This window comes from Pseudomonas luteola NBRC 103146 (assembly GCF_002091675.1).
GTDB lineage: Bacteria > Pseudomonadota > Gammaproteobacteria > Pseudomonadales > Pseudomonadaceae > Chryseomonas > Chryseomonas luteola.
The window spans coordinates 343849-399355 of the sequence record NZ_BDAE01000002.1 but is presented as its reverse complement, the minus strand read 5'-3'; the positions used below and the strand labels follow the sequence as shown (position 1 = coordinate 399355).

Genomic DNA, 55507 nt, shown 5'->3' with positions numbered 1-55507 from the left:
TGCCGATGCCCTTGTGAATCTCGGGTGCCCGGTGATACCAGGGACTGTAGTAATCAAGCCCCCGCATCCACAGTCCAAGCCAAAAGAGGGCAACGATGGCGATCGCCATCACCCAATGCAGGGTTACGCTGACAAGCCCATAGCGATGCGGATCGTTACGCCAATTCATCATGAATCTCCTTGTTCATGCTGCTAGCAAGCCTAGCGATAAACGTATCGAAACGAAGCGGAAAAAGTTGCTTTAATCGATCGTTTTATTAGATAGAACAAGATGACAACTCTGGCTGAACGGAAAACATAGGTGCTAGAGGGGGTAAGGCTAGAAGACCGCCCGGCAGGATGCCAGGCGGTGAAACATGTCGTAAATCAATGCATCCAGGAGAACATGCGAGAAAAGAAGCCCTTTTTCTCGTCAGTAGCTTTAGGTGCTGCGTCAGGCGCAAGGCTGGCAGGCTTGGCATCGGTAGGCTTGGTCTCAGGCGCAGCGGATTTACCTGCTGCGAGATCTTCGACCTGTCGAGCGGCCCGCTGACCGCTGGCCAAGGCGCCTTCCAATGTCCCCGGATGCAGCGCATCGGTATGCTCACCAGCAAAGACGACGCGCCCCTGAGGCTGCTCCCATACACGCCAGTAACGGCTGACCTGCCCCGGGCCATAGGCCAGATAGGAACCACCTACACCTGGGTCGGTGCTGTAGCGACGCACTTCGTAGCCGGAAAATGCACCGCGAGCCTTGGGATAAAAAGCGTTCAGACGGATCAGGACTTGATCTGCCAACTGGCGATCTCCGAACGCCTGCATCACACGGGCATTATCACCGGACAGGTTGATCAGCACGTTGGCGCCACCTTTCACAGCCGGCTCGATCCACAGCATGCCCAGCCCCTGATCACTATAGATTTCGCCAGACAGACGAGATTTGCTGTCCCAGACCGGCGTCTTGAACTTCAGAAGTATCTGGTCTCTCCATCCATAGTTCGTGCCTTTGAGCGCAGCCCGCTGTGCCTCGGCCAGTTCCGGCGTCATTTGGATCGAGCTTAAGGCACGCAGGGGCACTGCCATGACCACATAATCGGCATGGTACCCCGTAGGCCCTACCTTGACGGTCACGCCATCCTTGTCCTGCGAGATAGCCGACACCTTGGAGTTGGGCTTGAGCGTCTTGATCTGCTTGACAAATGCCTGGGCCAGCACGGTACTACCACCCGGCAGACGGGCCGCACGCAGATCGGCGTCACTGATATCCCGGTAGGCGCGGGTCTGCTGAGCCAGATACAACAGCGACAGGCGCGATGGCTCATCATAGCGGCTACGGATACGCTGATTGATCAGTTTGCGCGCCAATGGCGGTAGGTTCTGCTTATCCAGCCAGCTGGCCACGTTCGTCTGATCCAGTGCGAACAGGCCTTTTCCAGCGGTCGGCTTGAGCGGATCGCTGATTGATGCCGCAAGCTCATCCAGCGCCTTGTCGACGCGCTTGAGTGCAGCGCTCACGTCCGGCATTTTTTGAGCAAGATCTTCTGGCGAATAATACTGCCCATCGATTAGATAACCCGGCGTGCGCACATAGCTAGGTGCATCGACCGTCTTGATCTTGAAGGTATCCAGATAGCTATTGAGGGCCGGCTGAGCCTTGGCATTACCGATCCACTCACTGGTCGCCAGCGCTGAACGTCCGCCAACACTGGGCTTGGCTTCAAGTAGCGTCACCTGCCAACCGGCTTTTTGCAGCTCATAGGCCGAGGCCAGACCGGCCATGCCGGCGCCGATTACGATGGCCGACCGACCATTACCTTTGGCAACAGGCTGCTCCGATTCCTTTGCGGTCGGTTTTTCCGCATGCTTTTCAACATGCTTTTCCACCTTGCCTGCAGCCAGCGCAGATACGCTGAACAACCCATAAACAGCAAGCGCTCCGAGACGCGCTACACGTACCGACATCTTTCAGACTCCTCAGCCCCAACGGCGGTGCGCAGCATACGCCAGCGAAGCGGCATCCACTAGACGCGCCTTGCTACCGTTCGGAGCATTGCATAGGCTTGCCAGCCAAATGTGTTTGGAGGATGACCTTTATGGGCCTGAATGCCGAGTGGATGCAGCGTGACCTGGATGTGTTGTGGCATCCCTGCACCCAGATGAAAGACCATGAGCGCTTGCCAGTCATCCCGATCAAATCTGGTCGTGGTGTATGGCTGGAAGACTTTGAGGGCAACCGCTATCTTGATGCGGTCAGCTCGTGGTGGGTCAATGTATTTGGTCATGCCAACCCACGTATCAACCAGCGGATCAAGGATCAGGTCGACCAACTGGAGCATGTGATTCTGGCCGGCTTCAGCCACCAGCCTGTGATTGAGTTGTCCGAACGGCTGGTGCAGCTGACCCCAGCGGGCCTTGATCGCGTCTTCTATGCCGATAACGGATCGTCCTGCATCGAAGTTGCGTTGAAAATGAGCTACCACTACTGGCTCAACAGCGGAAAGCCTGAAAAGAACAAGTTTGTCACCTTGACCAACAGCTACCATGGCGAAACGGTAGCGGCCATGTCGGTAGGCGATGTCGCGCTTTTCACCGAAACCTATAAATCGCTCCTGCTGAATACCCTCAAGGTTCCCAGCCCCGACTGTTACCTGCGACCGGAAGGCATGGATTGGGAAGCGCACTCCCGCGCTATGTTTCTCCATATGGAGCAGACTCTGGCAGAGCATCATCAGGAAGTAGCCGCTGTCATCATCGAGCCGCTGATTCAGGGTGCCGGCGGAATGCGCATGTACCATCCGGTTTACTTGAAGCTATTGCGTGAGGCGTGTGACCGCTATGGCGTGCACCTTATCCACGACGAGATTGCCGTCGGCTTTGGCCGTACCGGAACGATGTTTGCGTGCGAGCAGGCCGGTATCCGCCCGGATTTTCTGTGCCTGTCCAAGGCTCTTACAGGCGGCTATCTGCCTCTTGCAGCCTGCCTCACTACAGATGACATCTACCAGGCGTTCTATGATGAATACGATACCCTGCGTGCGTTCCTGCATTCCCACAGCTACACAGGCAACCCGCTGGCCTGCGCCGCAGCCCTGGCAACGTTGGATATCTTTGCAGAAGACAAGGTAATAGAGGCCAATCAGGCACTGGCTGCGCGGATGCAACAGGCCACCCAGCATCTGGTAGATCATCCCAATGTCGCCGAAGTGCGCCAGACCGGAATGGCGCTCGCCATCGAGATGGTTCAGGACAAAGGCACCAAAACACCATTCCCCTGGCAGGAACGACGTGGCCTCAAGGTATTCCAGCATGGACTTACCCGGGGAGCCCTGCTTCGTCCGCTGGGTAACGTGGTCTACTTCTTGCCGCCCTACATCATCACGCCAGAAGAGATTGATTTTCTGGCCGAGGTCGCCAGTGAAGGAATCGACATAGCCACTCGTGAAACCCTACAGGTTCCAGTGAGCGGCTTTCATCCGAATCATCGCGACCCGGGTTGACTCAGCCAAACAAAAAAGCCCCGCACAAGCGGGGCTTTTTCATGAAACCACAGGGTTTACCAGAGACTGGCTTACCAGAGGTTATCGCCCAGGCCATCCAGGTAGCGCTCGACATCCAGCGCAGCCATGCAGCCAGCGCCTGCCGAGGTAATCGCCTGACGGTAAGTGTGGTCGGCGATATCACCGGCAGCAAACACACCCTCGATGCTGGTTGCCGTAGCATTGGACTCACGGCCGCCCTTGACCACTACATAGCCATCCTTCAGCTCAAGCTGACCTTCGAACAGCGAGGAGTTTGGCGTATGGCCAATCGCAACGAACAGGCCGGCAACTTGGATTTCATCCATGCTGCCATCGTTGTTCTTCAGGCGAACACCAGTAACGCCCATATTGTCGCCCAGCACTTCGTCTACAGCTGCGTTGAGCTTCAGCTCGATCTTGCCTTCGGCCACACGGGACTTCAGCTTGTCCTGTAGAATCTTTTCAGCGCGGAACGTATCGCGGCGGTGGATCAGCGTGACTTTGCTGGCAATGTTGGCCAGGTAAAGCGCTTCTTCCACAGCAGTGTTACCACCGCCCACTACAGCCACTTCACGATTACGGTAGAAGAAACCGTCACAGGTGGCGCAGGCCGACACGCCCTTGCCCATGAAGCTCTCTTCGCTGGTCAGGCCCAGGTAGCGGGCACTGGCGCCGGTTGCGATGATCAGTGCATCACAGGTATAGGTGCCACTGTCACCCGTGAGGGTGAAAGGCTTGTTGGCCAGATCCACACCGTTGATATGGTCGAACACGATCTCGGTTTCAAAGCGCTGGGCATGCTCACGCATCCGCTCCATCAGCGCAGGCCCTGTCAGATCGTGGGGGTCGCCCGGCCAGTTGTCTACCTCAGTCGTGGTAGTCAGCTGTCCGCCCATCTGCATGCCAGTAATCAGTAACGGCTTGAGGTTGGCGCGTGCAGCATAGACTGCCGCGGTGTAACCGGCAGGGCCGGAACCGAGAATGATGACTCGAGCATGACGAACTTCAGACATGTTTGTCTCCATGCCGCGCATAGGGCGTCGGCACACGTGCTAATAATAAAAAGGGCTGTCGAAGCACCAGGGGAAGGCTTACAAAGTCGACAGCCCGCGAACCGTGCGGGATTTCCCACTTATTGTCCAGAACCTTGTCTGGATGGCAGGCCCGTGTAGGACCTGCCTGCCCAATAGTTACAGATTATGAGCATTCTCAGCCAGGTAGTTGGCGACGCCCTCTGCGTCGGCCTTCATACCTTTCTGCCCCTTGCGCCAGCCAGCCGGGCAGACTTCGCCATGTTCTTCAGTGAACTGCAGTGCCTCAACCAGACGCACCATCTCATCCACTTCCCGGCCCAGCGGCAGGTTGTTGACCACTTGATGCTGCACGACGCCTTCCTTGTCGATCAGGAAAGACGCTCGCAACGCCACGCCGTCCGAATGCTCGATGCCATAGGCGCGAACTACTTCGTGCTTGACGTCAGCCACCATGGTGAACTCGACCGGGCCAATGCCGCCTTTCTCTACTGGCGTATTACGCCAGGCGTAGTGCGTGTAGGTAGAGTCAATGGACACACCAACAACCTCTACGCCCAGCTCACGGAATTTAGCGATGCGGTTATTGTGGGCAATGATTTCCGACGGGCAAACAAAGGTGAAATCCAGCGGCCAGAAGAACAGCACAACGTATTTGCCACGCAAAGTGGACAGCTGGAAGTTCTCGACAATAGTACCGTTAGCTAGAACAGCTGGAGCTGTAAAATCCGGGGCCTGCTTGTTTACCAGAACGCTCATTAGCCTCTCCTTAACGCGATAAGGCAGCAGCCTACGCGGCTTGCCGCTTTGGATAAAATGGCGAGTTTCAATCCAAATCATAGGCATAACCTATGCGGACCCGCCTGATGTCGGACACTATGGTACGCCACAACGCACAACCCTAGAATCACGTCACGGCTGTTTACAGGTCACTATTGGCATTCGACCGTAATAAGGCTTCATTATTGCGCTCTTACTCGCTACCGGAGTTTTGAATGAGCAAGCCTTTATCCGGCCCTTTGTATTTCAGTGAGGGCCTGAAACTGATCCTGCGGCCTGGCCTGCGTCGCTTTGTCGTACTGCCCCTGTCGATCAATCTCATCCTGTTCATCGCAACGATCAGCTTTGCGCTAAGCAAGTTCAATGGCTGGGTGCATCATCTGATGCCTTCCATTCCTTCATACTTAAGCTTTCTGGATTATGTACTGGTACCGTTGCTGTACGTTTTTTTCTTCGTACTCGTCCTGTTCATGATCTATTTCACGTTCACCATGGTGGCTAACATCATTGCGGCACCTTTCAATGGCTTTCTCTCCGAGAAGGTTGAGGTCGTGGTACGCGGCCAGGACGACTTCCCGCCGTTCAGCACGGGAGAGTTAGTTGCCATGATTCCCAGAACCATGGTGCGGGAATTCAAAAAACTGCGGTACTACCTACCCCGTGCACTGGGGTTATTGGTGCTCTCGTTCATTCCAGGACTTAATCTAATTGCTCCACCGCTTTGGCTGCTGTTTGGCGTCTGGATGATGGCGGTGCAGTACATCGACTATCCAGCGGACAACCACAAGCTGGGCTTTACCGAAATGCTGGCCTGGTTGCGTAGCAAGCGGACACGCTGCCTGGGATTTGGCGGAATTACATACCTGGCCCTTCTGGTCCCGGTCGTGAATGTGGTGTTCATGCCTGCAGCAGTGGCTGGCGCGACGCTATTTTGGGTCAGAGAGGGTGGCGCAAAGGCATTGCCTGCAGCGGGGGAGCCTCGGTAACTGCGCGGCTCGCCCCGCCGCCTTTGCGCTAGGGAAGCGCTTTCTCGATGGCCTGAACCAGATTGGGATCATCTGGCGCAGTTCGGGGGCTGAAACGAGCCAGAACCCGGCCATCGGGACCTACCAGGAATTTCTCGAAATTCCAGGTGATCTCTCCGGGAAACTCCGCACCTTCACCAGCCAACTGCCGGTACAGGGTATGACGTGTCGGGCCGTTTACCTCGATCTTGCTCGACAGAGGAAACGACACGCCATAGTTCGTGCTACAGAATTGTTGAATATCCGCATCGCTTCCAGGCTCCTGGCCTGCGAATTGATTGCATGGAATGCCCAGGATGACCAACCCGCGGTCGCGGTAGGTCTGATACAGCGATTCCAGGCCCGCATATTGCGGGGTCAATCCGCATTTGGATGCCACATTAACCACCAACACCACCTTGCCTTTGTAAGGTGCCAGGGGGAGATCCTTCCCATCCAGCCCTTGCAAGGTGAGATCGTGGAACGCACTCATGATGTGCTCCTTGTGAATACAGTAGGCGTAAAAAAAGCGTCCGACCGGGCTGTTCCCTTTCGGACGCTCTCGCTTGGACATTCTAGTGTGGGTTCGTTCCCGCCACACCAGGATTTCCGTCGCGTTTTAGTGCTGATGACCACCTTCACCGTGTACGTGACCGTGAGCGACTTCTTCAGAAGAGGCATCACGCACGTTCACAACCTTGACCTTGAAGTTCAGGCGCTGGCCAGCCAGCGGGTGGTTGCCGTCAACGGTCACGTCATCGCCATCGATGTCGCGCACGGTAACGATCTGCATGCCGCCGTCTGGACCGGAAGCGTGGAATTGCATACCCACTTCCAGCTCGTCCACACCTTCGAACATGCTGCGGTTCAGGGTAGCGACCAGCTCAGGGCTGTACTCGCCATACGCATCTTCAGGCTCGACGGCAACGTTGAGTTCATCGCCAGCCTGCTTGCCTTCGAGCGAACGCTCAAGGCCCGGAATGATGTTGCCTGCACCATGCAGGTATACCAGCGGGGCGCCGCCAGCGGAACTGTCGATAACCTCACCGGCGTCGTTGGTCAGGGTATAGTCGATGGAGACCGCTTTGTTGGCCGCAATCTGCATGGTAAAAACCTTTGAATAAGATGAATGAAAGGTCAAGTGTACGCGGCAATCGCCCCGATTGCGACCCACCGCCATCAAAGCAGACGAGTGTCATTCTGGATTTTTATCAGGATGAAGAGGGTCATTGGGTAGTTTTATTGAGTTGTGGGCACAGCCAGCACCTCCGCCACGACCCGCCCTGGCAAACCCGTACCTGGGTAACCGACGAGGCGCAGCGCTTGAAGCATATCGGGCAATCATTTCCATGCGGCTGGTGCGCCAAAAGCTGAGTAGCATGAGGCCAATCCGGTTTAATCCTGCCGTGAGCGCTTATGAAGCATGTCTCCCGACGCTGGCTTGTTTTATGATTTGCCGCCTTTTTGCTGTTGGGAATGCTTGATGCTTCATTATCTACCTAGCCTGGTCCGTGGTCTTGTGGGCGGCCTGCTCCTGGCGGCCAACACGCTGTTCTGGTGCTGGCCGCTGTTTGCCGTAACGCTACTCAAGCTGTGCCTGCCCTTCCCGACTGCACAACGGCTGTCCAGACGCCTCATGAATGCCATCCACGAGGCCTGGATCAGTGGTAATCATCTCTGGATTCGCCTGACGGGTCGCATCCACTGGGACGTCCGCGGGCTCGCCAGCCTCGATTACAAACACTCCTATCTGGTGACCAGTAACCATCAGAGCTGGGTTGATATCTTTGCGCTCCAGTACCTGATGAATCGCCATATCCGTCCGCTCAAGTTCTTCCTCAAACAAGAGCTTATCTGGGTGCCTGTCATTGGATTGTGCTGGTGGGCACTCGACTTTCCCTTCATGAAGCGCTATTCGAAAGCGTATCTGGCCCGCCATCCTGAAAAGCGTGGCAAGGACCTTGAGACTACGCGTCGGGCCTGCGCGCGCTTTCGCGATACAGCGGTGGGAATCTTCAATTTTCTGGAAGGAACCCGTTTCACCCAAGCCAAACATGACGCCCAGCGCGCGCCGTATCGTCACTTGTTGAGCCCGCGTGCGGGCGGTATCGCCTTTGTGCTGGATGCGATGGGAGAGCAGCTGCATTCGCTGGTCAACGTTACCATCCACTATCCCAACGGAACGCCGAGCCTTTGGGATCTGCTCTCCGGGCGGATTGCAGCCATTGTCGTGCGTGTCGAAGAGATTGCCATCCCCGCAGCCTTTTTGGGCAAGAGCTACGACCTGGACAGCGAATACCGCGCAGCCTTCCAGGCCTGGGTTAACCAGCTTTGGACAGCCAAGGATGAACTGCTGGAGCGGCTACATCAGGAGTATCCGCCCAAGCATTACCTTCATGCAGGCAAGCGATAGTCTTCCTGCGTCATTAGGTCGATCCCGCACTCCAGGGTTTCGATCCAGTCCAGAAACGCCTTGATCACGGGCGGCGACGCAAAGGGCCGCCCGTGCTGAGGCACAATCATGGCAACATTCATTTCCCTGACCATGCCTGCCCATAGCCGGCAGGCTTTGTTGCAGGCCATGTAGCGTCGATGAAAGCACTCCATGCTGGGCATGTGAGCCTCGAAATTCTCGACCGGTGCCGCGTCATCTACGAGTGAGGCGCCCATATCGCCCGAAAAGAGAATTCGACTGACAGGATCGTATAGCTGGAAATTACCGACTGAATGCAGAAAGTGGGCGGGAACGGCCATGAGGGCGCATTGGCCCAGCCGGAAAGATTGGCCCCGATCAGGCAAGGGTATGATTCGCTCAAAGACCGACAGGTTGTGACTAATGGACAGATAGCCAGCCGTCAAATGAGGCAGAAAGCGTGCCCACAGCTTCGAGCAGATGACCTGAGCCCGCGTATGCAGCAGCCATTTGTCCAGCGCCGCGATAATGTCGGGATCCTGGTGCGATGCAAAGATATAGGTCAGATCCTGCAGCGGAATATGCCTGGACAGCTCCAGCGACAGCGGCGTATAGGTCAGATCACCGCCGGGATCGAATAGTAGATATTCATCATGATCGATGATGAGAAACTGGTTGGATTGCACTCCGTCTCCTGTAACCAAGCTATCGAAGCACAAACATTTATGGGAGCCGTTATCAAACAGCACAATGGGATCGCGGCGCATAGGGTCCTCGCGTAATAGCGCGGTGACTCTATGCGCACAAGCCGTTGCGCATGTTGACCTGAGTCAATAGCGATCCCGCTGCGCCTGACGAACGAACGCCAGCAGTTCGGGATAAAAGTCAAAGAAGTCCTGCTCAAGCAGCGCATAACATGCTTCTACTTCCGCAAAGGCGCCCTCAAAGAGTACAGGCCGGGACAGTCGACTCGCCATACCATTGATGACCTGTTCGATGATCCTGAATTCCTGATAACTGCCTAGCCAGTCCTGAGCTGCCATACGCGGAGCGATCCTCGCCAGCCGTGGCGGCAAATCAGGCTCCGACAGCAGAATACGATAGAACCGCGCAATAAAAGCCTCCAGCGGCTGGTCGGCGTAAGCAGCCCAATGCCGGCTGAGGCAGTGATCGAAAAAGACATCGACCAGGATACCGCTGACGCGCCGGCGCGCCTCGGGAAAGCGTGCACGGGCACGATCGATCAAGGGATGGCTGTCGGTAAAGGCATCAATACGGCGATGCAGGCGGATAGCCTGTTCGATAGCCAAGGGCCAGCGATTATCGAGAGGACCTTTGACGAAGTCACCGTAAAGACTTCCCAGCAGCTGTTCACGATCTGAACCGCCAAGATGGAGATGAGCGAGATAATTCATGCCTGTCAGCTTGCTACCTTGCCCCTGCGCCAGGGGCTTCTGCTAGGCTGGCAGTTCCGGCCAATAATCATAAGGACACCCCATGAGCCTAGCCCGTCGTGCCGCCTTTCTGGATTATGCCTCATTGGACCTGGGAGATCTGGATCCAGCTCCGTTGAAGGCAGTCTTCAGCGAATTCCACGTCTACCCGACCACCGCGCCTGACGAGATTATCGAGCGCCTGCAGGCCGTGGAGGTGGCTATCGTGAACAAGGTCAGCCTGACCGCTGACTGCCTTTCTGCATGCCCATCGCTCAAGCTGGTACTGGTCAGCGCCACCGGCACCAATAATGTGGATCTGGACGCAGCACGCCAATATGGGATAACCGTCTGCAATTGTCAGGGGTACGGCACGCCTTCCGTTGCACAACACACGCTCGCGCTCCTGCTGGCCCTGGCCACGCGACTGTCGGATTATCAGCGCGATGTTCAGGCTGGACGTTGGCAGGAAGCCAAGCAGTTTTGCCTGCTCGACTATCCCATCATGGAGTTGGAAGGCAAGACGCTTGGCATCCTGGGTCACGGTGAGCTTGGCGGTGCAGTTGCTCGCCTGGCGGAAGCATTTGGCATGCGTATCCTGCTGGGTCAGTTGCCTGGACGGCCAGTGCGCGAAGGCTACATACCGCTGGAAGCGCTACTGCCCCAGGTAGACGCGTTGAGCCTGCATTGCCCCCTTACCGACGCCACGCGCAACCTGATCGATGCTCCGCAACTGGCTGCCATGAAGCCCACCGCTTTTCTGATCAATACGGCTCGAGGCGGTATCGTGAACGAACAGGCATTGGCCGACTGCCTGCGGAGCGGTCATCTGGGAGGCGCCGCCACGGACGTCCTCACCCAGGAGCCGCCAAAAGACGGAAATCCCCTGCTCGCCCACGACATTCCCAGGATTATCGTGACGCCTCATAATGCATGGGGAAGCCGGGAGGCTCGCCAGCGGATCATCGGTCAGCTGACCGATAACGCAACCGCCTTTTTTGCGGGCGCGCCGACTCGCACGGTCTGCTAAGCTTCGCGCTTTTTTACCGAGGACGCCCATGGATCCACGCAGCGAAGTCCTGCTCCGTCAGCCCGAGCATTTTCAAGGCCGAACCTTGCTGGCAGGATTACCTGCAGATGATCTATTGAGCCACCTCCCGGAGGCACATGGCTGGACCTGGCATGCAGGCGATGAGGCCTATTTCCAGGCTCGCTTTCCCGGGAGAGTCGACTTCGGAACCTCTATACCTGCTCAGCCATACGATACCGCCGTACTGTTCCTGCCCAAGTCCAGAGAGCTGACGGATTACCTGCTCAGCGTCTTGGCGGCCATGGTCCCTCAAGGGGCACTGTATGTGGTAGGCGAAAAGCGGGGTGGAATCGAGCGGGCTGCCAAACAGCTGGCTCTGCTGGGCGCCGCCAGCAAGCTGGACAATGCTCGGCACTGTCAGTTGTGGAAGGTCTCACATCCCCAGGCAGCCCCCGTCATGCTGCATGAGCGGGCCGAGCGCTTCGAGCTGGATGTTGCCGGTTCAATGCTTCATGTAGTCAGCCTGCCAGGTGTGTTCAGCCACGGGCGGCTCGACAAGGGGAGCGCCCTTCTGCTCGAACACCTCGATAATCTACCTGCTGGTGCGCTGCTGGATTTCGGATGCGGCGCAGGTGTAGTAGGTGCATCGCTCAAACAGCGCTATCCCCACAATGACCTTCATATGCTCGACGTGGATGCGTTTGCGGTAGAGAGTAGCCGCCTGACCTTGGCTGCCAACAGGCTGAACGGCACCGTATTGGCTGGCGACGGTATCGCTGCGGCACCCATTGGGCTGGCCGCCATTATCAGCAACCCGCCGTTTCACCAGGGCGTACACACTCATTATCAAGCCAGCGAGACCCTGCTACGCGAAGCCGTCCATCACCTGCGCCCAGGCGGCGAGCTGCGCATTGTGGCCAACAGCTTTCTCAGGTATCCCCCGCTGATCGAGCAATATCTGGGGCCCTGCAAGGTGTTGGCAGAGCGTGACGGCTTTCGTATCTACCAGGCCTTCCGCCGCTGATAGAGACAGCGTATCGCTCTTTTGAATTGCACCTGCCTGGATGTTTGGGCAGAATGCGCGCCGTCCTAGGGGAGTAGTCTCTGGCCATCAGCGCCAGGCGTCCGTCAACATACTTGGTCCTCGACCATGGCGTTCGCGACCTGCGGGTTTGACAAGACCTATGACATGCAGCCTTTACCCGGGGTGGGAAGGCATGCATGTCATTTGTCTAATTAATGCCCGCCCCTTTTGGAAACCTGATGGAATCCCTGTTAGTCCCTACGCTGGTCGTCGCCCTTGCAGAAATGGGTGACAAGACTCAGCTGCTTGCTCTGCTGCTGGCTGCCCGATTTCGTAAGCCCTGGCCTATCATTATGGGAATGGTGGCTTCGACGCTGGCCAACCACTTTGTTGCCGGCGCCGTTGGCAGCTGGGTCAGCCGCTTCTTCAGCGAGACAGCCCTGAGTTGGATTCTGGCGATTTCATTTGTAGCCGTCGCCCTCTGGACGCTGATCCCGGACAAGCTGGACGAAGATGAGGCATCAGGCCTTAAAAAGAGCTCTGGACCTTTCCTGACAACGCTGGTGGCGTTCTTCCTGGCGGAAATGGGAGACAAGACACAAGTCGCCACGGTGATGCTGGCAGCCCAATACCCTCATTTCATTCTGGTCGTCATGGGCACGACACTGGGTATGCTTGTGGCCAACGTACCCGTTGTACTCGCAGGCAACTTTGCCGCTGACCGGCTGCCATTGGTGTTGATCCGCCGACTCGCCTCTACGGCATTCGGCATCCTGGCTCTCGCGGCGGCTTATCACGCGCTTGAGCTAAGCGGTGTGTTCTAATTATTCCTTTCTGAGCATAAAAAAGCCCCGGCTATCAGCAGCCGGGGCTTCTGGCTCTCGATAGCCGACCTGTCACGACTTACGGCTGGCCTCATAGAACGGCATGACCTTGGGAATGGCAGCCTCCAGATTGCTCATCCGCTTGTCATCGGACGGGTGGGTGCTGAGTATCTCTGGTGACTGGTTACCATTACTCAGCTTGGCCATCTTCTGCCAGAGCGTCACGGCGGCATTGGGGTTATAGCCCGAGCGCGCGGCCAGTTCGAGCCCGATGAGATCTGCCTCGTTCTCGTTGGAACGGCTGAACGGCAAAGTCAGACTAACCTGGGTAACCTGATCCGCCACCTGCATACCACCCTGACCAATGCCCAGCAGCGCCCCGCCGATATTCTGACCCATCTCGATGGCATAGGCGCGGGACATCTGCTCGCGGCTGTGTTCACGCAGTGCATGGGCAATCTCATGCCCGATCACAGCGGCCAGTTCGTCGTCCGTAGGCTTTAGCTGATCAAGCAGGCCGGTGTAGACAAAGATCTTTCCACCCGGGCCACAGTTGGCATTCACTTCATCATTCTGGAGCACGTTGACCTGCCAATCCCAGTTGGCCGCATCCGCCCGCAGCGCAGACGTATGAGCAATCAACTGCTTGGCTATTGCCTGTACTCGCTTGCCCTGAGCCGTATCGTTGGCCAGCTTGCCAGCGTTTTTCGCCTCGGTAACCGTCTTCTGGTACGACTGCGAGTACATCTGGTTGACCTGATCAGCCGACAACATGCTGAACATATACTGCTTACGCTCAACCCCAACAGCATTTCCGCTAGTGGTATTCACCGCCTGACATGCGCTGAGCAGTACTGAAAGCGAAAGACCGACGATGGGTAAAACACGACGCATGACACTCTCCTGATTGCGCGACTGCGCAGATGGTAGGTCGCGCCGCCAGTCTCGACAACTCCTACCGACCAAGCGACGAGTGACACGGCTAGCAGTTCGGCATTGCCAGCCCAACGCCTAAAGCGGCGTCAGGCATTCCGGCCCGTCTACCGAGGGATCATTCACAATACCGGCAAGCACTCTCTCACGTAGCGGCATTGAGGGCTTCAGCAGGATCTCATTCAGGACGCGCGGCTCTGTTGTGGGCGACAGCCAGGCGTCCCGTTCGGCCTCGGCCAGCACCAGCGGGCGACGGAGTCCTCCGGCGGGCTGAGTCAGCATGGCCACACTCAAATAGACCTGCCCCATGACCGGATAGGCCTCCCAGATGCCTGCAAAGAAAGCCAACGGCTCGCCATTGATCATCCAGAAGGCCCGCTTGCGCGAAGTCCCTCGCCATTCATAAAACCCATTGGCCAGTAACAGGCAGCGGCGCTGGGCAAATGCTTCGCGAAACATAGGCTGATCCGCTACCGTTTCCGCCCGGGCATGGGTGGGCGTGCGCGAGAGATCCGTGAGCCAGGCGGGCGTCAGGCCCCAACGGCCACTGTCGACACGACACTCGCCCTCATGGTGCCGCATGAATAGCACCTGGGCATGGGGAGAGATGTTCCAGCGCGGCTGATAGTCCGCTGGAAAACCGGTCATCCGAGTTACCTCGGGAGGCCAGCGAAACAAGGCGTAGCGTCCAGACATACACAACCAGGCAAGAAAACAAACAGAGCGATTCGGTTCGCCTTTTCAGGCAAAACCGACTACCGCTTCAGCACAATAACACGGCCGGCCCGCTGTCCGGGTCCTCATAAGGCAATGGCTGAGCAGCGTTGTAATCGGCAATCAGCTCGCGGGCGCGCGGAGCATCTGCGTCATGCACGGCAATTCCCAGAAGCCCAATAGCAGGCAACTCGCCAATGGCGCCTATCAAATGGCGCCCTGCCAAATGCGCGTCAATACCCTCACTGTCCAGCATGGCCAGCAGCATTTCTGCCTCCAGGAGATCTCGCGGCTCATAGATCCGGAGCATCATTCATCCTCTCGCCGACTTTCGAGAGACCATGTCATACCCTCTGTGTGTAAGATAAAAAAGATAGGTCTGCAACAGACGGGGCAATCCTCATAGTACGACTGATCGCCACCCGACAGGTCTACCACCGCCTCGGCAGGTTCTCCGCAGTAAGGACACTCATACGGTTGGCTTTCCAGCATAATGGGCTCCTAATAGGCTCCGGCACCGTGTTTTTGCGATGATTGGAATCGCCAGGGGCGACATTAACGCCGTATTCGGCTTGCATCTCTCGCTGCGCGCTCTACTATGGCCGCCACTTTGCGACACGTGTCGCCACTTGTTATTAAAAAGAGAACGATATGGGCGAGTTCGAAGCCATTCGACCCTTCAACGATACAGAAGTCCCTGCCGTCTTGGCCCGACTCATCAATGATGAGCAGTTTATCGACATCCTGACCCGCTACCGTTTCCCCAAACTGTCCAGCCCGTTTGGATGGCTGTTAAAGCCTATGCTGCGCCATCGGCTGCGTCAGGAAGTGTCCGGTATCACCAGCGTCAGCATGCTTCAGGACAAACTGGAGCCTTATGTCGATCGTACGATCGAGAAAGCCACCGATGGTGTGACTTATTCGGGCCTGGATAATCTACGTAGCGGCTGTGCCTACTTGTTCATGGCTAACCACCGTGACATCGTCATGGACCCGGCTTTTGTAAATTACGCCGTGTATCATGCCGGGCTGCCAACCCCGCGCATCGCCATTGGCGATAACCTCTTGCAGAAGCCCTTCGTCAGCGACCTTATGCGCTTGAACAAGAGCTTTATCGTCCACCGCTCCATCACCGGACGGCGTGAAAAGCTTGCGGCGTATCAGACGCTTTCGGCTTATATTAATTACTCCATTCGCCAGGATGGCCAGTCCGTCTGGATCGCCCAGGCCGAAGGCCGGGCCAAGGATGGAGACGACCGCACCGATTCAGCCATCCTCAAGATGTTTCACATGGGCTGCAAGGACGACTCCTTTGCCGATATGGTAAAGGCGTTGCACATCGTGCCTGTGTCGATCAGCTATGAGTATGATCCCTGCGATCTGGCCAAGGCCCGTGAACTCTATATTCGTGAAACCACCGGCACCTATGCCAAGGCGCCTGGCGAGGATGACGTCAGCATTGCCTTGGGCATCACGGGCTACAAGGGACGCGTGCATGTGGAGTTTGGCGAGATGCTGACCGGCGAATTCAGCGATGCCAAGCAGCTGGCAACCGAAATGGACCGCCGCATCTTGACCAACTATCGACTTTTCCCTGCCAACCACCTGGCCTATGAGCGCTGGGACGGCCGTGACGAGTCACTGACCATACCCTCGGCAGAAAGCCTGTTCCCAGCAGACGAGCTGGCTGAAGCTCGGCAGAAGTGGCAGGAGCGCCTCAATAACTGCCCTGCCGAATACCGCCTGCAGATGATCCGCCAATATGCCCAGCCTGTACTGAACAAGTATCGGCTCCTGGCAGGGCGACCACTGGATTAAGTTGGTTGAATCAAAAAAGCCCCGTTGCCGGGGCTTTTTCAGATAACAGGCTTACTGCCCGTTAAGAACCTGGGCGATAGTCTGGTCCTTGAAGACGCGGGTCAACGCATCGCTCAGCACATCGCTTACCAGCTTGGTATTGGTTGCCGTATTGGGTGCCATACCGAAACGCTGCTCCAGCGAGGCGCCATAGCGACCGCTGTAGCCACGCATGCTGTTACGCACATCCACCTTGAAGGTGGCGCCAATATTGGCCGAGGTGACGTATAGCTCCTTGGGCGACTGATACTTCAGTTCCGCCAGGGTCAGCGTCAGCTGGGGAGCATTGTAGGCATTGGCCGTTGGCGTGAAGCCCAGCAGACGAACCGCTGACTCCGCTTCAGCCTGAAGCTTTGGAATGACATCGTTGCTCTGGACCGACACGGTACTGGTTTCAGGATACAAACCACCCCGAGTTCCCAGCGAGAATGACGAGCGACCGTCCACGACACGTACCGAAACAGGCTGCCCGTGCCCGACCGCAGCGATTGGGGCTGTCAGTTTGGGTTGCGGACTCAATTGCTGTGGACTGCTGGCACAGCCGGCAATAGCCAGTCCGGCAACAGCGATCAGACCAAGCAACAAGCGATTGCGCATGCTCTACTCCATCTTCATGTGGGTCGTTGATGGCAGGCAGTATACCCAGCCCGTGAATGCCTGACAGCACTGTATGAGCCGCCGCAAGCGAAACGCTGCAAACAGCAGGGCGACGTGTTCAAATAAATCCATCACGCACACACAAGGCATACCATGTCCATAAGACGCGCAACGCCTACAGACATTCCCTTGCTGGTCGAGATTTGGGAACAGGCCGTCAGGGCAACCCATCACTTTCTACCTGAGGACGACATCGACCTTTTCCGTCCGCTGGTCCGTGACAGTTACCTGCCCAGTCTGGAAACGTGGGTCAGCTTGTCCGATGACGATCAACCTGCAGGATTCATCGGTCTTACCCAGGCCAGCGTAGACATGCTTTTTGTTGATCCAGCCCGACATGGTCAAGGACATGGGAGGCGACTCTTGCGCCATGCGGCCGGGCTACACGGCCGACTAACGGTAGACGTCAACGAGCAGAACGATGGGGCCAAAGGCTTTTACCTGGCACAAGGGTTCACCGTGACAGGGCGCTCTGCCGTAGATAGCCTCGGCAAGCCTTACCCTATTCTGCATCTCAAGCAAAAGGCGTAAAAAAGCCCGCGTCCTTATCAAAGAGGCGGGCTTTTCAGAACAGGTGATCAAGCGTGAGCGCCACGCACCGCATCCACGTACGGCTCAGCCTTGCGATGGGCACGGATCAGATCGATGAAGTCCTGACCCTCTGCATCACGAGCGTCCAGGTCATAACCTGCTTCAACGAAGAAACCAACGAAACGTTCAAAGTCGTCAGCTCTCAATCCACGGTATGCCTTTACCAGTTTATGCAGGGAAGGCGGCGTATCATCGGCCGGTTCGACTGCGAGAAACAGCTTGATCTTATCGTCGCTGATTTCCTCGCCGATTACCTGCTTTTTGTCCTTACGCATCGCAAAGTACCTGTGCGGAAAACGAGAGGGCCGCATATTACTCCGCCCCACCCCGTCACTCAACGCCCAAAATCATGCTCAGCCGAGCGGTCAGGACTCGAAGCGGGCCGCCATCCAGTCTCGATAGGCCTGGGTTCCCGGCTCGCCCTCACGCGGCGCCCAGGGACCATACTCGTTATCCTGCAAGGCGCGGAAAGGGCCTGCCTTGCATTCGAAGATAACAGTATCAGTCTCAAGCACTACCAGCGAATGATAGAGGCCTGGAGGAAAATCGACCCCCACACAATCACCACCCGCTTCAAGCAGACGCTGTCCGGTCAGCGCTCCCTCTTCATCAAAGAACAGGACACCAATACGTCCCTTGAGCACCAGCAGCGTTTCGGCCTTGGTCAGGTCCAGATGCCGGTGAGGCGCAACGTAGGTGTCTGGCTGCATGCCGATTGACAGGCGATGACAGGGCTCATCCATGGTATGAAAACCATGGTGGTAGCGCAGGCGAGGACTGTCTGCCGCCTGTTGGGTAAGCCCGGCGAACAGTACCTGATCGATGAACGCCGGACCCCGCATATCAAAGACCTTTTACCGCGTAGATACCGGGTGCGTTGCGCCAATAGCCCTTGTAGTCCATACCGTAGCCAAAAATGTAACGATCGATACAGGACAGCCCGGAATAAGTAGCTTTCAGGCCAGGAACGGCCTTGCGATCATGATCCTTATCGATCAGTACGGCCGTATGCACCGCCTTGGCACCGGCATGCTTGCAGAATTCGATGATGGCATTGAGCGTATGCCCTTCGTCGAGAATGTCGTCGACGATCAGTACATCACGGTCAATAAAGGAAATTTCCGGCTTGGCCTTCCAGAACAATTCACCGCCAGTTGTCTGATTGCGATAGCGGGTCGCATGCAGATAGGACATCTCCAGCGGAAAATTGAGCTTGGTTGCCAGCTTGCCGGCAAAGATCAAACCGCCATTCATCACGCAGAACATGACAGGATTACGGTCAGCCAGATCAGCCGTAATCGCCTCGGCCACCTTGCCAATGGCTGCCTCTACCTGGCTTTCGTCGAACAGGCAGTCGGCCTCCGCCATGACATTACGGATATGATCGAGATCGGCGGACATAGGGGACTCTCCAGACATGGTACACACCTGCCTGCGGGGCAGGCTTGGGTAAAAGGCGGCAAAGTTACCGGGCTAACCGTCGGCGAGCAAGCCAATCGCGACAAAACATCTGCCCGAAAGGGACCCTAATGATTTAATCTAGCGTAATTTTGCCAGTACGCCGGAGACCATTCCCATGCCCATTCATGAAATTCGACATCCGCTGATCCGCCACAAGCTTGGATTGATGCGGCGGGCCGATATTAGCACCAAAAATTTTCGGGAATTGGCACAAGAAGTCAGCGCCCTGCTCACCTATGAAGCTACAAAAGATCTTCCTGTCGAAAACGTCGACATCGAAGGCTGGTGTGGCACCGTAGCGGTTGAGAAGATTTCTGGCAAGAAGGTAACAGTCGTACCGATCCTGCGCGCCGGCATCGGTATGCTTGACGGTGTCCTCAGCCTCATTCCCAGCGCCAAGGTCAGCGTGATCGGCCTGGCGCGCAACGAGGAAACGCTTGAAGCCCATACCTATCTGGAAAAGCTCGTCGGCGAGCTCGATCGCCGTCTGGCCATGATCATCGACCCTATGCTGGCGACGGGCGGCTCCATGATTGCCACCATCGATATGCTCAAGAAAGCAGGTGCCAAAGAAATTCGTGCACTGGTCCTTGTAGCTGCACCGGAAGGCATTGCTGCGGTCGAAAAGGCTCACCCCGATGTCAGCATCTATACCGCCTCCGTAGATCAGCGTCTGGATGAGCATGGCTACATCCTCCCTGGACTTGGTGATGCCGGTGACAAGATCTTCGGCACCAAGCAAAAGGACACTTGATAGTGCAGTCTCATAACGATCCGCTATGGCGACAGATTTTGTCTGGCGCACAAATGCTGTTTGTCGCCTTTGGCGCATTGGTCCTGATGCCGCTCATTACCGGCATGGATCCAAACGTTGCGCTCTTTACTGCCGGATTGGGCACGCTCTTGTTCCACCTCGTGACAGGCCGTCAAGTGCCGGTCTTCCTGGCGTCAAGCTTTGCGTTCATCGCTCCGATCATTGCGGCCAAGGCCGAGTTCGGTCTGCCTTCCGTGCTGGGTGGCGTGGTCGCGGCCGGTTTCGTTTATACCTTCCTGGGCCTGGCCGTTAAGCTCAAGGGGATTGGCTTCATCGACCGGCTCCTGCCCCCGGTCGTGATTGCACCAGTCATCATTTCCATTGGTCTTGGCATGTCCCCGGTGGCAGCCAATATGGCCATGGGCAAGGCTGGCGATGGCAGTGCGCAGCTGGTCCCCTATGCCACCGCCATGCTGGTCTCCATGCCTGCGCTGATAACCACGCTGATTGTGGCTATCTACGGCCGTGGCATTTTCAAGCTGGTACCGATCCTGGCAGGCATCATCGTGGGTTACACCCTTGCGTTCCTGTTTGGCCTGGTGCATACCGATGCGATTGCTGCAGCCCCCTGGCTGGCCGTCCCCCATTTTGTCGCCCCTGAATTCCACTGGGGAGCGATCCTGTTCATGGTGCCGGTCGCCTTGGCGCCAGCCATCGAACATGTGGGCGGCGTTATTGCCGTGGGTGGCGTCACTGGCAACAACTACCTGAAAAAACCTGGCCTGCACCGTACCTTGCTGGGTGATGGTATCGCCACTTCATCGGCCGGCCTGTTTGGCGGACCGCCCAATACGACCTACGCCGAAGTAACCGGCGCGGTCATGCTGACCAAGAATTACAACCCCAAGATCATGCTGTGGGCGGCCGGCTTTGCCATTGCCCTCGCCTTCGTCGGTAAATTCGGTGCCGCCTTGCAGAGCATTCCGGTGCCGGTCATGGGCGGCATCCTATGCCTGCTGTTCGGTTCGATTGCCGTGGTCGGCCTCAATACCCTGATTCGTCATCAGGTCGATCTGTCCGAGGCACGCAACCTTGTAATCGTATCGGTGACCCTGGTCTTTGGGATCGGCGGCATCGTGATCGGTAATGGCGACGTTGGTCTGAAGGGCATTTCGCTTTGCGGCATTGTAGCCATTGGGCTCAACCTGCTACTACCGGGACACAATCACTGGCGTAAGGATGCACCGCCGCCGGATAGTCTTCTGTAAAAAAAAGCCCCGCTAAAGCGGGGCTTTTTATATTCAGATTCCAGACTCACACCGCACGGGGCACCCGCTCACACAGGGTGGTGAGCGCATCAACCCACGCGGGATGATCATTCAGACACGGCACCAGTACCAGCTCCTGACCACCGGCTTCTTCAAACTGCTCCTTGCCGCGCATGCCGATTTCTTCCAGCGTCTCGATACAGTCCGCGACAAACGCAGGACACATTACCAGAAGACGCTTCACTCCCTGGGCAGCCAGCTCATCGAGACGTGCCTCGGTGTAAGGCTCGATCCACTTGGCGCGGCCAAGGCGCGACTGGAACGAGAAGGACCACTGATCCGGCCTCAGGCCTGCCTCGCGGGCAAATCCTTCCGCCGTGCGAATACATTGCGCACGGTAGCAGCTTTCCAATACGGCGCCCTTAGCATTCTGGCAGCAGTCAGCGCCCTTCAGGCAATGTGTACCGCTTGGGTCGGACTTGTGCAGATGCCGCTCGGGCAGACCATGAAAACTCATCAATACATGATCGAACGGCTGCTGTAAGTAGGACTCGGTACTCTTGACCAGGGCCTCAAGATACTCGGGCTGATCATAAAACGGCGGCAGTATATGCATCTTCAATTTCAGCCGCTGCTCCAGAATGACCTTGCGAGCCAGCTCCACAGCGGTAGTGACCGTGCTGTCGGCAAATTGAGGATAAAGCGGCGCAAAAGTAACTTCGGAAACGCCCTGCGTCGCCAACCGGGTCAATACCGACTCAATGGAGGGTTCGCCGTACCGCATCGCCAACTCCACCGGGCCATGGGTCCATTTGGCGCGCATGGCATCCTGCAGGCGACGGCTGAGCACAACCAGCGGAGAGCCCTCTTCCCACCAGATGGACGAATAAGCATGGGCCGAGGCCGCCGGCCGCTTGGCCAGGATCAGGGAGACCAACAGGCGACGCGCGGGCCATGGCAGATCTACTACGTAGGGGTCCATCAGGAACTGGTTGAGATAGCGCCGTACATCAGGTACCGACGTCGACGCCGGGGAGCCCAGGTTGACGAGCAATAATGCGTGATCAGTCATGAATAGTCCTTAGCGCGCAGCAGGTCGTTCAGTGCCGCGTCCAAATCGGTAAAGCGAAAGGTATAACCTGCATCCAGCAATCGCTGAGGCAAGGCTCTCTGCCCACCCAGCAGCAGACTCGACATCTCTCCCATCAGGCGCAAGGCAAAGGCGGGAACAGGTATTCGTGCGGGACGATGCAGTGCACGTCCTAGAGCCTGTGCAAAATCGGCATTACGTACCGGTTGTGGTGAACACAGATTATAAGGGCCACTGGCCGACTCCTGGTTCAGAAGAAAATCGATGGCCCCGATTTGATCTTTCAAATGAATCCAGGGCATCCATTGACGTCCGCTGCCCAAGCGCCCGCCCAGGCCCAGGCGAAACATAGGTAAAAGACGCTGCATGAAGCCATCATCCGCAGCCAGTACCAGCCCTGTCCGAAGCGTGACGACACGCACACCTAAAGCCTCTGTCTCATTAGCGACCTGCTCCCAGGCTACACATAGCTCGCTAGCAAAGTCATGACCAGGGACCGCATCATCCTCCTTGAGCGGCTTCTCTCCCCCATCACCGTAATAGCCGACAGCAGATCCGGAAAGCAGCACCCTGGGCGGTTTTGGCTGCGCCCTCATCCAGTCCACCAGGGATTCGGTCAGCGCAATCCGGCTCCGCCAGAGCTCAGCCTTGCGCGATGACGTCCATGGCTTGTCCGCTATAGGCGCGCCGGCCAGGTTGATAACCGCATCGACCGGCTCGCCGTTTATTTCGTCCAGACGGGCAATGGCACGCACCGAGGCGCCGCACTCACGGGCCACTTTGTCGGGCGAACGGCTTAACACAGTCAGGCTATGCCCTTTCGTCAGCCAGTCATGACACAACGCCCGGCCGATCAAGCCTGTACCGCCGGTCAGCACTATATGCATGTCGTCGTTCCTTCTTCATTTGGGGCCACATTAACGCGTCGCGCTGAAGACCTCTTCAGGTTTGTTTGTTAAGGTCATAGTGCAACTGGATCAGCTTTGTCACAGTCGTACTCGTAGAGCCTGCTTAATTGCAAAACGTTCGTCGACAGGTTCTGCCAAGACAAGCGAGGCCTTTCATGACAGCACCCATCGCCATCATCGGCGCCGGCATTGCCGGGCTTTCCGCCGCCCATGTCCTCAACGCGGCAGGACATGAGGTTCATCTGTTCGAAAAAAGCCGTGGAAGTGGAGGCCGTATGGCCAGCAAGCGGAGCGATTTCGGCTCGCTTGATCTGGGAGCCCAATACTTCACTGCCCGTGACCGCCGCTTCATCGATGCGGTCAGCCAATGGCGCATCCAAGGCTGCGTAGCGGAGTGGGACCCAGCTCTGTACCAGTACCGTTCGGGCGCGCTTACACCCTCTCAGGATGAACAGCCGCGCTGGGTCGGCATACCCCGTATGAGCGCCATTACCCGAGCCATGGTCGGGGATCTGCCGGTGTCCTTTGGCTGCCGGATTACCGAAGCATTCCGCGGCCCCCAACATTGGTCCCTGCAGGACGCCGACGGTCACAACCACGGCCCGTTCAGCCACGTTATCATCGCAACACCTGCACCCCAGGCGACGCCGCTCTTGGCCACTGCGCCAAAGCTTGCCGCAGTGGCGGCCGGTGTGGTGATGGATCCGACCTGGTCGGTTGCACTGGCCTTCAAGACGCCGCTTGATACGCCTGTTGAAGCCTGCTTCGTTCAGGAAGGTGAGCTGGACTGGTTTGCTCGCAACCGCTGCAAGCCAGGCCGGGAAACCGATTACGACACCTGGGTTCTCCATGGAACCAGCGCCTGGAGTCGAGAACACTTGGATGCACCCAAGGAACAGGTTATCGAACAGCTTCATGGTGCCTTTGCCGAACTCATCGGTTGCGCAGTACCCGAACCGGCCTTCACGCTGGCTCATCGCTGGCTTTATGCACGTCCGGCGCAAGGCCATCAATGGGGCGCGCTGGCTGACGCGGACCTGGGTATTTATGCCTGTGGAGACTGGTGTGGTACAGGCCGTGTAGAAGGTGCCTGGCTGAGCGGTTTTGATGCCGCCAGTCGTTTGCTTGATCATCTAGAATGACCTCATCCAGCGCCGCGCAAGGCTCGCGGCGCTCCGCAGCACACCTACCTTGCGTCTGATTTGTCGAATTATCACCGCCACCTCTGGTCAATAACGATATTGAACTTGTACAAGAATAATAGTTTGTATAAGTTTTGTACGTTCAATTTTGGAGGTGGCGCATGCCTTTTCGCCAATCGACGTCATTACCTCGTCCCAAGCTAGGAATCAGCGCTTGCCTGCTGGGCGAGCCGGTCCGCTACAATGGCGGCCACAAGGAATCCCGCTTGTGCAGCCACACGTTTGCCGAACATTTCGATTTTGTACAGGTGTGTCCGGAAATGGCGATTGGCCTGGGTACGCCCCGTGAACCGATCCGTCTGGTTGGTACACCTGAACAAACGCGAGCCGTAGGTACAGTCAACCGGGAACTCGACGTAACGGATGCGCTGGCCAACTATGGCAAGAAAATGGCGACCGAGCTGGATGATCTATCCGGATTCATCTTCATGCAAAAATCGCCTTCCTGTGGAATGGAGCGCGTAAAGATCTATTCAGAACACGGCATGCCCAGTCAGCCTGAAGGCCAGGGTGTATTTGCTCGTGTCTTCTGTGAGCTTCGCCCAGAGTTACCGGTTGAGGAAGCAGGTCGGCTGAATGACCCTGTGCTCCGGGAAAACTTCGTGACACGTGTGTTCGCCTATGCACAGTGGCAACAGCTGTTGCGTGAAGGCCTGACACGCAAAGCGATCCTGGGCTTTCATTCCCGCTATAAGTACCAGCTGATGGCCAATGCCCCCGAGCAGTTCAGAACACTGGGACGCATGTTGGGTGAAATCGGGCTACACGATCCACAGGAGCTGGGCCCTCACTACTTCAAGGGTGTGATGAGCGCACTCAAGCGTTGCGCTACCCGGGGAACCCACTGCAACGTCCTGTATCACCTGTTTGGTTATTTGAAGAATGCGCTGAGCCCGGCGGATAAAGAAGAAATGCAGCGCCTGATCGAGCAGTATCACAGCGGTATTGTTCCATTGGTGGTGCCCCTGACACTGCTCAAGCATCACTTCCGCCGCCATCCCCATGACTACGTAATCGAGCAATCCTACCTGCAACCGCACCCGGAAGATTTGAGCTTGAGAAATGCCATCTGACATCCAGTCCATACCCAGCAAGTCCCCAACAGAAATCGAAGGGGACGGTGACTATCAGGCCGCCTTGAATGAAGGCTGGCTTCCCATACGTGAAGTTGCCCGACGCACGGGGGTCAATGCCGTCACACTTCGAGCCTGGGAGCGACGCTACGGGCTGATCATTCCCAAGCGAACACCTAAAGGGCACCGCCTTTATGGTGAAAGCCATATCGAGCGCATTAAAAATATTCTGGCCTGGATCAACCGTGGCGTTGCTGTCGGCCAGGTCAAGGCACTGCTGGACAGTCAGCGCCCGCTTTCATCGCCCAATGACACCCCCTGGGTCGCGCTGCGCCAGGAAATGCTGGACGCTGTGCGTGAGCTGGCTGGGCGACGTCTGGATGAAGCTTATAACCGAACGGCAGCCCTTTACCCGCCCCGGGTGCTGTGCGAACAATTGCTGATGCCGCTGGTCGAGCATCTTGAACAGCACCGCAAGGCGCCTCTGATTGGCTCCCTGGAGCAATCCTTTTTTCTGTCCTGGCTGCGTAGCAAGCTTGGGGCACGGATTTACCACAATAATTATCAACTCAAAGGGCAGTCCGTTCTGCTGGTCAGTCTGGCTGAAACGCCAATGAATGCCGGACTCTGGCTCAGCGCCTGGCTATTGAGCAACGCCGACTGTCCAATTGAAACATTGGAATGGCCGCTTGCGCTGGATGCCTACGCACTGGCCGCCGAACGCATGTCGCCGCGCTGCCTTGTACTGTATTTAAATGCTCCGCTGGAATCACAGCAGATACAACAGCTGCGCAGGTTGGCTGAGACATGCCCTGCCCCCGTCATCATTGCCGGTCCGGCCGCCAAATTACTGGATGACGTCAGCAAAACCGCATTGAATGTGGCCTATGACCCTCTGGATGTCTTTAGCCGTCTTCAGGCATTGGGGTTGATGGCAGAACACGTATGACCCAACTCGTCTGGTTCCGTACCGATCTTCGAGTACGGGACAATACGGCATTGGCTGCAGCCTGCGCGGCCGGACCAGTGCTGGCCCTTTATCTGATTACACCTGAACAATGGCAGGAACACGACGACTCTCCTGCCAAGGTCGACTTCTGGCGCCGGAACCTGAAAGTCTTGGCCGAGACGCTGCATACGCTCAACATCCCCCTGTTGATTCGGCAAGTGGCTCGCTGGGCTGATGCGGCCGCTATTGTCGCCAAGCTAAGCCAACAACATGGCATTCAGACCGTCCATGCCAATGCAGAATATGGTGTCAACGAACAACGTCGTGATGAGGCAGTAAAGGCAGCGCTGAACCGTAATCGAATAGGCTTTCAGCGTCATCTGGATCAGCTGTTTTTCGAGCCTGGCTCAGTGCTTACGAAGAGTGGGGGCTACTTCAAAGTCTTTGGCCAGTTTCGTAAAACCTGCATCAATCTCCTACAACATAGCCTTCCACCGCTTATCCCGCCGCCCCGTATTCAGACTGTACGCTCTATCGAATCGGATCCCGTACCCAACCAGATCCCCTCCTATGCGGCAGTCTCGAGCGTGATACAGCAGCAATGGCCTGCAGGCGAAAATGAAGCGCATGCCAGACTGCGTCGCTTTGTCGATGAGCGCATGGAGGTATATCACCACGACCGGGACTTTCCTTCTCGCCCTGGTACCAGTGAGTTATCCGCTTATCTTGCAGCAGGCGTGCTCTCCCCTCGCCAATGTCTGCACGCGGTGTTGAGCGCCAACCGGGGCGAGCTGACGACCGGAGCGCCAGGCGCATCGACCTGGATCGACGAGCTATTATGGCGAGAGTTTTACAAGCACATTCTTGTAGGTTATCCCCATGTTTCGATGAGCAGAGCGTTTCACAGGCATACCGAGGCGCTACCCTGGCGGCGGGATACAGACGACCTTGATGCATGGAAATACGGCAAAACCGGTATTCCGATCATTGATGCAGCCATGCGTCAGATGCGTGAAACAGGCTGGATGCACAACCGGCTGCGCATGATCACTGCCATGTTTCTGAGCAAGAATCTGTTAATTGACTGGCGCGAAGGTGAACGCTGGTTCATGCAAAACCTGATCGATGGCGATCTGGCTGCCAATAATGGTGGATGGCAGTGGAGCGCCTCGACTGGCACTGACTCAGTGCCCTATTTCCGAATATTCAATACCTATTCGCAATCGGAGCGGTTTGATCCCAAGGGACGCTTCATTCGTACCTGGGTTCCAGAGCTGGCCTCGCTCGATGACAAGGCTATTCATAATCCGCTCAAGCGGTGGCAGCGTGCCATCAAGGACTACCCAGCGCCTATCGTCGAAGTCAAGGAGAGCCGTGAACGCGCCTTGATGGCGTTCAGAAACCTGCCCAAGCCTGCCAAACGCCAGGCATGAAAAAGCCGGACTTCAAGGTCCGGCTCTGGCGAAACGACTATGAATCAGATCGTGTGGCTGTAGAACAGCGCGTACGATTCGATACCGTCGTTAGGATCCTTGATACCTGCGTTGGAGTAATGCGTCGCGCGAATGCCTACTCGCTGGGTTTCGCCGATCTTTACGCCTGCGCCAATGCGGTCTTCAAAGTTGAAGGCTGAGCCCAGATCCTTTTCACCGACACGAGTGCTTGAAAAGACAGACACACCGATACCGGCTTCGATAAAGGGTTTAACAGAACCGTTACCGAACTCGTATACAAATACCGGAGCAAAGGACAGGGAATGCTTGGCGGAAGAGTAATGGTCAGCGCCTTCCCAGTAGGTATAGCCAGCATCCCAGTAACCTGTCAGGCGTCCCGTGGATGTCTCCCACCAGCTCTTGTTCCAGTCGAAGCCCATTCCCAGACGATACGTCATATCGCCTTGGCCCGTTACACCTACTGCGCCAGACACCTCAGCCGCCTGAGCGGAAAGAATGGATCCGGCAGAAAGCGCGGCCACAATGGCCAATGGAAGCAATTTTTTCATCTGAAAGTCCTTGTATTATTTTGTAACACGCACAACCTTACATTATGGGAGACACTTCTCATCCTGAAAAGGTAGCAAACTAACTGATTTCAGAAAGGCAGCGTTTCCACTGACGCAACTTTGCCCCATAGGCTAGGCAACACCGTCGAAAACTGCTCGACATCCCCACTTGTCCAGAAACGGCATTCCAAAGGAGTGTCCGTTGCCATCTGGTCTTTCTCGTAGATCAACGAACTCAGTCGACGTGCGACCGCCGAGCCGGTGTCGATGAGAGTAACTTCAGCAGGCAGCAGTTCCCTCAGCAAAGGCTTCAGGAAGGGATAATGCGTACATCCCAGAATGATCGTGTCACAACCAGCCGCCAGCAATGGAGCTACATAGCCTTTCAGCAGCGCCCGGGTCACAGGACCAGTCAGGTCCCCGATCTCTACCCGCTCCACTAGCCCCGGACAAGGTTGAGTGACGACCCTGACCGTACTGGCGAAGCGATCCAGCAAGGCGGCAAATCGTGCGCTTTGAAGCGTTCCAGTGGTTGCCAGAACCCCCACCACACCCGACTTTGTCGCTGCAGCCGCCGGCTTCACCGCAGGCTCCATACCCACGATAGGCCACTGTGCATGACATTCGCGCAGGTCGTTTACAGCCGCTACGGTAGCTGTATTACACGCGAGCACCATCGCCTTGGCGCCTTTCTCGAGAAAGAACTCAGCTACCTGCTGGCAACGCTCACGAATGAAAGCCGGATCTTTTTCCCCGTAAGGAATATGAGCACAATCCGCTGCATATAACAGCGACTCACCCGGTAGAAGCCCATGAATTTCACGCAGGACGGACAATCCGCCTACGCCAGAATCAAAGACACCAATAGGTGCATTACTCGGCATGGCGTTTCCCACATACCTCACAAGCAGGATCACGACGGACTTTCAGCTCTCTGAAGCGTGACGTGAGCGCATCAATCAACAGCAGGCGCCCCACCAGAGGAGAGCCGAACGCTGCAAGCAGTTTCAAAGCTTCCAACGCCTGAAGGCTTCCTACCAGCCCTACCAAAGGCCCTACGACCCCAGCTTCACTGCAGGTTAGCTCCGTCTCGCTGCCATGACCGTAGAGGCAGTGATAACACGGACTGTCTTCACGTCTTGGGTCGAATACGCTGAGCTGCCCTTCAAGTCGAATGGCGGCACCACTTACCAAAGGCCGAGCCGCGGATACACATGCGGCATTCACGGCCTCTCGAGTGGAAAAATTATCGGAGCAGTCCAGCACGACGTCTACGCGTTCGACCGCTGCAGCCAGGGAGTCGGCATCCAAGGCAGTTCGGTAAGCGTTATAGGTGATTTCAGGATTGATCGCCTGCAGCCGATCCAGCGCCGAATCGACTTTGCTACGCCCTACCTGGGCCGTGTCATGGATGACCTGCCGCTGCAGATTGGTCATGTCGACCGTGTCGAAATCGGCAAGATGCAACTCACCCACACCCGCGGCGGCCAGATACAGCGCAACCGGGGAGCCCAGGCCACCAAGGCCTATGATCAGCGCCCTGCCCTGCTTGAGACGCAGCTGCCCTTCTATATCGATCTGAGGCAACAGAATCTGCCGACTGTAGCGCAACAGCTCCGCATCGCTCAGCACGGCCGCTGCCCCAGTGTCACGCGCTCATGCCCACCCAGATCGCGACGGCTTTCGACCGATATGAAGCCCTGCTCAGTCAGTAGCGACCTGACCGCTGGAGCCTGATCGAACCCATGTTCCAGAAGCAGCCATCCACTGGATAACAAATGTTCCGGGGCCTGCTGAACGATAAGGCGAATATCATCTAGACCATCGTCACCCGCAACCAATGCAGAGGCAGGCTCGTAGCGAACATCCCCTTCATCAAGATGCGGATCATTGTGTGGAATATAGGGAGGATTGCTGACAATGACGTCAAACCGCTCTGCGGAAAGCGCAGCGAACCAATGACTTTGCTGAAAAGAGGCATTCGAAATGCCCAGTCGTGCCCGATTTCGCTCAGCGAGCACTACCGCGCCGTCTACACGATCCACCCCCATTACCTGCCACTGCGCACGCTCATGGGCCAGCGCCAGGGCGATGGCACCAGTACCTGTTCCCAGGTCAAGCACGCGTCTGCGTTCGGCACCTGTCAGAGCCAGCGCAGTTTCAACCAGAAGCTCCGTGTCAGGGCGCGGTATCAGGGTATCAGGCGAGACCTCGAGATCGAGCGACCAGAACCCTTGATGGCCCAGGATATAAGCTATCGGTTCCCCATCTCGACGACGCTCGATAAAGGTGCTGTAAAGATCCTTGGCTTCACGCGTCACAATACGTTCAGGCCAGGTACGCAGGAAGCTACGCGGCTTTCCCAGCGCAGCCGCTAACAGCAATTCGGCATCCAGACGCTCGCTGGGTGAATCCGGCAGGCGCGCTTCCTTGAGCAATGCCCCGATAGTGGCCATATCAGTCCCCCAAGGCCGCCAGTTGGTCGGCCTGATATTCCTGCAGGAGAGGCTCGATGACCTGTTGCACCGCGCCCTCCATGACTTCACCCAGAGAGTACAAGGTCAGGTTGATACGGTGATCGGTCACACGGCCCTGTGGAAAATTATAGGTCCGGATACGCTCGGAACGATCCCCTGAGCCTACCAGCAATTTACGGGTGCTGGCGATAGCCTGCTGATGTGCCGCCTGTTGCTGGTCATTGAGCTTGGCCGCCAACCACGCCATGGCCTTGGCGCGGTTCTTGTGCTGTGAACGCTCCTCCTGGCACTCAACGACAATACCGCTGGGAAGGTGCGTAATACGAATGGCCGACTCGGTTTTGTTGACGTGCTGACCACCGGCGCCGGAGGAGCGATAGGTATCAATACGCAAATCCGCCGGGCTGATCTCCACAGCTGCCTGCTCATCAGGTTCCGGCAGCACAGCCACCGTACAGGCCGATGTATGGATTCGCCCTTGAGACTCGGTCTCGGGAACCCGTTGGACACGATGGGCACCAGACTCGAATTTGAGCTTGGCGTAGACGTTGTCGCCCTCTACACGGGCAATCACTTCCTTGTAGCCACCATGCTCGCCCAGGTTCTCGGACATGACCTCTATGCGCCAGCCTTGACGCTCGGCATAGCGCGAATACATGCGGAACAGATCCCCGGCAAAAATGGCGGCCTCATCCCCACCGGTTCCGGCACGAATCTCAAGGAAAACGTTGCGACTGTCATTAGGATCGCGAGGCAGCAGCATTCGCTGTAGCTGATTTTCCAGGTCGATCAGCGCGGCTTCTGCCTGCTCGGCCTCTTCTTCGGCCATGGCCCGCATTTCCGGGTCGCTGTCCTTTAGCAGGGCACGAGCGCCTTCCAGATCGGCCTGCACCTTGCGAAATTCCCGAAGCGCCATGATGACCGGCTCGATTTCCGCATATTCCTTCGAATAAGCACGAAACTGGGTCTGGTCACTGATTACATCGGCATCACCGAGCAGCGCTGTCAGCTCCTCGAAACGATCATTTAATCCATCGAGCTTTTGCAGCAGAGAGGCTTTCATTTTTTATCCACGCCCTCGTCGAGAGCGAACAGTTCCTGAGCCAAAGCCAGCGCATCGATGCGCCCTTCAGCAGACAATTTCTTGAGTTGCACACTAGGCGCGTGCAACAACTTGTTGGTCAGGCTACGTGCCAGCGCGGCCAGCACCTGATCAGGCGCAACACCATTGGCGAGCTGCCGCTGAGCACGAGCCAGTTCGTCATCACGCATCTGCTCGGCCTGTTGCCGGTAGGCTCGCAATACATCCACCGCTGCCAGCTCACGCAGACGATGCATGAACTCATCGACCCCAGCCAGCACCAGCTTTTCGGCCGCCTGGGCAGCGCCCTGCCGGCTCTTAAGGTTCTCGGTGATGACCTCATGCAGATCGTCGACGGTGTACAGGTACACATCGTCCAGCTCGCTAACCTCCGGCTCGATATCGCGCGGCACTGCAATATCCACCATGAACATCGGCTTGTGCTTGCGCTGCTTGAGCGCACGCTCAACGGCACCTTTACCCAGGATGGGCAACTGGCTTGCCGTCGAGCTGATCACGATGTCGCTATTGGGCAGCTCTTCCGGAATATCGGCAAGCAGAATCGTATGCGCCCCGAACTGCTCTGCCAGGTGACTGGCGCGCTCGAGTGTCCGGTTGGCGACCACAATCCGCTTGACGCCCTGCTCGTAAAGGTGCCTTGCCACCAGCGTAATGGTTTCTCCTGCGCCAATCAAAAGCGCCTGGCTGCGATTGAGATCACTGAAGATCTGCCTAGCCAGGCTTACCGCAGCAAAGGCAACCGAAACCGGGTTTTCGCCAATGGCGGTATCGGTACGGACACTTTTCGCCGTGTTGAACGTTGCCTGAAAAAGACGCCCTAACAAGGGGCCTACGGTGCCCGCTTCGCGTGCTACCGCGTAGGCTGATTTCATCTGGCCCAGAATCTGCGGTTCGCCCAGGATCATAGAGTCCAGACCGGACGCTACACGCATCATGTGCTGGACCGCCTCGTCATCCTCATGAATGTACGCGCAGGCACGCAGCTCATCCAGCGAGAGATGATGATAGTGGGCGAGCCATGCCAGAACGCTGTCCGGAAGGGGCTGCTCCATTTCCAGATAGAGCTCACTACGGTTACAGGTCGACAGAATGGCCGCCTCGCGACTCAAGGTCTCCCGGCACAGTTGCCGTAATGCCTCTACCATTTGCTCAGGGGTGAACGCTACGCGTTCGCGTACATCCACTGAGGCGGTCTTGTGATTGATGCCAAGCGCGAGGAAAGCCATGCAGAATCGCTAAGTTTTTTGGAAAGCCGGTAATTGTCCTACGTCGTCGATTGAACGACAACTATCAGGCCCATGTGCTTGCCTAATACCTTGTGGCATGATGGGCTGAATGCAGAGAGGCCGTTTCGATCTCATGACTAAATATCTCGCGCTGCTGACCACTGCGCTGCTATTGGGTGGCTGCCAAAACCTGGCTAGCCACACGAATTCCGAACAAACCAAACCTGAACAGGCTACACCTGCTGCTGCGCCAGCCCAGCCGGAAAAGTACGGCTCCTTCAGGGAAGACACCTTATATGACCTGCTGGTTGCAGAACTGGCCGGGCAACGCAATCGATTCGATATTGCATTGGCCAATTACGTCGAACAGGCCCAGAGCACTCAGGATCCCGGCGTAGCCGAACGCGCGTTTCGCATCGCAGAATACCTGGGTGCAGACAGTTCCGCCTTGGATACCTCTGTTATATGGGCGAAGAACGCGCCAGACAACCTTGATGCCCAACGCGCTGCTGCCATCATGTTGGCACGTGCCGGCCAATATGACGAATCCATGACCTACATGGAGAAAGTTCTGCAGGGCCAGGGCGACACCCATTTCGATTTTCTTGCCCTGTCGGCAGCCGAGACGGACGCAGACACCCGCGCGGGCCTGCTCAAAAGCTTTGATCGCCTTCAGGCCAAGTACCCCGAGAACGGCCAACTGCTGTTCGGCAAGGCATTGCTGCTTCAGCAGGACGGACGAGTCGACGAGGCGCTGACGTTACTGGAAGATCACCCTGCCGCCAGACATGAAGTGGCACCGCTGCTGCTCAGAGCCCGCATGCTTCAGAGTCTTGGTCGTAGCAAGGAAGCCCTTCCGCTGCTGGAAAATGGAATCAAGGAGCATCTGGACGATAAACGTCTGCGCCTCGCTCATGCCCGCCTGCTGGTTGAGCTAAACAAGCTTGATCAGGCCAAGCAGGAGTTTGCGGACCTGGTCGCACAGTTTCCCGACGATGACGACCTTCGCTTTTCCCTGGCATTGGTATGCCTGGAAGCCGAGGCCTGGACTGACGCACGCACCTATCTGGAAGAACTGGTCCAGCGTGGTAGCCACGTGGACGCGGCCCACTTCAACCTGGGGCGTGTCGCCGAGGAATTGAATGATCCCGAACAGGCGCTGACCCAATACGCATTGGTCGGCCCGGGTAGCGACTACCTACCCGCCCAGCAGCGTCAGGCTGAAATCCTGATGGGTCAGGGGCGATTCGAAGAAGCCAAATCGCTTCTTGCGGCCTCTCGCCAACGCCAGCCTGACTATGCGGTCCAGCTCTACCTGCTCGAGGCCGAAAGCCTGACCAACAACAATCAGTCGGAGGCGGCCTGGAATACCATTCAGCAGGGCCTCAAGCTGTATCCAAACGACCTCAATTTACTCTATACCCGTGCCATGGTATCGGAGAAGCGCGGAGACCTTGGTCAATTGGAAAGGGATCTACGCCTTATTCTCAAGCAGGATCCCGACAATGCCATGGCGCTCAATGCGCTCGGCTACACCCTGGCCGACCGTACGACCCGCTACGCCGAAGCACGCACGCTGATCGAGAAAGCTCATCAGATCAATCCTGATGATCCCGCTATCCTCGATAGCATGGGATGGATCAATTACCGCCAGGGCAAGCTTGATCTTGCAGAGCAGTATCTACGCCAAGCTCTTCAGCGCTTCCCTGATACCGAGATCGGCGCACATCTGGGCGAAGTTCTCTGGGCGCGAGGCAAGAAGCAGGAAGCACGCAAGGTATGGGCGGCGGCGGCTGAACAGTCCCCTGATAACGCTGTGCTACGTAGCACGCTTAAACGATTGACAGGCTCAGAAACACTGTGAAACTCAATATCCGCTTTATCCTCATAATGGCATTTCTGGCACTCCTGGCCGGGTGCGCGGGTCAAGTGCCCCATGAAACGGTCGAAGGGCATGGCAACAGCGCGGCCTGGAAGGCTCACAAGGCACACATTACGAAGCTGGACGGTTGGCAGATCAACGGCAAGGTAGGTATCCGTGCTCCCAATGATTCCGGCAGTGGCACCCTATTCTGGCTTCAGCGGCAAGGGTATTTCGATATACGCCTGTCGGGACCTCTAGGCCGTGGCGCAGCTCGTCTGACGGGACGCCCAGACGACGTCACGCTGGAGGTAGCCAATCAGGGGCGTTACCACGCAGACTCCCCCGAGGCGCTTCTTGAGCAGCAGCTCGGCTGGCGCTTACCCGTTTCCCATTTGCTCTGGTGGGTGCGTGGGCTTCCAGCTCCAGACAGCCGCAGCCAACTTACACTGGACGGCGACAGTCACCTGTCCCGCCTCGTCCAGGACGGCTGGACCGTAGAGTACACCCGTTACACCGAACAGAATGGCTATAGCCTGCCCGAGCGCTTGAAGCTCAAAGGTCAGGACCTCGATGTGACACTGGTTATCAAGGACTGGCAGCCACGCCAGCTAGGCCAATGAAAGACGTGTTGACCTTACCGGCCCCAGCCAAGCTGAACCTTTTCCTTCATATCCTGGGTCGGCGCGACGACGGCTACCACGAGTTGCAGACACTGTTTCAGTTCGTGGACTATGCCGATGAGCTCAAGTTTGCGTTGCGTGATGACGGTCAGATCCGGTTGCATACCGTCCTTCCCGATGTTGAACATGATTCCAACCTGATCGTTCGTGCCGCTCGGCTTCTCCAACAGACAACTCACTGCTCTCTTGGAGCGGATATCTGGCTGGATAAGCGGCTGCCTATGGGCGGTGGTATCGGAGGCGGCAGCTCGAATGCAGCGACTACTCTGCTCGGGCTGAATTACCTCTGGAAGCTCAACGTCAGCGAAGAGGCACTGGCAGAGCTTGGCCTTACCCTTGGCGCGGACGTTCCGGTATTCGTGCGAGGCAAGGCAGCCTGGGCGGAAGGGATTGGTGAGCGACTGACGCCGGTAGAGATAGAAGAGCCCTGGTATCTGGTAGCTGTTCCGCAAGTGTCTGTAAGTACAGCAGAAATTTTTGACGATCCCCTGTTGACACGTGACACGCCTCCCAGTAAAGTTCGCCCCGTTCTCGAGTGGGGCGGTCGAAACGATTGCCAGAGCGTGGTAGAAAAGCGTTATCCAGAAATACGTAACGCTTTGATCTTGCTAAACAAATTTGTTTCAGCTAGATTAACCGGCACTGGCAGTTGCATATTTGGGGGGTTCCCAAATCAGACCGAAGCTGTTAAAGTTGCGGACCAACTTCCAGCTACCCTGCCAAGCTTCGTAGCTAAAGGAAGCAACACTTCAATGTTGCACCGTAAACTGAGAAGTTTGTTCTGAGAAACAGATACAACTGTATCTGAAACGTCACAGGGGCGTCGCCAAGCGGTAAGGCAGCAGGTTTTGATCCTGCCATGCGTTGGTTCGAATCCAGCCGCCCCTGCCATTTCCTTTTCATCAGGTCCACCCTCAGCCGACAGGTACTGCAGCGTGTCCAAGATGATGGTCTTTACGGGGAACGCTAACCCCGATCTGGCACGGCGCATTGTGCGTCAGCTGCACATTCCTCTAGGTGATGTTTCCGTCGGTAAATTCTCCGATGGCGAAATCAGCGTCGAGATCAACGAAAACGTTCGTGGTAAGGACGTCTTCCTGATTCAGCCGACCTGTGCACCTACGAACGATAATCTGATGGAACTGGTCGTGATGGCTGATGCCTTCCGTCGGTCCTCAGCTACCCGAATCACTGCTGTTATCCCCTACTTCGGCTATGCACGTCAGGATCGCCGCCCGCGCTCCGCACGCGTTGCTATTAGCGCTAAAGTAGTGGCTGACATGCTTACCGTTGTCGGTGTCAACCGAGTTCTGACTGTCGATCTTCATGCCGACCAGATTCAGGGTTTCTTTGACATTCCCGTTGATAACATCTATGGCTCCCCCGCTCTGGTTGACGATATCGAAGACCAGCGTTTCGAGAACCTGATGATTGTTTCTCCCGACATTGGTGGTGTTGTTCGCGCACGCGCCGTGGCTAAAAGCCTGGGCGTAGATCTTGCGATCATCGACAAACGCCGTCCGAAAGCCAACCAGTCCGAAGTGATGCATATCATTGGCGACATCGAAGGCCGCACCTGCGTGCTAGTCGACGACATGGTTGATACAGCCGGTACACTTTGCCATGCCGCCAAGGCTCTGAAAGAGCATGGTGCATCCAAGGTATTGGCGTATTGCACGCACCCCGTGCTTTCCGGACGCGCAATCGAGAACATCAACACTTCCGTTCTTGATGAGCTTGTCGTTACCAACACCATTCCGCTTTCTGCTGCTGCGCAAGCCTGCACTCGTATCCGCCAGTTGGACATTGCTCCAGTGGTAGCCGAAGCTGTGCGTCGTATCAGCAATGAGGAATCCATCAGCGCCATGTTCCGTTAAGAACTGGTGTTGGTATAACGGCCCCGCATCATGCGGGGCTTTTTAGTCAATGGTCTGATCGCTGGTCGCAAGCGACTCAGGCAATTGTCTTTTTTAGGAGACTACAAATGGTCGACTTTACTCTGAATGCCCAAGCGCGTTCCGACCTGGGGAAAGGTGCGAGCCGCCGCCTGCGTCGTAATGCTGAACAAGTTCCTGCCGTAATTTACGGCGGTGAAAAAGCGCCTGTATCCGTTACGCTTGAAGGCAAGGATCTGGCCAAGCTGTTGAACAACGAGGCTGCTTTCAGCCACGTAATCAACCTGAACGTTGACGGCCAGAACGAAAGCGTTCTGATCAAGGCACTGCAGCGTCACCCTGCCAAGGGCTACGTTATGCATGCTGACTTCCTGCGTGTAGTGGCTGGCCAAAAGCTGACCGCAACCGTTCCGCTGCACTTCATCAATCAGGAAGCTGCCATTGGCGTTAAGCAAGGCGGCGGTGAAGTTTCGCACAACGTGAACGAAGTAGAAGTCTCTTGCCTGCCAAAAGACCTGCCTGAGTTCATCGAAGTCGACATGTCCAAGGTCGAGCTGAACCAGATTGTTCACATGAGCGACCTGAAGCTGCCGGCTGGCGTTGAGCTGGTATCCCTGGCTCATGGCAGCGACCTGCCAGTAGCAAGCATCCACCTGTCCCGCGTCCAGGCTCCGGCTGAGGGCGAAGGCGAAGGCGAAGGTTCTGCTGAGTAAGGCATTGCCTAAGGCTTGTTGAGGAGAAGGTAACGCCTCTACAGCAGACTATTATGAGCGCATCGCCCTGATGCGCTTCTCGATAGGGTTACTCTGTCTGTATAGTCGCTGCCTTAACCTCATAGACAAACTTAGGAAGAAGGGCTCCCGTTATGACTGCCGTACAACTGATCGTTGGCTTGGGTAATCCAGGCGCTGAATACGAACAGACGCGGCATAATGCGGGGGCCCTTTTTGTTGAACGTCTTGCTGCTCAACATCATGTCAATCTGGTCGCTGATCGCAAGTATCATGGCCTGACGGGCCGATTTACACATGACGGCCATGATGTTCGCCTCTTGATTCCTACGACCTACATGAACCGTAGCGGCCAAGCTGTTGCGGCGCTTGCAGGTTTTTACCGTATTCCTGTGGAATCCATTCTGGTCGCCCACGATGAGTTGGATATGCCGCCGGGTGTTGCCAAGTTGAAAAAAGGTGGCGGGCACGGTGGTCATAACGGCTTGCGCGATATCATTGCCCAATTGGGCAACCAAAACGGTTTTCATCGCCTACGGCTTGGCATTGGCCATCCGGGGCATAGCAGTCTAGTCTCCGGCTACGTATTGGGCCGCGCGCCACGTGCCGAACAGGAGCTGCTGGATACCAGTATCGATTTTGCCCTCGGCGTGCTGCCGGACATTCTGGCCGGGGATTGGACCCGTGCCATGCAGCGCTTGCATAGCCAGAAGGCCTAACCTACTCCGCGAGGGACAATTTCATGGGATTTAACTGTGGCATCGTCGGCTTGCCCAACGTTGGCAAGTCCACTCTATTCAACGCCCTCACCAAGTCCGGCATTGCTGCAGAAAACTTTCCGTTCTGCACCATCGAGCCGAATAGCGGCATAGTGCCAATGCCTGACGCTCGACTCAACGCACTGGCCGAGATCGTCAAGCCCGAGCGCGTAATCCCTACAACCATGGAGTTCGTGGATATCGCCGGCCTGGTAGAAGGCGCATCCAAAGGCGAAGGCCTTGGAAACAAGTTCCTGGCCAACATCCGCGAAACCGATGCCATTGCTCATGTGGTTCGCTGCTTTGAAGACGAAAACGTTATTCACGTAGCCAACTCCGTTGACCCCAAGCGAGACATTGAGGTCATTGACCTTGAGCTGATCTTTGCGGACCTGGAAAGCTGTGAGAAGCAATTGCAGCGAGTGGTTCGCAACGCCAAGGGCGGCGACAAGGAGGCAGTAGCTCAAAAAGCACTTCTTGAAAAGCTGATTCCTCATTTCGAAGCAGGAAAGCCTGCGCGCAGCCTGTTGAAGGACATGGATGACGAACAGAAGCGCATGGTACGCGGCTTTCATCTGCTGACCAGCAAGCCGGTCATGTATATCGCCAACGTGGCTGAAGACGGATTCGAAAACAATCCTCATCTGGATATCGTCAAAGGCATTGCTGCCGAAGAAGGCGCAATTGTTGTTCCGGTATGCAACAAAATCGAAGCTGAAATTGCCGAGCTGGATGATGGTGAGGAAAAGGATATGTTCCTTGAGTCGCTAGGCTTGGAAGAACCCGGCCTGAACCGCGTAATCCGCGCTGGCTATGAACTGCTGAATCTACAGACCTATTTCACTGCCGGAGTGAAGGAGGTTCGTGCCTGGACCGTCAAGGTGGGCGCTACCGCGCCACAGGCAGCTGCCGTGATTCACACTGACTTTGAGAAAGGCTTCATCCGCGCCGAAGTGGTCGCCTATGACGACTTTATTCAGTACAAGGGTGAAAATGGCGCGAAGGAAGCAGGCAAATGGCGCCTGGAAGGTAAGGATTATATCGTCAAGGATGGCGACGTCATGCACTTCCGCTTCAACGTCTGATCTGCTCAGCGGACCTGCGACGCAGGTCCGCTCCCTTTTCCTTCTACCTGCACATGCTCAAGACAGCAGCAACTTACGCCTACTGGTTGACTGGCAAAGCCGCATGCAGCTGAGTCAGCTCGTTGACCTTGTCGTATAGCTTGTCGGTACTGGTAACCATGGCAGTAGGCACGGACTGGTTAGGCTGGGAAAAACCAGCGGCCATGGTGATAAATTTCCACTGCGCCTTAACCTTGCATAAGGCAACAGCAGTCACTTGATTTGGCGTTCCTGCTTGCCAAATAGTGCTTCAAAGTCTCTTACCAATGCCTCGAATGCTCTCTCCAGATCAGGCACAGTTGCTCATAACGACTCCATCACGACAACTCACTTCAGCTCTTTTACAGAAGTGCTGCGTTAATCTTTCAGGAAGAAATAAAGGTAGCGTGAGCAAAATGGAGGACGAAGCAATAAAGGCCATTCTGCCGATACGACAGAATGGCCCTCAGCATAGGTATCGGTCAGTTGCCGGCAGATAGCCCCGCGTACAGCCGTGTCAGCTCGTTCATCTGCTTGAACAGCGTATCGGCACTGGAGGCCATTGCTGTGGGGACATAGTTGTCGGGAGTGGTAAGGTCTACCGCTGTGCGGGTGAATTTCCACTGAGCTTCGGCTTTACGCAGCGAAGTGGCAATTTCAGGGTTAGGCGTGCCCGCAGTATTAAGTTCTGTCATGACGGTATCGAACTCACCGACGGACTTGTCAAACGCCTCGTCCAGCCCGGGCGCCTGCACACCCCAGTTCTTGGCCATGTACAGCATGGCGATCCGCTGGCTTAGCACTCGGTTCCAACCACTACGGTTCACCAGACGGGAAGACTCACCACCGTTGTTCTTTGCCACGAGATCCGTCAGCTTTTGGCACTGATCCAGGAGCTGATCACTGACGTCCAGCATGGCGACGGCCTGATCCTTGTCAGGATTAGCCTGAACCAGCTGCTTGTACTCCTGCCAAGTCTTCTCTATCTCGCTGAGTTTGCTGCGAATTTCAGTATTCGGTGCGAACTCGACAAGCAATTTGTGATGGTTGTCGAACAGTGTAACGGTGTCCTTGAGCTGCTTGGCTGCAACGTCTACGCGAACACCGGACCCCATCATCAGGTAATCCTTGGCCATGCGTTGGCCCAGCGTGCGCTGAAGGCCAGCCATGTTCATCGCTTCTTCAGGGGTAATGGCCGCCCAGCAAGAGGCACTAACAAGACTGACGCCCAAAACGGCTACACGCAAAAAATCCTTTAGCATTTACTTCTCCAAAAGGGCCATTCGCTGGCCAGGCAAAGCGGGGCCTTTTTTAGAAACAGCAAGGCGCCGCGAATAGTTAAGCTCCGCGGTTATCGATTTAATTAGTGCGGGATTTGGTATGAAGGCGAATTGTCATGACAGTTGATGTCATAACGCCATCGAATCATGAGGTCGCTATTGTAGCGTCTTGAAAAGTCAATAGGACGTTTTTACTAGGACATAATGTCGCCCCTGCCCAGAAGCGTGACAGCGACAGCACCTCCGCTGGAACAAGGGCACATTGGAAGCAGGCCGCTTACATGATCAACCGCTAACCCGCAAAGGACCGCCAACCGGAACGTACTCAACAGGTGTCTCACCTGGGAGGTCTTGGACAGGGTCGTCCTGGTAGCCGAACCCTTCCTCCTTCAGGTTGATGGAATGTGTGCTGTGTTCTCGGGCACTCGTATCGCTCAGTTTGGTAAACAGGCGATCATCATCCTGCAAGGTGAAGCGGTCTCCTGGGCAAAGCTGTGCGAAAGTGATCGTGGCGGCGGTACTCATCAAGCAGTCTCCTTATAACCGTTGAGGTCTCTTATGAATGGAGAGTTTCCGGTCGATCAAGGTTCCGAACAGCGACCGGAACTGACTTGCAGAGCACACATTGCAGAATAAAAAAGGCTCGCCTGGAAACGACGAGCCAAGACGTGGAAAACCGTTTAGCGCTTGGCCTTGCGCTTATTTCGGTACTGGTCGATGACAACGGCCACCACAATGATGATGCCCTTGATGATGTCCTGGATGTAGGCGTCGACCCCGAGGAAGGTAAAGCCGCTGGCCATGACGCCCAGAATCAGGGCGCCGATGACCGTTCCGGTAATACGCCCTACACCGCCCGCCAGGCTGGTACCGCCAATCACGGCGGCGGCAATCGCATCCAACTCGTAGGACATACCCATCCCCGCCTGACCTGTAGCGGCTCGGGCCGAGGCAACGACACCGGCGAGGCCTGCCAGAAGGCCAGCGATGCTATAGACGATGATCAGATGGCGCTTGACGTTGATGCCCGAGATGCGAGCCGCCTGCATGTTGCCGCCAATGGCATAGGTGTACTTGCCGTATTTGGTATACCGCAGGGCCATATGAAAGATGACAGCCACGACCAGAAAGATGATGACCGGCATGGCACCGCTGCCAATGGCGGTGTACGAGTCGGACAGCATGCTGATGGGCTGACCTTCGGTGTAATAACGCGCCAGACCGCGGGCCGACACCATCATGCCCAGCGTGGCGATGAAAGGAGGAATGCCGGTAGCGGCAATAATGCTTCCGTTAATGACGCCGGCCAGCAGTCCCACGCCTAATCCGGCCATGATCGGCACCCAAACCGGCATGTCGGTCAATGAGGGGAAGACCGCTCGGCCAAAATCGGATGTTTGCGCCAGGCTGGCCGCAACCATTGCGGAAAGCGCAAGCACGGAGCCCGAAGACAGATCGATTCCTGTGGTGATAATGACTTGGGTAACGCCAATGGCTAGAAGACCAATGATGGAAACCTGGAGAATCATCAGCACCAGGCGCTGGGAGTTCATGAGAAAGCTCTGATCACGCATGACCCAGCCGAACAGCTCGAACACTAAGCCAATACCCAATAGTACGAGCAGAATACCCACTTCAGTAGGAATACGCCGCTTGGTCTTCCTGGGTACCTCAGCTGTTTTGTTTTCAGTGATAGCATTCATAGTGATTTCCTCTTCTCCTGCTTTCGCCCAGGCGAACGTGCCCGCTGACTACTGCCAGGCCGCTATGCGTATCGATATGCGGAGAAAACCTCCGCCCCTACTCAGTGAATCGCTCTGATTCCGGATGCGTGATGCATGATCCGTTCTTGCGTGGCCTCGTCGCGGTCGAGCACGCCAGTCACTTCCCCTTCATGCATGACCAGGATGCGGTCGCTCATGCCGAGCACTTCAGGCAGTTCGGACGAGATCATGATGACGGCCATGCCTTCACTGGCCAGCAGAGAAATCAGCCGGTAGATCTCAGCCTTGGCACCTACGTCGACCCCTCGCGTCGGCTCATCCAGAATGAGGACACGCGGGTTGGTCATCAGCCACCGTGCCAGCAACGCTTTTTGCTGATTACCGCCGGACAGGTTGGCAATGCACTGCTCCAGCGAAGGCGTCTTGACGCGCAGCTTCCTGCACATGTCTTCGCAGAGGTCGCGCAGTGGTTTTTGCTGGACAAAACCGCTACCGCTGTAATTGGGCAGGACCGCGACCTCCATGTTCTCCAGAACCGACAGGCATGGAAAAATGCCGGTGTCCTTCCGGTCCTCGGTCAGGAGCGCTAGGCCTTTCTGAATCGCCAGACAGGGGTCGCTCATGGTGATCCTTTCACCGTCCAGGTAGATTTCCCCGCTGGTGGCTGGCGTGACACCAAACAGGGTTTCGGCTACGTTGGTACGCCCCGACCCCATAAGGCCGGCGATGCCAAGGATTTCACCCGCACGCAGGTCGAACGATACGTCTTTGAAGATACCGTCCAGGGACAGGTTGCGTACCGAGAGCATGACCTTGTCGGTCGGAGCGGTACGTTCGGGAAACAGCTGAGTCAGCTCACGGCCTACCATCATGGAGATCAGGCTGTCGCCATCCATGCTTTCCGCACGCTGCAGGCCGATGTAGGAACCATCCCGGAAGACCGCGACCTCATCGGCAATCTGGAAAACTTCATCCATCTTGTGCGTGATATAGATGATGCCCTTTCCCTGCGCCTTAAGGTCAGCAATGATCGAGAACAGGTGAGCTACTTCCTTTTCGGTAATGGCTGAGGTGGGCTCGTCCATGATGAGGATATCGGAGTCGTAGGAGACCGCCTTGGCAATCTCGACCATTTGCCGGCCAGCAATGCTGAGGTTGCCGACCGGCTCTTCAGGATCGAGATCAATCCGCAGGCGCGCCAGCAGCGCTTCGGTATTACGGTGCATGGCACCATGATCGACCATGTGCAGGGCATTGAGCGGTTCACGGCCCAACCAGATGTTTTCGGCAATGGTCATGTGGGGCATCAGGTTGAGCTCCTGATGGATCATGGCGATGCCTGACTGCAGGGCGGCCAGCGGCGTTTCGAACGTCACGGGCTTGCCACGCAAGCGAATCTCGCCACTGTCGGGCTGATGAATTCCTGCAATGATCTTCATGAGGGTGGATTTACCCGCCCCGTTTTCTCCCATCAGCGCCAACACAGTGCCTGGACGAACACGGAGCTGCACATCGGATAGAGCCACAACGCCTGGAAAGCCTTTGCTGACGTTCAGGATTTCCAGCAGGTACTCCGTACCCATGGGGTCGGCTTCGTAATTGATCTGTTTGTAGGTTAAGGGCGTTACAGCAGTAGTTGAGCCGAGCATCTTATTCTTCTCCTCGGAACGTTCGTGAGCGCCAGCTGAAGCAGGGCGCTGGCGTCTGATCGTTATTTACTCTGGAATTGCTGATAGTTCTCGGGGGTAACCAGCTGCACCGGAACCCAGATGTCACCTTGCAGGTTTCCCTTGCCGCCCATCTTTTCGGCGAGATACTCCATTTGCATCTGGCCGATGCGACGCTCATCCGTGCCTACAAACACGACACCTACCGGGAAACTGTCTACTTCAGGGCGGCTGTTGAGATAAACCAGCGGGATACCCGCCTGGGTAACGCGCTCAGTGATCTTGCGGGTCGCGGCCGTATCAGCCGGGTTGACGATGATGGCATCAACTTTCTGGCTGATGAAGTTTTCAACCTGCCCTAGCTGACGCACTACATCACCACCCGCATCCTCAAGTTGCAGGGAGGCGCCACCGGGTATCTCTTTGGCACGCGCCTGCATGGCCTGAACAAGGTAGGCGATGTAGTTATCGTACTGTGCGACCGCCACACCGATTTTCATATCGGACCAGGCCAGCGGAGAGATAAGCAGGCAGAACAGCAAACCCAGACAGCGCTTCATGGTGACTCCTTAAGCCCTGTGCGCCAGCATCATCCCGGCATCGAAAAAGGCAAACCCCGACGCGGTAGAGCGCCGAGCCGGAACGGTTCTGTTCGGAGTGCGACGTGAGCAGGACGAAGGACCATGCTGGTTGTACGGCGGGACATGTGTGCTGAGCAAGCTGAGGCTCGAAGCGAGTACGCGACGGTCTACGGCTGGTAGACCGCTCGGAGTCGTCCTGTAAGGAAGAGAGGGTTTCATCGACAGTACCTGTTTGTTCTTGTTGGTGTGCACGCCTCCTGTGGAGGAGGTGCGTTACAGTCGTCAACCTTGGATCAGAATCTACTAGAATAAATTTTCCATTACAACGCAATTTCCGAATTTATTTTTCATTATATAAATAACCTGCTCTACCATAAGCGTTCCAGCTGAACACCTATATGAGCGCTGTGCCGGTCAGCGCTAAAGACACCTGTGCTCGATAATGCCGAGCCGGGTGCCAGAGGATCAGCAGCCCGTTGCGCACCACGGCTCCGTACTAAACTGCCAAGGTGTTGCCGCTGCCCCACCCTATGCAAAGCAGCAAAAGCGAGTCCATGGCGCGTACTGGAATCAATGAGGAAGTAGCGCCGCAGAACGCGGCGCAAAAGACGGTGTTGCGTTAGTGCTTGATGCGGCTCTGGAACGAATCCACATTCTCGGGCGTGATCAGCTCATAGGGAATCCAAACGTTTTGCTCAACCGGCTCCTTTTTTGCCAGCTTTACGGCTGCTTCCACAGCGCCATCAGCCTGCCCTTTGGCATCCTGGAAGACAGATGCGGCCAGCATGCCGCGCTTGACCGCGGCCAGACCATCCGGCGTGCCGTCAACGCCTCCGATCAATACCGAGCCCTTTGCCTTGCCGGCCTGCTGTAGCGCCATGGCCGCGCCAATTGCCATTTCATCGTTGTTGGACGAAACCGCATCGAACTCCTTACCTGACAGGAGCCAGTTGCTCATCAGGTCCATGCCCTTGTCACGCATGTAATTGGCCGTCTGCTCTTCTACTACTTTGATCTCGGGATACTTGGCCAGAACCTCCTTTACCCCCTTGGTGCGGTTATGCGTGGAGTTGTTGGCCAGATCGCCCAGCATGATGACCAGATTCCCCTTACCGCCCATTTTATCGGCCAGGTACTGCATCTGCAGGCGTCCGGCTTCCAGGTCGTTGGATGTCACTGTAACCACGCCTTTTGGCAGGTTTTCCTCATCAGGGCGGCGATTGACATACACCAGCGGAATCCCGGCTTTCGTCGCCGCCTCGGTGATATTACGGGTAGCTGCAGTATCGACCGGGTTGACGATAATGGCGTCGACCTTCTGGCTTACAAAGCTTTGTACCTGGTTGAGCTGCTTGACCACATCGCTGCGGGCATCCTCGAATTGCAACTGAACGCCTTCATCCTTGGCTTTCCTGGCCATCGACTCGCGCAGGTACGTCAGCCAGTTGTCGTCAAACTGCGCCATGCTGACCCCGACCTTGATATCGGCTGCCATAGTGGTTGTAGCCATGAACAGCGACAGGGCTGCGGCGGCGATTCGTTTGCTCATCTGCATGATGAATGACTCCAGATATTGTGAGTGTTATGGGTGGAAGTGCATCACGATCAAGCAGAGCCCCAGGGCGGGACTCCCTTTCTTACGGACAGGAACGCATTACTTCTCGACGGCAGCCAATTTCAGGCAAGCCGGACGACAACAAGAATCAGATGGATAAAGGATTGGAAAGGAGAAGCGAGACGGCATGGCCCGGAAAGCAGCCTGAAAGCAGAAGGGATCATCATTCATCGACGGCACCTTTTTGTTTTTATCGGCCTGCCCGTACAGATGCTGTACGGATCGTGAAATCATTAATCTAAAAAGACTTTATTGGAATTTAATTTCTAAAGCAACAATGCATAGAATTATTTTTGTTTAAATCGATTTAGGTAGAAAAGGCAGATTGCATTAGATGCAAGGCCTGGAAGGGATGTTTGCCTCCAGGCTTTTATCGAGGTGGAACTAAGATGATCAGCCCAGAGTAATGACCTGACCCTGCTGCGCACTACGGCGGGCAGCATCCAGCACTCGTGTGGTTTCCAGGGCATCTTCCAGTGAGATTGGCAGCTCGCCTTTACCGCTCAGGGCAGCTACCAGGTGTTCATAGAAGAGATCCCAACGACCCTGCTCGGAAGGCACTAGCTCACGCTCTTCGCCATGCTGCACCCAGCCCCAACGCAGGTGTTCTTCAACCCCCCAGCGGTCACGCTCGGTCTTGGGTGAACGTCCAGCCAGGAGTGCCTGATCCTGCCCATCTAGGTGCTCGATTCGATAGCAGCCCTCAGTGCCATTGACCTTGAGCCGAGGCCCGGGATTGTGTTGAACCGTGCTTCCCCAAAGACGAGAAACAACCCCGTTTTTGTGGGTAAGCGACACAAAGAAATCCTCATCGAGTTGCTGCTGCTCATCTACAAAGCGGACCTCGGCATAAACTGAGCGTACGGGTCCAAACAGCCAGAGCGCCTGATCGACCAGATGGCTGCCCAGGTCCCGCAAAAGGCCCCCGCCATTGGCATTACCCCGAGTGCCGGAGACAAAGGTCTCCACACGGGATTCGAAAGTAAGGACATCACCCAGCTGGCCGGAGGTAATCATTCGGCGAGCAGTACGGATATCCGAGTCCCAACGGCGGTTCATATAAACCGTCAGCGGCACGCCTGCTTCGCGTGCGGCCCCGATCAGCAGCTGCGCACGCGATTCATCCAACGCAAAGGGTTTATCGCTGACCACGGGAATGCCTCTGGAAATAGCCTCCAGAACCATTTTCTCTCGGGTTTCGGGTGGCGTGGAAATTACCACGGCATCTACACCCGCATCGATAAGGTCAGCCAGCGTATCGTAGGCAGGTACACCGGGGTAATCCTGCTGCAACTCGGCGCGGCGCTCGGGAGAGCGCGTCACAACGCCCACCAAGGCAATAGGTGACACTGATGTAATCAGAGGCGCATGGAAAAAACGCCCACCCTTACCATAACCAACCAAACCAACACGCATAAAAACCTCCGAGCAATAACAGGCCTACCCCGTGTCGGACAACGAAGCGCGCCAGGGTTCTTTTTTATTAGGGAAACAGCAGCACTGCATAACGGCTGTGCAAGCCGGGAGCCCGTAAACAGCTCCCGGTCGAAAGAGATGGATTAGCCAAGCTCCCGCTTGACCCGCTCCAGCATGAAGCGGCTCGATTCATCAGCTCGATCTTCGAAGCCAAACACCGCCACGGTAGCGATACCGTCGAATTTCATTTCCCGCAACGTAGAGAAGAAGGCCTCCCAGTCCACTTCGCCTTGCCCGATATCCAAGTGCTGGTGGACGGTGGCGTTGACGCCCGGCGGATTGACGATATAACGAAGGCCCGACGAAGCTCGATGATTCCAGGTGTCGGCAATAATCACGTGGGTCAGTTTGTCCCAGGCGTAATGCAGCATCGAGGCGATATCGCCCTTGCCGTCATCGTAGAAAAAGGTGTGTGGCGCAGCGTACAGGTAGTTCACGAAGTCTTTGTCGAGGCCACGGATCAGGTCGACCGACTCGTTGTTGCGCTCGCTGAAGTCATAGGGATGCGCCTGGATGTCGAGCTTGATGCCTTCGCGTTCGAAGATTGGCAGGAGCTCTTCCATGGACTTCATGAACTGGTTTTCGCACACCAGCGGCTGGTCCGACTGACCACTGAATTCGGTGTTCATGAGATCGCAGTCCATTTCTACGGAGATCTCGATAGCGCGCTTCCAGTTACGAACCGCTGCCTTGCGCAGCTCCTCATCCGGTGCAGCCCAATGATAGACCGGTAGCAGCGAGGACAGCTTTACACCGGTATCGCTCAGTGCCTTTCTGAATTCACGGATCCGAGCCTTGTCGACGCGTGGGTACTTATAGAACGGCAGGAAATCGTCCCGCGGGGACAGTTCGATGTATTCGTAACCCAGCTCCGCTACTTTATCCACCATCTTGGGGATGGGCAGGAAACGGTACATGTTCGGGTCCAGACAAATACGCATGATCTGTTCTCCTGTGGCGGCCCCTCCCCTGAAGGAGAGGCCTTTTATCTGTTATGGAAGGCTTACTCGTAGAAGGCAGGACGCTGTGGCAGGCGGATCGGCTCGATGGCGCCGCTGCGCTGGGCAGCCACGCAGGCATCGGCAGTCACGGCGGCGGTGTAACCATCCCATGAGGATGGACCGGTGATCTTGCCCGCCTTGATACCGTCAATGAACGCCTGCAGCTCCACGTCGTAGGCATCGATGAAACGCTGCTTCCAGTCCATGAGGATTTCAGTGGACAACTTGGCACCGCTGCGCAACTGAACGGAAGCAGGCTCCGGCAGCTTGGCAATGCCACGCTCGCCGACGACTTCGCACTGGATGTCGTAGCCGTACTGGCAATTGACGAAGACTTCCACGTCGATACGGGTGCCCTTGGCAGTTTCCAGCAGGACAATCTGTGGGTCCTTCAGATGAGCAAAGGCCTGGGACGTCTTTCGGGGATAGATGACCTGGGCTGACACATACTGATCGTCCAGCAGCCAGCTCAAGACATTAATCTCGTGGATCAGCGTGTCGACGATGGCCATCTCGGTGGTATAGGACTCGCCTACCGTCGGGTTGCGGTGCGCCGCGTGGATCATCAGCGGCTCGCCGATCTTATCGCTGTCAATCACGGCCTTGAGCGCGCGATAGCCCTGATCGTAAGGACGCATGAAACCGACCTGTACCAAACGCTTGCCATGCTCCATCTCAGCCTCGACGATTTTCTTACAGCCCTCTGCCGTGACGGCCAGCGGTTTTTCGCAGAAGACCGGCTTGCCGGCCGCGATGGCCGACAGCACGAACTCTTCATGGCTTGGCCCCCAGGAGGTGACGAGAATCGCGTCCACTTCCGATGCATTGATCAGGTCGTGGCCGCTGGCATAAACCTCGGCTTCAATGCCCTGCTGCTGGACGACCTTGGCGGCCTGCTCCTGATTGATGTCGTTGACTGCCACGACTGTACTGCCCACCAGTGCATGACTGCACCGACGAATGTGATCCTGTCCGATAGCCCCTGTTCCGATTACGCCGATACGCAGTGTCATGGTCATTCTCCGTTTGGAATTCTTGTTCGAAAAACGTTGGGGTAATACCGGGCGTGATAGGCAGCGCTGCACTCAACCCATCGGCGCCCTGCAAATCAGTACTGTCGCGCTTTGGCAGTGTTCTCCTTGAGCATGCGTGACACTGCCTGGACCTTCTCGCTGGTGGAGACTTCGGCACCACCGACGCGCCACCAGGAGAGGTATTTGTGAATCATGGTCTTGGGCAGGACCTTGATGTCGATCAGCGTGGAGACCGTCTGCCGACGTGCGTCTTCCAGCGCGGTATGAAGTTCGTCCAGTGTCTTCACACGGTAGGTTTTGCAGCCATAGGCGGCGGCGCTCATGGCGAAATCCACCGGGACAAAGCCGCCATCGAGCTTGCCGGTTTCTGGGTTGCGATAGCGGAACTCGGTACCAAAGCTGTCCATGCCGTGCTCCATTTGCAGGTTGTTGATGCAGCCGAACGTCATGTTGTCCAGGAGAATCACATTGATCTTCTGGCGCTCCTGAATGGACGTTGCCAGTTCGGAGTGAAGCATCATGTAGGAGCCATCCCCAACCAGGGCATAAACCTCTCGCTCGGGCTCGGCCATCTTCACGCCCAGCGCTGCATTGATTTCATAGCCCATGCAGGAGTAGCCATACTCCAGGTGATAGGTGTTGGTCCCCTTGCTGCGCCAGGCCCGCTGTAGATCGCCCGGCAGGCTGCCGGCAGCGGCAACGATGATGTCTTCGTTGGCCAGGGTTTCATTCAGCGCACCCAGCACGCGGCTCTGGGTCAGGCTGGAGCCGGTCAGCTCGACAAACTCTTCGAGCACGGCACGTGGCAGGTGATCGTCGATCTCCGGCACAAAGTTTTCGGTGCCGTATTCAACGCTATAGACACGGTCGATTTCCTCCTTGAGCTTGGCGCGGGCCTGCTGGGGAGCACCGCCCCATTGCGCCTTGTAGCCGGTAGGACCCAAGGCTTCGCCCAGTGCATCCAGCCCCACTTTCGCATCCGCTACGACCTGCATGGCATCGAGTTTGTAAGCATCGAAGGCACTGGCGTTGAGGTTGATAAACTGGACGTCCGGGTTCTGGAAAATCCACTTGGACGAGGTGGTGAAATCGGTGTAACGCGTGCCAACGCCAATAACCAGATCAGCTTCCTTGGCCAGCAGGTTAGCTGCAAGACACCCGGTTTCGCCAATGCCGCCCACGTTCAGCTCATGGGCCGAGACGATAGCGCTCTTACCCGCCTGGGTCTCGGCGAACGGAATTTCGAAGCGCTCGGCAAAGCGCTGCAGGGCTTCGGCTGCGCCTGAGTACTTGACCCCACCGCCACAAATCAGCAGCGGCTTGCGCTTGCCCTGGAGCAGCGCCACGGCATCGTCCAGCATGGCCTCAGTGGCTGGGCGGCGGTCGATGCGGTGCACGCGCTTCTGGAAAAAGTAATTCGGGTAATCGTAGGCTTCGCCTTGCACGTCCTGCGGCAGGGCCAGGGTTACGGCACCGGTTTCGGCCGGGTCGGTCAGCACACGCATGGCATTGATGGCAGCGGTCATCAATTGCTCGGGACGGGTGATGCGATCCCAGTATTTACTAACGGCCCGGAAGGCATCGTTGGTGCTGATGGAGAGATCATGGGACTGCTCGATCTGCTGTAGTACGGGGTCAGGCTGACGACTGGCGTAGACGTCCCCCGGCAGGAGCAGTACTGGAATCCGGTTGGCTGTTGCAGTGGCTGCCGCGGTGATCATGTTGGCAGCCCCTGGGCCGACCGATGAGGTGCAGGCATAAATCTGGCGACGCAGCTTCTGCTTGGCAAAGCCTACGGCGGCATGGACCATGCCCTGCTCATTACGGCCCTGATGGATGATTAGATCCCCAGCGTCCTGCTCCAGCGCCTGCCCAAGCCCCAGCACGTTGCCGTGCCCAAAGATGGTAAAGATGCCTTTGACGAACTTGGTTTCAACCCCATCGACGCTCACGTACTGGTTATCGAGAAACTTCACCAGCGCCTGGGCCATGGTCAGTCGTGTTGTACTCATGTTGTCACCCTTTCAATTCCACGCCTGGGGTCGAGTACAGGGCGACATGTGCCGCCCTGCCTTGCCCTTTGTTATAGGTACTGTCTCTGCTTAGGCCGCCTGCCCTTCGGCAGCGTCTACACGTGCTTTCAGATGCTGCATGCTGGCTAGCAATGACGGCTGAATATCCGTCAGCGCATGGACGCTTTCGGCGAACGGCTCGAACGACAGGTGGCCGTTATAGCCCAGCTTGAGCAGCTCACGAACCTGTGCGGCATTGCCCAGGATGTCGGCCTCGCCCACCAGCACGCGGTGGCCATCGCGGATGGTATTCAAGGGCAACGCACCGTCTTCCACACCCGAGATGTGTACCAGGCCGGTCATTTCAGGGAAGAACTCCTGCTCGCCTGCCAGATGGTGATGGAAGGTGTCATGCACGACACGGAACACGTCACGCCCACTAACCGCATTGATAGCGTCTACGGCATCGCGCTTGCGGCGCAGCGAGCATTCCTCAAAGCCCAGCGGTTCGACAAAGCCCAGGATGCCGTGCTCACGCAGGATAGGCGCCAGCTCGGTCAGCGCGGTATGCAGGTCACGGGCGCGTTCGGCCTCGCTACGCGGGTCTTTGGGATCATTGAGCGGGCACATGACCAGACCCTCTGCGCCACAGTCGCGGGCGTAGGCGGCCAGCTTTAACGTCTGGGCACGACGCTCGTCATTCCACACATCGAAGGGATACAGCGCATTGATCGACAGCACACGGATGCCCTTCTCCTGGCACAGCTGACGTACGCGTGAAGCGGGAGTGCCATCCTCTATTTCGATGCCTTTGAGGTCGTTGCGGATCTCAATGGCATCCGCGTTAAGCGTGATAGCAAGCGAAATGAACTCTTCCAACGGCAGGCGTGGGGCAACCATGCGGTTAAGGGCAAAACGTAAGGGCTGGCTCATCTTGTTGTTCTCCAGGATTCGATAAACGCAGTGCTGGTTTGGGGTATGGGTTATTTAGCAGTCGGCATGCTGAATTCGGCACCCTTGGCGATGCTGTCGGGCCAGCGCTGCATGACGCTCTTGTAACGGGTATAGAAACGGATGCCTTCTTCGCCATAGGCATGGTGGTCGCCAAACAAAGAGCGCTTCCAGCCGCCAAAGGAATGCCAGGCCATGGGGACGGGAATCGGTACGTTGATACCTACCATGCCCACCTGAATGGAGCGCGCAAACGCACGGGCCACGCCACCGTCGGTGGTAAAGCAGGACACGCCATTGCCAAATTCATGGGCATTGATCAGCTCGACGGCCGAGGCAAAGTCCGGCACGCGCACGATGCCCAGCACCGGGCCGAAGATTTCGTCCTTATAGATGGTCATCTCGGGCTTGACCTGATCAAACAGGGTTGCGCCAACAAAGAAGCCATTCTCGGCACCCGGCACCTTGAAGTTGCGACCGTCGACGATCAGTTGCGCACCCTCTTCAACACCTTTGGTGATGTACCCCTCGACCTTGGCCTTGTGCTGGGCAGTCACCAGCGGGCCCATGTCGGCCTCGCCTTCCATGCCGTTGCGTACACGGAGGTTGTCGATGCGGGGCAAAAGCTTTTCGATCAGCTTGTCGCCTACATCGCCTACGGCCACGGCGATGGAAATCGCCATGCAGCGCTCACCGGCGGAGCCGTAACCGGCACCGATCAAGGCATCGGCCGCCTGATCCAGATCGGCATCCGGCATGACGATCATGTGATTCTTCGCGCCACCCAGAGCCTGAACACGCTTACCGCGGCGGGTCCCTTCCTGGTAGATATATTCGGCGATGGGTGTGGAACCCACGAAGGAGATGGCTTCGACATCCGGGTGTTGTAGCAAGGCGTCCACAGCTTCCTTGTCGCCCTGTACTACGTTGAACACGCCATCGGGCAAACCGGCCTGCTTGAGCAGATCCGCCATGAGCAGGCTGGCGGAAGGATCGCGCTCGGAAGGCTTGAGGATAAAGGTATTGCCGGTGGCCAGTGCCATCGGAATCATCCACAGCGGCACCATGACCGGGAAGTTGAACGGCGTGATCCCGGCACAAACGCCCAGCGCCTGACGCATGTTGTAGTTGTCGATGCCACCACCGATGTTGTCGGTGAACGCTGTTTTCATCAAATGGGGCGCACCGCAGGCAAACTCGACAACCTCGATGCCGCGGGTGACTTCACCCATGGCATCGGACAGGACCTTGCCATGTTCAGACGTGATGAGCTGCGCCAGCTCCTTGTGGTGCTTGTCCAACAGCTCCTTGAACTTGAACAGGATGCGCGAACGGCGCAGAGCCGATTGTTCGGACCAGGCCGGAAACGCGGCCTTGGCGGCTGCGACAGCTTCATCCACCGTTTGGGTGGTCGCCAGGGCCACACGGGCCTTCACTTGTCCCAACGCCGGATTGAACACATCGCTGTAACGCTCGGTGCCCGCTTCCTGGACCTGACCATTGATGTAATGGCCGATGACTGTTTCTTGACTCATGTCGAACTCCTTAGGGGCCGCTCGAAGCACGGCGTAGCTAACAAAACCAATGGATCCTTACCGCGATCCGCTCTTATCAAATGGGCTTGGATGATAAGGCCCGACCGGTTTTCCGAGTATTGGCCGACATGGGCTGGCGACGAATCTTGGCCAGCATCACGCCTTCCATTTTTTCCAGCGATACACCACGGGTTTCAGGGACGAAACGGATGACGAACCAGTAGCTGAACACGCCAAAGCCTGCGAACAGCCACATCGGGAAGGCACCATTGAATGTGCTCATCAGGTAGGGATGGTCAT

At 56.6% G+C, this 55507-nt stretch carries 58 protein-coding genes, 1 tRNA gene, 2 pseudogenes and 1 riboswitch (2 of these 62 running past the window's edge); of the genes and pseudogenes, 23 read left to right on the top strand and 38 right to left on the bottom strand.

The window, feature by feature from the left end:
* Positions 1 to 169 carry the beginning of a cytochrome b gene (locus PLU01S_RS04165; protein WP_074822414.1) on the bottom strand. Its footprint begins 380 nt before the window's first position, so the window shows 169 of its 549 coding nt (coding positions 1-169); its start codon is at positions 167 to 169; its stop codon lies beyond the left edge, outside the window.
* Positions 170 to 366: 197 nt separating this feature from the next.
* Positions 367 to 1941 carry a flavin monoamine oxidase family protein gene (locus PLU01S_RS04160; RefSeq protein WP_010795582.1) on the bottom strand — a complete coding sequence of 525 codons (1575 nt, stop codon included), beginning with the start codon at positions 1939 to 1941 and terminating at the stop codon, positions 367 to 369.
* 131 nt (positions 1942 to 2072) lie between these two features.
* Here PLU01S_RS04160 and PLU01S_RS04155 point away from each other — a divergent pair, with 131 nt between their 5' ends.
* Positions 2073 to 3476 carry an adenosylmethionine--8-amino-7-oxononanoate transaminase gene (locus tag PLU01S_RS04155; protein WP_074822411.1) on the top strand — a complete coding sequence of 468 codons (1404 nt, stop codon included), beginning with the start codon at positions 2073 to 2075 and terminating at the stop codon, positions 3474 to 3476.
* Positions 3477 to 3547: 71 nt separating this feature from the next.
* Here the strand turns inward: PLU01S_RS04155 and trxB are convergent, their stop codons facing one another.
* Both trxB and PLU01S_RS04145 read right to left on the bottom strand, forming a co-directional pair.
* The gene (trxB, locus tag PLU01S_RS04150; protein WP_010795584.1) at positions 3548 to 4510 is read right to left on the bottom strand and encodes a thioredoxin-disulfide reductase; all 963 of its coding nucleotides are present in this window, start codon (positions 4508 to 4510) and stop codon (positions 3548 to 3550) included.
* 177 nt (positions 4511 to 4687) lie between these two features.
* On the bottom strand, positions 4688 to 5287 hold the full coding sequence (locus tag PLU01S_RS04145) for a peroxiredoxin (protein ID WP_010795585.1): 600 nt from the start codon (positions 5285 to 5287) through the stop codon (positions 4688 to 4690).
* A 236-nt stretch (positions 5288 to 5523) separates the two neighbouring features.
* Between PLU01S_RS04145 and cysZ the strand changes: the two genes are divergently transcribed.
* Entirely contained in the window at positions 5524 to 6294 is a 771-nt protein-coding gene (cysZ, locus tag PLU01S_RS04140) for a sulfate transporter CysZ (RefSeq protein ID WP_074822408.1), read from the top strand.
* A gap of 28 nt (positions 6295 to 6322) precedes the next feature.
* Here cysZ and PLU01S_RS04135 read toward each other — a convergent pair whose 3' ends face one another.
* Together PLU01S_RS04135 and PLU01S_RS04130 are read right to left on the bottom strand one after the other, a co-directional pair.
* Positions 6323 to 6805: a glutathione peroxidase gene (locus PLU01S_RS04135; protein WP_010795587.1), complete on the bottom strand. Its 483-nt coding sequence runs from the start codon at positions 6803 to 6805 to the stop codon at positions 6323 to 6325.
* Positions 6806 to 6931: 126 nt separating this feature from the next.
* Positions 6932 to 7417, bottom strand: coding sequence for an FKBP-type peptidyl-prolyl cis-trans isomerase (locus tag PLU01S_RS04130; RefSeq protein ID WP_010795588.1), 486 nt, complete (start codon positions 7415 to 7417; stop codon positions 6932 to 6934).
* On the opposite strand from PLU01S_RS04130, the pseudogene PLU01S_RS04125 reads away from it, so the two are divergent.
* Positions 7386 to 7686 (top strand): annotated as a pseudogene (locus PLU01S_RS04125) (DUF3565 domain-containing protein). The gene PLU01S_RS04130 and the pseudogene PLU01S_RS04125 sit on opposite strands and share 32 nt — an antisense overlap.
* Before the next feature lie 109 nt (positions 7687 to 7795).
* On the top strand, positions 7796 to 8725 hold the full coding sequence (locus PLU01S_RS04120; protein ID WP_010795589.1) for an acyltransferase: 930 nt from the start codon (positions 7796 to 7798) through the stop codon (positions 8723 to 8725).
* On the opposite strand, the gene PLU01S_RS04115 is transcribed toward PLU01S_RS04120, so the two are convergent.
* Both PLU01S_RS04115 and PLU01S_RS04110 read right to left on the bottom strand, forming a co-directional pair.
* Positions 8707 to 9492: an oxygen-binding di-iron domain-containing protein gene (locus PLU01S_RS04115; RefSeq protein ID WP_074822403.1), complete on the bottom strand. Its 786-nt coding sequence runs from the start codon at positions 9490 to 9492 to the stop codon at positions 8707 to 8709. The two genes, PLU01S_RS04120 and PLU01S_RS04115, sit on opposite strands and share 19 nt — an antisense overlap.
* A gap of 63 nt (positions 9493 to 9555) precedes the next feature.
* Positions 9556 to 10140: an acyl carrier protein phosphodiesterase gene (locus tag PLU01S_RS04110; protein WP_074822400.1), complete on the bottom strand. Its 585-nt coding sequence runs from the start codon at positions 10138 to 10140 to the stop codon at positions 9556 to 9558.
* Positions 10141 to 10222: 82 nt separating this feature from the next.
* On the opposite strand from PLU01S_RS04110, the gene PLU01S_RS04105 reads away from it, so the two are divergent.
* The 3 genes from PLU01S_RS04105 to PLU01S_RS04095 all read left to right on the top strand — a co-directional run bounded on the left by PLU01S_RS04105 (position 10223) and on the right by PLU01S_RS04095 (position 13036).
* The gene (locus PLU01S_RS04105) at positions 10223 to 11188 is read left to right on the top strand and encodes a 2-hydroxyacid dehydrogenase (RefSeq protein ID WP_074822395.1); all 966 of its coding nucleotides are present in this window, start codon (positions 10223 to 10225) and stop codon (positions 11186 to 11188) included.
* Positions 11189 to 11216: 28 nt separating this feature from the next.
* On the top strand, positions 11217 to 12212 hold the full coding sequence (locus PLU01S_RS04100) for a methyltransferase (RefSeq protein WP_074822392.1): 996 nt from the start codon (positions 11217 to 11219) through the stop codon (positions 12210 to 12212).
* 56 nt (positions 12213 to 12268) lie between these two features.
* Positions 12269 to 12435: riboswitch (yybP-ykoY riboswitch) on the top strand.
* Positions 12436 to 12451: 16 nt separating this feature from the next.
* Positions 12452 to 13036 carry a TMEM165/GDT1 family protein gene (locus tag PLU01S_RS04095; protein WP_162493718.1) on the top strand — a complete coding sequence of 195 codons (585 nt, stop codon included), beginning with the start codon at positions 12452 to 12454 and terminating at the stop codon, positions 13034 to 13036.
* A 72-nt stretch (positions 13037 to 13108) separates the two neighbouring features.
* On the opposite strand, the gene PLU01S_RS04090 is transcribed toward PLU01S_RS04095, so the two are convergent.
* The 4 genes from PLU01S_RS04090 to PLU01S_RS04075 all read right to left on the bottom strand — a co-directional run bounded on the left by PLU01S_RS04090 (position 13109) and on the right by PLU01S_RS04075 (position 15175).
* Complete coding sequence (locus PLU01S_RS04090; RefSeq protein ID WP_010795595.1) at positions 13109 to 13930, bottom strand: M48 family metallopeptidase; 822 nt, start codon at positions 13928 to 13930, stop codon at positions 13109 to 13111.
* A gap of 117 nt (positions 13931 to 14047) precedes the next feature.
* Positions 14048 to 14665, bottom strand: a complete 618-nt coding sequence (locus tag PLU01S_RS04085; protein ID WP_074822390.1) for an SOS response-associated peptidase — start codon at positions 14663 to 14665, stop codon at positions 14048 to 14050.
* Positions 14666 to 14732: 67 nt separating this feature from the next.
* The gene (locus PLU01S_RS04080) at positions 14733 to 14993 is read right to left on the bottom strand and encodes a putative signal transducing protein (protein ID WP_010795597.1); all 261 of its coding nucleotides are present in this window, start codon (positions 14991 to 14993) and stop codon (positions 14733 to 14735) included.
* Positions 14993 to 15175, bottom strand: coding sequence for a CPXCG motif-containing cysteine-rich protein (locus PLU01S_RS04075; RefSeq protein WP_010795598.1), 183 nt, complete (start codon positions 15173 to 15175; stop codon positions 14993 to 14995). The genes PLU01S_RS04080 and PLU01S_RS04075 overlap by 1 nt, the downstream gene beginning before the upstream one ends.
* Positions 15176 to 15334: 159 nt before the next feature.
* Here PLU01S_RS04075 and PLU01S_RS04070 point away from each other — a divergent pair, with 159 nt between their 5' ends.
* Positions 15335 to 16501, top strand: coding sequence for a 1-acyl-sn-glycerol-3-phosphate acyltransferase (locus PLU01S_RS04070; protein WP_074822387.1), 1167 nt, complete (start codon positions 15335 to 15337; stop codon positions 16499 to 16501).
* 51 nt (positions 16502 to 16552) lie between these two features.
* Here PLU01S_RS04070 and PLU01S_RS04065 read toward each other — a convergent pair whose 3' ends face one another.
* Positions 16553 to 17137, bottom strand: a complete 585-nt coding sequence (locus PLU01S_RS04065; RefSeq protein ID WP_074822384.1) for a YajG family lipoprotein — start codon at positions 17135 to 17137, stop codon at positions 16553 to 16555.
* Positions 17138 to 17290: 153 nt separating this feature from the next.
* Here PLU01S_RS04065 and PLU01S_RS04060 point away from each other — a divergent pair, with 153 nt between their 5' ends.
* The gene (locus PLU01S_RS04060; protein ID WP_074822380.1) at positions 17291 to 17728 is read left to right on the top strand and encodes an acetyltransferase; all 438 of its coding nucleotides are present in this window, start codon (positions 17291 to 17293) and stop codon (positions 17726 to 17728) included.
* A gap of 47 nt (positions 17729 to 17775) precedes the next feature.
* Here the strand turns inward: PLU01S_RS04060 and PLU01S_RS04055 are convergent, their stop codons facing one another.
* From PLU01S_RS04055 to PLU01S_RS04045, 3 genes are all read right to left on the bottom strand, one after another.
* Entirely contained in the window at positions 17776 to 18063 is a 288-nt protein-coding gene (locus PLU01S_RS04055; RefSeq protein WP_010795602.1) for a PA4642 family protein, read from the bottom strand.
* Between the two features lie 90 nt (positions 18064 to 18153).
* A complete protein-coding gene (locus tag PLU01S_RS04050; RefSeq protein WP_074822376.1) occupies positions 18154 to 18630 on the bottom strand; it encodes a WbuC family cupin fold metalloprotein in 477 nt (158 codons plus the stop codon).
* Position 18631: 1 nt separating this feature from the next.
* Positions 18632 to 19189, bottom strand: a complete 558-nt coding sequence (locus PLU01S_RS04045) for a hypoxanthine-guanine phosphoribosyltransferase (protein WP_010795604.1) — start codon at positions 19187 to 19189, stop codon at positions 18632 to 18634.
* Positions 19190 to 19364: 175 nt separating this feature from the next.
* Between PLU01S_RS04045 and upp the strand changes: the two genes are divergently transcribed.
* Positions 19365 to 20003, top strand: a complete 639-nt coding sequence (gene upp, locus PLU01S_RS04040) for a uracil phosphoribosyltransferase (protein ID WP_010795605.1) — start codon at positions 19365 to 19367, stop codon at positions 20001 to 20003.
* A gap of 2 nt (positions 20004 to 20005) precedes the next feature.
* Positions 20006 to 21271: a uracil-xanthine permease family protein gene (locus PLU01S_RS04035; protein WP_267888701.1), complete on the top strand. Its 1266-nt coding sequence runs from the start codon at positions 20006 to 20008 to the stop codon at positions 21269 to 21271.
* Positions 21272 to 21317: 46 nt separating this feature from the next.
* Here the strand turns inward: PLU01S_RS04035 and hemH are convergent, their stop codons facing one another.
* Both hemH and PLU01S_RS04025 read right to left on the bottom strand, forming a co-directional pair.
* Entirely contained in the window at positions 21318 to 22343 is a 1026-nt protein-coding gene (hemH, locus tag PLU01S_RS04030; protein WP_074822371.1) for a ferrochelatase, read from the bottom strand.
* Positions 22340 to 23248, bottom strand: a complete 909-nt coding sequence (locus PLU01S_RS04025; RefSeq protein WP_074822368.1) for a TIGR01777 family oxidoreductase — start codon at positions 23246 to 23248, stop codon at positions 22340 to 22342. Before PLU01S_RS04025 ends, hemH begins: the two co-directional genes overlap by 4 nt.
* A gap of 176 nt (positions 23249 to 23424) precedes the next feature.
* Between PLU01S_RS04025 and PLU01S_RS04020 the strand changes: the two genes are divergently transcribed.
* The 4 genes from PLU01S_RS04020 (at position 23425) to phrB (ending at position 27926) form a co-directional block, all read left to right on the top strand.
* On the top strand, positions 23425 to 24411 hold the full coding sequence (locus PLU01S_RS04020; protein WP_074822364.1) for an NAD(P)/FAD-dependent oxidoreductase: 987 nt from the start codon (positions 23425 to 23427) through the stop codon (positions 24409 to 24411).
* A gap of 161 nt (positions 24412 to 24572) precedes the next feature.
* Entirely contained in the window at positions 24573 to 25544 is a 972-nt protein-coding gene (locus tag PLU01S_RS04015; RefSeq protein WP_074822361.1) for a YbgA family protein, read from the top strand.
* A complete protein-coding gene (locus PLU01S_RS04010; protein WP_074822359.1) occupies positions 25534 to 26493 on the top strand; it encodes a MerR family transcriptional regulator in 960 nt (319 codons plus the stop codon). Before PLU01S_RS04015 ends, PLU01S_RS04010 begins: the two co-directional genes overlap by 11 nt.
* Positions 26490 to 27926: a deoxyribodipyrimidine photo-lyase gene (gene phrB, locus PLU01S_RS04005; protein ID WP_074822356.1), complete on the top strand. Its 1437-nt coding sequence runs from the start codon at positions 26490 to 26492 to the stop codon at positions 27924 to 27926. The genes PLU01S_RS04010 and phrB overlap by 4 nt, the downstream gene beginning before the upstream one ends.
* Positions 27927 to 27970: 44 nt before the next feature.
* On the opposite strand, the gene PLU01S_RS04000 is transcribed toward phrB, so the two are convergent.
* The 6 genes from PLU01S_RS04000 to hemA form a co-directional block, all read right to left on the bottom strand.
* Positions 27971 to 28495, bottom strand: a complete 525-nt coding sequence (locus PLU01S_RS04000) for an acyloxyacyl hydrolase (RefSeq protein WP_074822353.1) — start codon at positions 28493 to 28495, stop codon at positions 27971 to 27973.
* Positions 28496 to 28584: 89 nt separating this feature from the next.
* Positions 28585 to 29379 carry a glutamate racemase gene (murI, locus tag PLU01S_RS03995; protein WP_074822350.1) on the bottom strand — a complete coding sequence of 265 codons (795 nt, stop codon included), beginning with the start codon at positions 29377 to 29379 and terminating at the stop codon, positions 28585 to 28587.
* Positions 29369 to 30127, bottom strand: coding sequence for a molybdopterin-synthase adenylyltransferase MoeB (locus tag PLU01S_RS03990; RefSeq protein WP_010795615.1), 759 nt, complete (start codon positions 30125 to 30127; stop codon positions 29369 to 29371). Before PLU01S_RS03990 ends, murI begins: the two co-directional genes overlap by 11 nt.
* Positions 30121 to 30951: a peptide chain release factor N(5)-glutamine methyltransferase gene (prmC, locus tag PLU01S_RS03985; RefSeq protein WP_074822346.1), complete on the bottom strand. Its 831-nt coding sequence runs from the start codon at positions 30949 to 30951 to the stop codon at positions 30121 to 30123. Before prmC ends, PLU01S_RS03990 begins: the two co-directional genes overlap by 7 nt.
* Position 30952: 1 nt before the next feature.
* Positions 30953 to 32035, bottom strand: a complete 1083-nt coding sequence (prfA, locus tag PLU01S_RS03980; RefSeq protein WP_074822343.1) for a peptide chain release factor 1 — start codon at positions 32033 to 32035, stop codon at positions 30953 to 30955.
* Positions 32032 to 33300 carry a glutamyl-tRNA reductase gene (hemA, locus tag PLU01S_RS03975; protein ID WP_074822340.1) on the bottom strand — a complete coding sequence of 423 codons (1269 nt, stop codon included), beginning with the start codon at positions 33298 to 33300 and terminating at the stop codon, positions 32032 to 32034. Before hemA ends, prfA begins: the two co-directional genes overlap by 4 nt.
* 133 nt (positions 33301 to 33433) lie before the next feature.
* On the opposite strand from hemA, the gene PLU01S_RS03970 reads away from it, so the two are divergent.
* The 8 genes from PLU01S_RS03970 (at position 33434) to ychF (ending at position 40313) form a co-directional block, all read left to right on the top strand.
* On the top strand, positions 33434 to 35164 hold the full coding sequence (locus PLU01S_RS03970) for a tetratricopeptide repeat protein (protein WP_074822653.1): 1731 nt from the start codon (positions 33434 to 33436) through the stop codon (positions 35162 to 35164).
* On the top strand, positions 35161 to 35784 hold the full coding sequence (lolB, locus tag PLU01S_RS03965) for a lipoprotein insertase outer membrane protein LolB (protein ID WP_074822337.1): 624 nt from the start codon (positions 35161 to 35163) through the stop codon (positions 35782 to 35784). Before PLU01S_RS03970 ends, lolB begins: the two co-directional genes overlap by 4 nt.
* Positions 35781 to 36629, top strand: coding sequence for a 4-(cytidine 5'-diphospho)-2-C-methyl-D-erythritol kinase (gene ispE, locus PLU01S_RS03960; RefSeq protein WP_074822334.1), 849 nt, complete (start codon positions 35781 to 35783; stop codon positions 36627 to 36629). Before lolB ends, ispE begins: the two co-directional genes overlap by 4 nt.
* 31 nt (positions 36630 to 36660) lie before the next feature.
* Positions 36661 to 36735, top strand: a tRNA-Gln gene (locus tag PLU01S_RS03955).
* A 44-nt stretch (positions 36736 to 36779) separates the two neighbouring features.
* Positions 36780 to 37721 (top strand): ribose-phosphate pyrophosphokinase, encoded by a 942-nt coding sequence (locus PLU01S_RS03950; RefSeq protein WP_019364854.1) that lies wholly within the window; start codon positions 36780 to 36782, stop codon positions 37719 to 37721.
* A gap of 107 nt (positions 37722 to 37828) precedes the next feature.
* Entirely contained in the window at positions 37829 to 38452 is a 624-nt protein-coding gene (locus tag PLU01S_RS03945) for a 50S ribosomal protein L25/general stress protein Ctc (protein ID WP_074822331.1), read from the top strand.
* Between the two features lie 152 nt (positions 38453 to 38604).
* Positions 38605 to 39189 carry an aminoacyl-tRNA hydrolase gene (pth, locus tag PLU01S_RS03940; protein WP_010795624.1) on the top strand — a complete coding sequence of 195 codons (585 nt, stop codon included), beginning with the start codon at positions 38605 to 38607 and terminating at the stop codon, positions 39187 to 39189.
* Between the two features lie 23 nt (positions 39190 to 39212).
* Positions 39213 to 40313: a redox-regulated ATPase YchF gene (ychF, locus tag PLU01S_RS03935; RefSeq protein ID WP_010795625.1), complete on the top strand. Its 1101-nt coding sequence runs from the start codon at positions 39213 to 39215 to the stop codon at positions 40311 to 40313.
* Positions 40314 to 40392: 79 nt separating this feature from the next.
* Here the strand turns inward: ychF and PLU01S_RS25640 are convergent, their stop codons facing one another.
* From PLU01S_RS25640 to PLU01S_RS03870, 14 genes and pseudogenes are all read right to left on the bottom strand, one after another.
* Complete coding sequence (locus PLU01S_RS25640) at positions 40393 to 40569, bottom strand: hypothetical protein (RefSeq protein WP_159435094.1); 177 nt, start codon at positions 40567 to 40569, stop codon at positions 40393 to 40395.
* A 244-nt stretch (positions 40570 to 40813) separates the two neighbouring features.
* Complete coding sequence (locus tag PLU01S_RS03930) at positions 40814 to 41593, bottom strand: type IV pili methyl-accepting chemotaxis transducer N-terminal domain-containing protein (RefSeq protein WP_074822328.1); 780 nt, start codon at positions 41591 to 41593, stop codon at positions 40814 to 40816.
* Positions 41594 to 41896: 303 nt separating this feature from the next.
* A complete protein-coding gene (locus tag PLU01S_RS03925; protein WP_074822326.1) occupies positions 41897 to 42136 on the bottom strand; it encodes a hypothetical protein in 240 nt (79 codons plus the stop codon).
* A gap of 155 nt (positions 42137 to 42291) precedes the next feature.
* Entirely contained in the window at positions 42292 to 43314 is a 1023-nt protein-coding gene (locus PLU01S_RS03920) for an ABC transporter permease (RefSeq protein ID WP_074822323.1), read from the bottom strand.
* A gap of 101 nt (positions 43315 to 43415) precedes the next feature.
* Positions 43416 to 44984, bottom strand: coding sequence for a sugar ABC transporter ATP-binding protein (locus PLU01S_RS03915; protein ID WP_074822320.1), 1569 nt, complete (start codon positions 44982 to 44984; stop codon positions 43416 to 43418).
* A gap of 131 nt (positions 44985 to 45115) precedes the next feature.
* Positions 45116 to 45562, bottom strand: a pseudogene (locus PLU01S_RS03910) (substrate-binding domain-containing protein); the annotation flags it as partial.
* A gap of 640 nt (positions 45563 to 46202) precedes the next feature.
* On the bottom strand, positions 46203 to 47138 hold the full coding sequence (locus tag PLU01S_RS03905) for a sugar ABC transporter substrate-binding protein (RefSeq protein WP_074822314.1): 936 nt from the start codon (positions 47136 to 47138) through the stop codon (positions 46203 to 46205).
* Positions 47139 to 47591: 453 nt separating this feature from the next.
* Entirely contained in the window at positions 47592 to 48614 is a 1023-nt protein-coding gene (locus PLU01S_RS03900) for a Gfo/Idh/MocA family protein (protein ID WP_074822311.1), read from the bottom strand.
* A 143-nt stretch (positions 48615 to 48757) separates the two neighbouring features.
* Positions 48758 to 49615, bottom strand: coding sequence for a sugar phosphate isomerase/epimerase family protein (locus tag PLU01S_RS03895; protein WP_074822309.1), 858 nt, complete (start codon positions 49613 to 49615; stop codon positions 48758 to 48760).
* Between the two features lie 62 nt (positions 49616 to 49677).
* Complete coding sequence (gene iolG, locus PLU01S_RS03890; protein ID WP_074822306.1) at positions 49678 to 50688, bottom strand: bifunctional inositol 2-dehydrogenase/D-chiro-inositol 1-dehydrogenase; 1011 nt, start codon at positions 50686 to 50688, stop codon at positions 49678 to 49680.
* Between the two features lie 95 nt (positions 50689 to 50783).
* A complete protein-coding gene (iolD, locus tag PLU01S_RS03885; protein WP_074822303.1) occupies positions 50784 to 52721 on the bottom strand; it encodes a 3D-(3,5/4)-trihydroxycyclohexane-1,2-dione acylhydrolase (decyclizing) in 1938 nt (645 codons plus the stop codon).
* Positions 52722 to 52811: 90 nt separating this feature from the next.
* The gene (locus PLU01S_RS03880) at positions 52812 to 53654 is read right to left on the bottom strand and encodes a TIM barrel protein (protein WP_074822300.1); all 843 of its coding nucleotides are present in this window, start codon (positions 53652 to 53654) and stop codon (positions 52812 to 52814) included.
* 50 nt (positions 53655 to 53704) lie between these two features.
* A complete protein-coding gene (locus PLU01S_RS03875) occupies positions 53705 to 55207 on the bottom strand; it encodes a CoA-acylating methylmalonate-semialdehyde dehydrogenase (RefSeq protein WP_074822298.1) in 1503 nt (500 codons plus the stop codon).
* A 76-nt stretch (positions 55208 to 55283) separates the two neighbouring features.
* Positions 55284 to 55507, bottom strand: partial view of a sugar porter family MFS transporter gene (locus PLU01S_RS03870; protein WP_074822295.1) — the 3' portion only. The gene runs 1243 nt beyond the window's last position; the window shows 224 of its 1467 coding nt (coding positions 1244-1467); its start codon lies beyond the right edge, outside the window; it ends in the stop codon at positions 55284 to 55286.

What these genes read in the sequence shown, in the direction of transcription:
- PLU01S_RS03880 (WP_074822300.1), bottom strand. Translation starts at nt 53,654, where the DNA reads ATGAGCCAGCCCTTACGTTTTGCCCTTAACCGCATGGTTGCCCCACGC.
- PLU01S_RS04155 (WP_074822411.1), top strand. Translation starts at nt 2,073, where the DNA reads ATGGGCCTGAATGCCGAGTGGATGCAGCGTGACCTGGATGTGTTGTGG.
- PLU01S_RS04065 (WP_074822384.1), bottom strand. Translation starts at nt 17,137, where the DNA reads ATGCGCAATCGCTTGTTGCTTGGTCTGATCGCTGTTGCCGGACTGGCT.
- PLU01S_RS04025 (WP_074822368.1), bottom strand. Translation starts at nt 23,248, where the DNA reads ATGCATATAGTGCTGACCGGCGGTACAGGCTTGATCGGCCGGGCGTTG.
- PLU01S_RS04145 (WP_010795585.1), bottom strand. Translation starts at nt 5,287, where the DNA reads ATGAGCGTTCTGGTAAACAAGCAGGCCCCGGATTTTACAGCTCCAGCT.
- PLU01S_RS03895 (WP_074822309.1), bottom strand. Translation starts at nt 49,615, where the DNA reads ATGCGTATTTGTCTGGACCCGAACATGTACCGTTTCCTGCCCATCCCC.
- PLU01S_RS04080 (WP_010795597.1), bottom strand. Translation starts at nt 14,993, where the DNA reads ATGCTCCGGATCTATGAGCCGCGAGATCTCCTGGAGGCAGAAATGCTG.
- PLU01S_RS04160 (WP_010795582.1), bottom strand. Translation starts at nt 1,941, where the DNA reads ATGTCGGTACGTGTAGCGCGTCTCGGAGCGCTTGCTGTTTATGGGTTG.
- PLU01S_RS04120 (WP_010795589.1), top strand. Translation starts at nt 7,796, where the DNA reads ATGCTTCATTATCTACCTAGCCTGGTCCGTGGTCTTGTGGGCGGCCTG.
- PLU01S_RS04055 (WP_010795602.1), bottom strand. Translation starts at nt 18,063, where the DNA reads ATGCGTAAGGACAAAAAGCAGGTAATCGGCGAGGAAATCAGCGACGAT.
- PLU01S_RS04075 (WP_010795598.1), bottom strand. Translation starts at nt 15,175, where the DNA reads ATGCTGGAAAGCCAACCGTATGAGTGTCCTTACTGCGGAGAACCTGCC.
- PLU01S_RS04135 (WP_010795587.1), bottom strand. Translation starts at nt 6,805, where the DNA reads ATGAGTGCGTTCCACGATCTCACCTTGCAAGGGCTGGATGGGAAGGAT.
- PLU01S_RS03930 (WP_074822328.1), bottom strand. Translation starts at nt 41,593, where the DNA reads ATGCTAAAGGATTTTTTGCGTGTAGCCGTTTTGGGCGTCAGTCTTGTT.
- hemA (WP_074822340.1), bottom strand. Translation starts at nt 33,300, where the DNA reads ATGGCTTTCCTCGCGCTTGGCATCAATCACAAGACCGCCTCAGTGGAT.
- PLU01S_RS04100 (WP_074822392.1), top strand. Translation starts at nt 11,217, where the DNA reads ATGGATCCACGCAGCGAAGTCCTGCTCCGTCAGCCCGAGCATTTTCAA.
- PLU01S_RS04095 (WP_162493718.1), top strand. Translation starts at nt 12,452, where the DNA reads ATGGAATCCCTGTTAGTCCCTACGCTGGTCGTCGCCCTTGCAGAAATG.
- PLU01S_RS04130 (WP_010795588.1), bottom strand. Translation starts at nt 7,417, where the DNA reads ATGCAGATTGCGGCCAACAAAGCGGTCTCCATCGACTATACCCTGACC.
- prfA (WP_074822343.1), bottom strand. Translation starts at nt 32,035, where the DNA reads ATGAAAGCCTCTCTGCTGCAAAAGCTCGATGGATTAAATGATCGTTTC.
- PLU01S_RS04020 (WP_074822364.1), top strand. Translation starts at nt 23,425, where the DNA reads ATGACAGCACCCATCGCCATCATCGGCGCCGGCATTGCCGGGCTTTCC.
- PLU01S_RS03970 (WP_074822653.1), top strand. Translation starts at nt 33,434, where the DNA reads ATGACTAAATATCTCGCGCTGCTGACCACTGCGCTGCTATTGGGTGGC.
- ispE (WP_074822334.1), top strand. Translation starts at nt 35,781, where the DNA reads ATGAAAGACGTGTTGACCTTACCGGCCCCAGCCAAGCTGAACCTTTTC.
- PLU01S_RS04060 (WP_074822380.1), top strand. Translation starts at nt 17,291, where the DNA reads ATGTCCATAAGACGCGCAACGCCTACAGACATTCCCTTGCTGGTCGAG.
- PLU01S_RS04085 (WP_074822390.1), bottom strand. Translation starts at nt 14,665, where the DNA reads ATGTCTGGACGCTACGCCTTGTTTCGCTGGCCTCCCGAGGTAACTCGG.
- PLU01S_RS03915 (WP_074822320.1), bottom strand. Translation starts at nt 44,984, where the DNA reads ATGCTCGGCTCAACTACTGCTGTAACGCCCTTAACCTACAAACAGATC.
- PLU01S_RS03920 (WP_074822323.1), bottom strand. Translation starts at nt 43,314, where the DNA reads ATGAATGCTATCACTGAAAACAAAACAGCTGAGGTACCCAGGAAGACC.
- PLU01S_RS03875 (WP_074822298.1), bottom strand. Translation starts at nt 55,207, where the DNA reads ATGAGTCAAGAAACAGTCATCGGCCATTACATCAATGGTCAGGTCCAG.
- PLU01S_RS04010 (WP_074822359.1), top strand. Translation starts at nt 25,534, where the DNA reads ATGCCATCTGACATCCAGTCCATACCCAGCAAGTCCCCAACAGAAATC.
- PLU01S_RS03905 (WP_074822314.1), bottom strand. Translation starts at nt 47,138, where the DNA reads ATGCAGATGAGCAAACGAATCGCCGCCGCAGCCCTGTCGCTGTTCATG.
- murI (WP_074822350.1), bottom strand. Translation starts at nt 29,379, where the DNA reads ATGCCGAGTAATGCACCTATTGGTGTCTTTGATTCTGGCGTAGGCGGA.
- PLU01S_RS04070 (WP_074822387.1), top strand. Translation starts at nt 15,335, where the DNA reads ATGGGCGAGTTCGAAGCCATTCGACCCTTCAACGATACAGAAGTCCCT.
- iolD (WP_074822303.1), bottom strand. Translation starts at nt 52,721, where the DNA reads ATGAGTACAACACGACTGACCATGGCCCAGGCGCTGGTGAAGTTTCTC.
- cysZ (WP_074822408.1), top strand. Translation starts at nt 5,524, where the DNA reads ATGAGCAAGCCTTTATCCGGCCCTTTGTATTTCAGTGAGGGCCTGAAA.
- PLU01S_RS04050 (WP_074822376.1), bottom strand. Translation starts at nt 18,630, where the DNA reads ATGCGGGGTCCGGCGTTCATCGATCAGGTACTGTTCGCCGGGCTTACC.
- PLU01S_RS04090 (WP_010795595.1), bottom strand. Translation starts at nt 13,930, where the DNA reads ATGCGTCGTGTTTTACCCATCGTCGGTCTTTCGCTTTCAGTACTGCTC.
- PLU01S_RS04000 (WP_074822353.1), bottom strand. Translation starts at nt 28,495, where the DNA reads ATGAAAAAATTGCTTCCATTGGCCATTGTGGCCGCGCTTTCTGCCGGA.
- phrB (WP_074822356.1), top strand. Translation starts at nt 26,490, where the DNA reads ATGACCCAACTCGTCTGGTTCCGTACCGATCTTCGAGTACGGGACAAT.
- PLU01S_RS03925 (WP_074822326.1), bottom strand. Translation starts at nt 42,136, where the DNA reads ATGAGTACCGCCGCCACGATCACTTTCGCACAGCTTTGCCCAGGAGAC.
- PLU01S_RS04105 (WP_074822395.1), top strand. Translation starts at nt 10,223, where the DNA reads ATGAGCCTAGCCCGTCGTGCCGCCTTTCTGGATTATGCCTCATTGGAC.
- PLU01S_RS03945 (WP_074822331.1), top strand. Translation starts at nt 37,829, where the DNA reads ATGGTCGACTTTACTCTGAATGCCCAAGCGCGTTCCGACCTGGGGAAA.
- prmC (WP_074822346.1), bottom strand. Translation starts at nt 30,951, where the DNA reads ATGGCCACTATCGGGGCATTGCTCAAGGAAGCGCGCCTGCCGGATTCA.
- trxB (WP_010795584.1), bottom strand. Translation starts at nt 4,510, where the DNA reads ATGTCTGAAGTTCGTCATGCTCGAGTCATCATTCTCGGTTCCGGCCCT.
- pth (WP_010795624.1), top strand. Translation starts at nt 38,605, where the DNA reads ATGACTGCCGTACAACTGATCGTTGGCTTGGGTAATCCAGGCGCTGAA.
- upp (WP_010795605.1), top strand. Translation starts at nt 19,365, where the DNA reads ATGCCCATTCATGAAATTCGACATCCGCTGATCCGCCACAAGCTTGGA.
- PLU01S_RS04110 (WP_074822400.1), bottom strand. Translation starts at nt 10,140, where the DNA reads ATGAATTATCTCGCTCATCTCCATCTTGGCGGTTCAGATCGTGAACAG.
- PLU01S_RS04115 (WP_074822403.1), bottom strand. Translation starts at nt 9,492, where the DNA reads ATGCGCCGCGATCCCATTGTGCTGTTTGATAACGGCTCCCATAAATGT.
- PLU01S_RS03900 (WP_074822311.1), bottom strand. Translation starts at nt 48,614, where the DNA reads ATGCGTGTTGGTTTGGTTGGTTATGGTAAGGGTGGGCGTTTTTTCCAT.
- ychF (WP_010795625.1), top strand. Translation starts at nt 39,213, where the DNA reads ATGGGATTTAACTGTGGCATCGTCGGCTTGCCCAACGTTGGCAAGTCC.
- PLU01S_RS04015 (WP_074822361.1), top strand. Translation starts at nt 24,573, where the DNA reads ATGCCTTTTCGCCAATCGACGTCATTACCTCGTCCCAAGCTAGGAATC.
- iolG (WP_074822306.1), bottom strand. Translation starts at nt 50,688, where the DNA reads ATGACACTGCGTATCGGCGTAATCGGAACAGGGGCTATCGGACAGGAT.
- hemH (WP_074822371.1), bottom strand. Translation starts at nt 22,343, where the DNA reads ATGACTGATCACGCATTATTGCTCGTCAACCTGGGCTCCCCGGCGTCG.
- PLU01S_RS04045 (WP_010795604.1), bottom strand. Translation starts at nt 19,189, where the DNA reads ATGTCCGCCGATCTCGATCATATCCGTAATGTCATGGCGGAGGCCGAC.